Origin of the sequence: Nocardia otitidiscaviarum, from assembly GCF_007362295.1 — a bacterium.
In the GTDB taxonomy this organism is placed as follows: Bacteria; Actinomycetota; Actinomycetes; order Mycobacteriales; family Mycobacteriaceae; genus Nocardia; species Nocardia otitidiscaviarum.
The window spans coordinates 7,150,699-7,208,369 of the sequence record NZ_CP041695.1 but is presented as its reverse complement, the minus strand read 5'-3'; the positions used below and the strand labels follow the sequence as shown (position 1 = coordinate 7,208,369).

Below are 57,671 nucleotides of genomic sequence, written 5' to 3'. Positions count from 1 at the left end.
GGGCGCTTCCGCGACGCGGAAACCGTTGTCACCGAGGCACTGTCGACGTCCGCCGAACTGGGTCAGCACACCCAGGCCCTCATCATGTCCGCCATCCCGGCGTGGCTGGCGGCGGTGGCGGGCGACGCGGACAGCTGCCGCACCCACGCCGCGACCATGCTCCGTGACCGGGCTCGGCATCCCACCAATGCCGCCCTCGCCACCTGGGCGCTCGGTCTGCTCGACCTCGGTCAGGGCCGATTCGACACGGCCACGGAATATTTGGAGTCCGTCTGCACCGGGCCCGGTCGCCGGGACTTCCTGGTTCGAGCCATTCCGGATCACATGGAGGCGGCCATCCGCGGCGGCCGGACGGCACAGGCGGATCGGCACCTGCCCGCGCTCGCCGAGTGGGCCGAGCACGCCCGCCGGCCGCGGGCCGACGCGCTGGTGCAACGCTGCCTCGCCCTGGCGGCGACTGACGACCCGGAAAAGTGTTACGGCACCGCCCTTCGACTGCACGCGGAGGCCGAACACACCTACGACTACGCACGCACCGCACTCCTCTACGGCGAATGGCTGCGCAGGCAGCGCCGCCGCACCGAGGCCCACACCCACCTGTCCGAGGCGTCGCGCATCTTCGAGCGACTCGCGGCCACCGACTGGGCGGACCGAGCCCGCGCCGAACTGACCGCCCTCGGCGACCGCCCGGTCGCCCGGCCGCACGATCACGACCCCGCGGCTCGCCTCACCCCCCAAGAGCTCCAGGTGGTCCGGCTCGCCGCGGCCGGACTCAGCAACCGCGACATCGCCGCCCAACTGTTCCTCAGCCCCCGCACCGTCGGCCACCACCTCTACCGCGCCTACCCGAAGCTCGGCATCACCAAGCGCACCGAACTCGTCCGATTCACGCTGTGACGCAGGGGATGCCGAGCATCGATCGACGCGCCGGGCGGTACTACGCGACACCGACGGCTGTCGGCTCCGCCGCGATGTGGCGACGGCGGGTGGGCAGCAGCACGGTCGGATGCGAGATGCTCCAGGCCGCGGATTTGCAGATGAACTCCTTGACCCGCGCGGCCGACCGGCCGGTGAGGGCGGAGGGCTTGGGGCGGTCGTCGGGGGTCACCCACTGCACGATGGCGTCGCGGCGGCCGAGGCTGATGCACTGACCCGTGTAGCCGATCTCGTTGCGAGGCATCGTGCGGCCGGTCAGGCGGGCCGCGATGGCGTCGGCGGCCAGATGGGCCGTGGGGACTCCGGAGGCGCAGGACATGCGCAACGGATCGCCGTTCCCGCCGGGGGCGCGGGCGGCGTCGCCGACGGCGTAGACATCCGGGTGCGAGAGCGACCGCATGGTGTCGTCGACCACGATCTGCCCGGTCTCCGAGACCTGCACGGTGGTGGCCGCGGCGATCGGATGGACCGCGAAACCGGCTGTCCACACCGTCAGTGCGGACCCGATCTCGCGACCGTCGGCGGTGACCACGCCGTCCGGTTCGACGCGGGCGATATCGGTGTTCTCGTGCACGGTGATACCGAGCCGGTCGAACGCCGCACGCAGATGCCGCCTGGCCTTCGCACCCAGCCAATCACCGAGGCCGCCGCGTGCGACCAGCGCGACATCGAGATCCGTTCGCGCCTCGGCGATTTCGGTGGCCGCCTCGATACCGGTGAGGCCGCCGCCCACGACCAGCACGGTCGCGCCCGCGCTCAGATCCGCCAGGCGTTCCCGCACCCGCAGCGCGGATCCCTTGCCCGCGATGTCGTAGGCGTGTTCGGCCGCACCGGGCACACCGCCGTCCGCGGCGGCGCTGCCGAGCGCGTACACCAGGGTGTCGTAGGCGATGTCGCGGGTGCCCTCGGCATCGACGACGGCGACCTTCTTGCGATCGGCATCCAGCGCCGTCACCCGCGCCACGTCCACCCGCACGCCGGTGCCGGCGAAAACGTCGGTCAGCACGCGGCGGCGCAGCTCCTGGCCCGTCGCCAGCTGGTGCATGCGCACCCGCTCGACGAATTCGGGATCGGCGTTGACGAGGGTGATGTCGACATCGGCGGGGTGCAGCCGCTTGGCCAGGCGACCGGCGGCGTTGGCTCCGGCGTATCCGGCTCCGAGAACGACGATGCGGTGCTTCATGGTCTCACTCCTGTCTGGGTGGTGTTCGCTACCTGAACCGGACAGCGGCGCGGAACCTGACAGGCGCGGACTGTGAGCTAGGTCACCACCCCGTGGTGAGGGGGTCCGGGTGCTCCGACGCGGCCCAGTGCCGGGTGGCGCGTTCGAGCTTGGCCGGGTTGGCCTGGGTGTGCACGGCCGTGATTCCCTCGCTGGTCAGCTCCAGGGTGATGATGCCGACGATCCGCTCGCCGACCGTGATCACCAGTGCCGGAACACCGTTGGCCACCGCGGCGAACATGTCGGCGCGACCGCCGATCATCGCCCATTTGCCCTCGGTGGCCTCGAACAGGCGGCGCAGGAACCGCGCCACCCGCAGTGCCCCGGTGACCGGCTCCGGCAGCGAGAACACCACACCGCCGCCGTCGCCCGCGCTGATCGCGTCGTCGGCCAGCATGCGCACCAGTGCGTCGGTGTCACCGCTGAGCGCGGCCGCCAGGAACTCTTCGACCACCTTGCGCGCGGCGGCGTCGTCGACCTCCCGGCGGGTCCGGTCGCTGGCCAGATGCTGTTTGGCGCGCCGATAGATCTGATAGCAGTTCGACTCGGTGAGCTCGAGGATGTCGGCGATCTCACCGTGCGAGTAGCCGAACGCCTCCCGGAGCACGTAGACGACGCGCTCCCTGGCCGTCAGCCGTTCCATCAGCGTGAGCATGGCGATAGACACCGACTCGCGTTGTTCGACGGTGTCGGCCGGGCCGAACATCCGGTCCCCGGCGAAGACCGGCTCGGGCAGCCACTGCCCCACATAGGATTCGCGCCGCGCCCGCGCCGAGGTGAGCTGATTCAGGCAGATATTGGTGAGCACCTTCGTCAGCCACGCCTCGGGCGTCTCGACGAGTTCGTGGTCGGCGGCGTGCCAGCGCACGAACGTGTCCTGCACCGCGTCCTCGGCATCACTCGCCGACCCCAACAGCCGATACGCGATCGCCTCCAGGCGAGCCCTGGACCTCTCGAACACTTCGACCTCGTGCACACCGACCACCATGGCCTGAAGTTAACCGTACGAGACGCCGACCGGTCACTACCCTGTCTGCGCGCAGAGCACGTGGTACGCGCGGACGGCGTCCTCAGGGAAGACGAGCACCCGCCAGCACGGGCGGTCCGACCGTCTCGCGGTCGCGGTGGTGGCGCGGATATCGTTGGCTCGGAGAAGAGCCCGAACGGAACCCGCCGCGTCTTCGGTGGCGGCGGTGGCTATCGCGAACAGCAGGCCGAAATCCTCCGCGGCTGGCTCGGTGCGCCGGGCGCGGCGGCCGATCACCGGTCGCCCGCTTCGCCGACTCGACGCCGCTGGTTGTCGCGAAGCACGGTCAGTTGCCGACGCTCCTCCTCGTGGTCGATGGCCACGAGCAACTCCGCCTCGGATGCGGGGTCCGGGCGGAGGAACGAGCCCGATCCCGGTCGACCGGCCGCGCCGAGCCGGTTCATCTTCTTCGGCACCGGTGCGCCCTCGTATGCGAGCGGAACCGGTCGGCCGTGGTCGTCGCTCGGTCCCAGCGGTTGGTGCAGCTCGAGATATTCACCGTGCGGCAGGCGTGTGATCATGCCCGTCTCGATGCCGTGCGCGAGTACGGCCCTATCACTGCGCTGCAATCCCAGGCACAGTCGATAGCTCGCGTAGTAGGCGAGCGGCGGTGCCAGCAGTGCGGCGAACCGGAAGAACCAGGTGGTGGCGTTCAACGAGATGTCGAATGTCAAGGCGATGACATCGTTCGCGCACGCCAGCGTCACCACCAGATAGAAGGTCAGGGCCATGGCGCCGATCGCGGTGCGCACCGGCACGTCGCGTGGCCGCTGGAGCAGATTGTGGTGCGCGGTGTCGTTCGACAGGCGCTTCTCGATCCACGGGTAGGCGACCAGGAGCGCGAATACGATGCCCATCGCCGCGGCGACCCAGAAAGCGCCGGGAATCGTGTAGCGGCCCAGATAGATTTCCCACGGCGGCATCAGGCGCAGCATGCCGTCGGCCCACATCATGTAGAAGTCGGGTTGGGAGCCCGCCGCTACCTGCGCCGGATTGTAGGGCCCCAGATTCCAGACCGGATTGATCTGGAGCAGCCCGCCCAGCAACGACACCGTCGCCAGGGTGAACATGAAGAACGCACTCTGGTCGAGGGAGAACACCGGCACGATCCGAGTGCCCACCACATTGTTCTCGGTGCGCGCCGGACCGGGGAACTGAGTGTGTTTCTGGTACCACACGATTCCGATATGGGCGATGACCAGCGCCACCATGATCGCGGGAAACAGCAGCACGTGGGTGATGTACAACCGCGGAATGGTGATGGTGCCGGGGAAATCGCCGTCGAAGAGCATCCAGTGCAGCCAGGTGCCCACGATCGGCACCGACATCGTGATACCCGAGAAGGCCGCGCGCAGACCGGTACCCGACAGCAGATCGTCGGGCAGCGAGTACCCGAAGAACCCCTCGAACATGGCGATGATCAGGAGCAGGCAGCCGATCACCCAGGTGATCTCACGCGGGCGGCGGAACGCACCGGTGAAGAAGATCCGGCACATGTGCACGATCATCGAGGCCACGAAAAGCAGTGCGGACCAATGGTGCAGCTGCCGCACGAACAGTCCGCCCCGCACCTCGAAACTGATGTGCAGCGTCGACTCGTACGCCCGCGACATGGTCACCCCGCGCAACGGTTGATACACACCGTCGTACACGACCTCGCTCATCGACGGGTCGAAGAACAACGTCAGATACACCCCGGAGAGCAACAGAATGATGAAGGTGTAGAGCGCGATCTCCCCGAGCAGGAACGACCAGTGCGTCGGAAACACCTTGTTGATCGAGCGTTTGACGAACGCCGCCGCCTGGTAACGCTCATCCGCCCCGTCCACCCCCCGCACCACGGCACTCATGAGTTCACGACCTCCTGCCCGTCGACAACCGCTGCCCACATGACGCCGCGAGCCGTCGATTCCTGACAGGATGTGACTCAGATCACGAGCTGCCATCCCGCGCTGCCACGGGCACCCCGTGCCGTCGGAAGTACTCGCCCGCGAAGTCCGCGAACCGCTGCGCCGCCACGGAGAAGTAGGCGTCCGCGCGCCAGACGAGGGTCAGCTCGCGGTAGCAGTCGGGGCTGTCCAGGCGTATCCAGGCACCCGGCAGATAGTCGCTGACAACGAGCGAGTACGCGGGCACCAGGCCCACACCGAGACCCGCGCTGATCAGGTAGCCGGTGGCACCGGGTTCGTCGCTCTCGCAGACGTACACGGGCCGCGTTCCGGCCGCCGCGAACATCCGGTCGGTCAGGTCCCGGGGCCAGTAGCCGGGACGGGTGGTGACGAACGGTTCGCCCGCGAGTTCCTCCCAGCGCACGCGTTCCCGTCCGGCGAGCCGATGACCGAGCGGCACTCCGAGCAGCGCTTCCTCGCGCAGTAGCACCCGGGTGCGCAGGTGCGGTCCCGGCAGCGGCTGGGAGGCGATGCAGAGATCGATCTCACCGGCGCGCAACTGTTTCGCCATGGTCTCCGCATCGGACTGGTGCAGCCGGATATCGACGCCCGGGTGCGCGGCGCGGAACTCGGTGACCATCCCGGTCACGGTGAGCAGGGTTTCCGCGGCGAGGGCGATGCTGCCGTGCTCGAGGCCGGCGGCGTCGACGAGTTCCCGCCGCGCGTCGTCGAGTTCGCGCAGCGCCCGATCGACGCGCAGCAGAAACGCCGCGCCGAATCGATTGAGCCGCAGTCCACGTCCCACCCGATCGAACAGCGGCACACCGAGATCCTCCTCCAGCCGGGCGATGGCGCGGCTGAGCGAGGGCTGTGCGACGCGCAGCTCGGCGGCGGCCTGGCTCAGGTGTTCCCGACGCGCCACCGCCTGAAAGTAGCCAAGCTGCAGCAAGTCCATATTCATAACCCGGACGTAATGAGTAGATGCGAATTCTGGTCTTGGACAGCATAGGTCGCCGTCGGTGAGTCTGAAGGCGTCGACGATCGCCCGGACCCGGGCACCCGGTCGATGACCCAGTCGCTCGGACACGAGGAATTCACATGCTGCACAACATCCTTCGCACCAAGGGCGCGCTCACGGCTTTCGCCGCCGTCCCACTCGTCGCCATCGCGGTCAGCGGTTGCGACACGGCCACCGGCGAGGCCGACCCGCCCGCGGACGCACAGGTCGAGGTCCTCGAACTCGGCGTCGAGAACGATCAGTACGCGAGTCTCGACCTCGGCCAACCGGGCGTGAGCGTGGGCGACATGGATGTCTACTTCGGCAACGCGATCCAGGACGGCCGCCGCGTCGGCCGCGGCGGCGGCTCCTGCCAGGTCATTCACGTCGACGGCGAGAACGTCACCATGCAGTGCACGATCACCATGGAAATCGCCGACGGTTCGGTAACCATGCAATCCCTCTGGGTCCGCGGCGCGAGCCCGCTCGACATGGCCATCACCGGCGGCACGGGCACCTACCGCGAGGCGCGCGGCACGGTGCGCTTCTGGGACATCGGCACCCCGAACGAACGCGCCCGCGCCGAGATCATCCGCTGAGCCGAACCGATAGTCGAAGTGCGCTTCCTGAGGCACCATTCCAATCTCAACGGGGGTAGCCAGGCGTCTTCGGCTCTGCTGGCGGAGGCGCGGGCAGAGGCTGAGCATGGCGTTGATCACCTGGTGGTGCCTCTACCCGCCCAGAACCGGAAGCTGTCGGATCTGAAGAAGGCTGAGCTGGCGAGGGAATACCTGCGCGGGATGACGGTGTATGAGCTTGCGGTCAAGTTCTCGATTCAGCGACAAACCGTGAGCAAGCACCTGCACCGGATGGGCGTGCCGATGCGACAGCAGAGACTGAACGACGAGCAGATCGACCAGGCCGCAGAGCTGTACAGGCGAGGGGCTGATGCTCAAGCAGGTTGGCCTGAAGCTGGGTGTGGATGCGGGAATGGTGCTGTTGGCTCTGTTGCGGCGAGGGGTGAGGATGCGGGCGGCGGTGGCACGGCGTAAGTAGGGGTGGCATAGGCGGCCCGCGTATCTGTGAGGCCACCATCCTGTAATCGGGACTTGACTGGAGCCTGTCTCCGGTGCCGTGTATGGAAAGATTAGCTCGGTAGAAGCCCTATCGTTAAATCGATAGTATCGAGATAGTAGTCAAGAGCGGAATGAGAATCAGTCATGTTTGGTCGCGCTAAGAAAAGGAAGCAGTTGGAATCTGCGGAGCACAGGCTCCTGGTAATCATCGGAGCAGTTGCCCAGGCGATAAGCGACGGAAAAATGTGCAGCATACCCGCGCTCCGGGCTACATACGATAATAAGCTCCTGGAGCAAGCGACAAAGATCAGGGCTCTCGGCGGTGATCCGGAAACGGTATTGCAGGCACGCAATTTACATTACTATGTCGAGCCGGAGATGCAACGTCAAGTCATCGACGACGTCCGTGCCATCATCGGTAGGTAACCGAACTCGCGCGGATCCGGTAATTGCCATCTCTGCCCAGGAGATTCCGCAGAGTATCGCTCACCTCAGGAGCTATTTGTTGTCGGACACATCCTCGTGAAAGTTCAGCTACTGACATTGCGGCCATCTAGCTTCTTGGTGTGGATCGCATTCGACGTACAATCGTTGATTCCGTGTACTGCTCACGACACGCTCACACTCCGCTGCGTTTGTCTGCATCGATGAATTCCTAATATGTTTTCGGCTATTGCGAGTTATGTTCCGTCCATCTGACGCCATCCCACCATCGAAGCCTTGCGATGCCTGACGGATCTGGATACCATCCTGGTGGGGGTAGCGCCGAGCTCGGGACACTGGGCTGGACCGGCGGTGAGGGGCGCGGCTGCCTCGTCGCCCTCCACTCAGAAAGCTGCTCTCTTGCAATATTGACAAGCTGGCCAGATTGCATCTTCTGACTGAAGCCGTTCACTGCTTCGAGCATGAGCTTTGGGCCGACTTCTGCAGCCATTGCCGCCGCGCAGTTCTGCCATGATACTGGCTTACCGAGGTTAATTGATTGCTCGATCGCGTCGGCATACTTGGATGACCCCTTGTAGCGCAATGCCTTGATCGTGTTTACCAAGAGCTGCGTCTCGATTCCCTCACCTATGCGGACGACAGGTGTCGCGACTTGTTGATTAATAAAACATTGGTACATATCCGCGATTTCGTCATCGCTCGCACCAACAGACCGAAGGATTATCTGCGCGGTAACATGTGGGTTTGTAACCCGCGCCTCCAGATCGGGAGATAACTCCAAGAGAGGCCTTGGTGATCTTTCGAATATTCCCATTCTCGCACCAATAGCAGTAGCACTATATCTGTGGGTGTGCGGCTATGCTGCCGCAGCATTGAATATCATAGCGCGGAACGCATGGCACTGTACTACTACTTCGAGTTATTACTTGGATTGCACCCTCTTAGTTATCGTAAGAATTCTATTGGCAACCGGTCGGTACTTGATGTCTTGGGTGGAGGCGAATCCGCGTCATGCGCCCGCGTATTCGGTATAGGTCCCGTTACTGTCAACTCCGGTTGAATGGTGAATCCGGCACAGATTGCGTGATTGACCCAGTCGGGATGCGCTCCGGCACTGGATAATTCATCATGTCGCGGGTGTCCTGAACTCGGGCTGCTGGCGGTTTTGTTCCCTCACTTGGATGGGTTGCGGATCCAGAGCGTGCGCGCGGCCGGGGCCGTGGTACGGATCGGCGCCGACACCGCCGACGTCGCAGCGCCGTGTCCAGCGTGTGCACGAGTGTCGAATCGGGTGCACAGCCGCTACGAGCGGCAGCTGTCGGACGCGGCTGTTGCCGGTCGCGAGGTGCTGATCCTGCTACGAGTACGGCGACTGTTCTGTGACAACTCCGAGTGCAGCAGAAGGACTTTCGCCGAGTCGATCCCAGGTCTCGCGCAACGCTATGGACGTCGAACGACGGTCCTGGAACGCGTGCTGTGTGCGGTGGCGCTCGCGCTGGGCGGGCGCGCCGGTGCCCGAATGACCGAGAATCTGGCGGCGACGGTGAGTCGGATGACTTTGCTGCGCCAGATCCGGGCCCTGCCCGATCCGGACCGGCCGACACCGAGGGTGCTCAGCGTCGACGATTTCGCCCTCCGCCGAGGCCATCACTACGGCACGATCCTGATCGACATTGAATCCCGGCGACCGGTCGACGTCCTCGACGACCGCACCGCCGACACCCTCACATCGCCTCACCCAGCAAGCGCCGGACTCCTCGGCGGTGCTGGAGCGGGATTTCGGCGGGACCAGCTGACGTACGCGGTAGCGCGCGAATTTTTTGGATAGTTTTGGGAACAGTCCGTTTCGCCCGATGAAAGACCACAGCCCCTGACCGGCACTGCCAAATCAGGGGCTGTTTGCTGTGCGCCATCAGGGACTCGAACCCCGAACCCGCTGATTAAGAGTCAGCTGCTCTGCCAATTGAGCTAATGGCGCGTGCACTCGTGAGTGGTGCGGCAGGAACCTTAGCAGGAAGAGCCTGGAATGACCGAAACGTGCGGGTCAGTGTGGTCAGGCCGAGATGACGGCGATGAGGAAGCCGAGTATCCAGGAACCGGCGATGAGGGGGAAGGCGACCAAGGCCAGGGTCCAGGCGCGCAGCTTCCAGCGGATGGCGCGGGCTATCCACAGGGCCACCAGCATGAGGGAGGTGGCGATGCCGAACCAGGCGACGGCGTAGGCCAGGGGGAGGTATCGGGTGTCGCCCGATTCACGTGTCGCTATCTCGTACACCGGCACGGTTTTCGCCGCGAAGGCCGCCGTGGCGCACGCGAGAGCGTAGATCACCACGGTGGCAAGGCGATCCGTCCAGCGCACCGGCGGCTGCCACCACTGCGCCATGACCCCAGCATGACCGATCGCGGAATTCCCAAGGACGGGAATGCCCGATACTCGGCGATAGACCGTCCGATGCCCATGGGTGAACGAGGTTAACGATGGTGTGCGCAAACCAGCCGATACCGAGTCGTGCCGGATCGAGTGCGGGCCCGGTGCTGCCATGACCAGTCGCGCGGACCTGGTCGGGTTCATCGATCTGTACGTTCCCAAGATCGCCGGTGGCTTCGTGAAATCGACCATCGAGGCCGCGGAGGAGTACTTCGAGACCGCGATCCTGCTCTTCGCCTCCGGAGAGGGTAAGCGGCAACCCGACCTGGTGAGCTGGATGGACGAGCGGCGGCTGTTCAGCGACAAGGGGTTGTCCGCGCCGCCGGGTGAGGCGGTGATGGCCGAGGACTACACCTCGCGGCAAAGCGAGGTGGACGAAGAGAAGCGGCAGATCGACGAGCAGGGCGACGCGGTCCGCGATTCCGCGTTCGCGACCTTCGACCTGTCGAATTCGACATATGTGTCGATCAAGGAGCGCATCGAACGTCTCGACACCGAACTCCGCGGCATCACCGAACGCACCGATGTACGGGATCTGGACTCCGACGGGAATACCGGGGAGTATCTGCCGCTGACCGCCGCGCAGAACATGCAGGCGCTCCGCCTGGTGCTCAACGCGGTGTCGGATGTCCATGGTGCGGTGGAGAACGCGTCGGCGACGAGCCGGAATCATGCCGGCGATATCGACCGCTCCCATCCCGCGCCGATGAGCTACTCGGCTCCCGTAGCGCCGGTGGCACCCGTGGCGCGCTACAACGGGACCACTCCCTGGACGCCCACCAATGCGAGCTATGTGGCGTCCGACGTCACCGATCCCGCGGCCCGTGCCCTCGCGGCCGCCCGGAGCCAACTCGGCGTCCGCGAATTCGGCAACAACTCCGTGAACGCCCCGTACAACATCAACGACGCGTGGTGCGCGTCGTACGCCGACTGGGTCTGGGATCAAGCGGGCCATCAGGTCGACTGGACCAACAAGAACTACGTACCCGCTATCTGGAACGACGCGCAGAGTATGGGGCTGGCGGCATCCCCCTACGACGCCGAGCCCGGCGATATGGTCATCTTCAACTGGGACGGTGGAGAACCCGACCATGTCGGAATCGTCGTCGCCCGGGTGGGTGACACCATCTACACCATCGAGGGCAATACCACCGGACCGGACGGGGTCGACGGTGTCTACGAGAAGCAACGCACGATCAGCTCCGGCCAGATCGTCGGCATCGTGAAGCAGCCGCCCACCACCGCGGCGCCACAGGAACGCCCCGGAGAACTGCTGGTCTGAGTGCGTCAGCCGACAGCGCCGCCGACCAGGAAATGCCCCACCGCACCGGATATCACGATCACCGGCAGCGCGATGGCGGGCCAGAGCCAGGCGCTGCGGCGGGTCACGGCCGATACGGCGGCGAGCACCAGGGCGCAACCGAGGGCGAGGGTGATGCCGCCACCGGCGATCACGAAACCCACCAGCGCCTGCGCGGGCGGACGAATCACGGTGCACTGCACCGAGAAATCGCGTTGCGCGGTGCAGCGGTTGCGGATCAGGTCGAATGCCTTGCCGAAGAGGTCATAGGCCCAGAAGAGGGCGACCACCACCCCGACCGCGTAGACGGCGGTCGCGAGCAGCAGATCCTTCCTCCGCAACGGTTGGCGCGCCGCGGACTCCGTTGCGTCACTGTCGCTTCGGGTCGCTGACATCCCGTCACCCGAGGGCTGCGCGGGTGACTCCACCGCCGGCTGCGCACCGCTCCGGGGATATCCCCGCTGCACGCCGGGCGCATCCGGATGCGGTGCGGCATCGCGGAATACGCCGGATGGACCCTGCGGTCGCGATTCCCCGGGATGAACTTGACGACCGGGACCACCACCCGGAACAGGACCGATCGGAGCACTGGGAGGCCCGTTCGGAATGGATCTAGGTCCGATCGGAGCGCCAATCGGGCGAGCCGGGCCACCAGCGGGCCCACCCGGTGGTTGCGGTGGCCCGCCCGGGGTTCCGAACGTTCCGCCAGGACCGCCTGCGGGATACGGGGGACGGGTGGATCCACGGGGCGGCAGCGGGCGGCCGTCCGGCTGCTGGGTCGGCGGCGTCGGACCGGAATTCGCCCCGCCGACACCTGGCTCCCACGGTTCCGGGCCCACCGGCTCGCCCGGATAGCGCGGGCCCTGTGGCGGCCGCCCGGGATGTCGGGGCGCATCGGAGGCCGGGTGTGGTCGCGGCGTATCCGGACGGGGGTGGCGCGAGTCGTCTGGCGCGGGCATGGCGGGCTCCCCCCGGTTGTGGAATGAATACCTTCCGCATTGTCGTCGGGGCGCGCCCGCACCGCCACTCCGATTCCCGGACACCGACGGATTCCACGGCCAGGCGGCGAGTTGACATGAAGGAGTTGCGCAGGTCGGCGACGAACGAACGCGAGCGACCCGGACCCGGTGGCGAGCAGAACCCAGGCGAGGCCGCAGGTCGGCGGTGACCGGAACACGAGGCGAGGCCGCAGGTCGGCGGTGACAGGGATATGAGGTGAGTAGGCTGCCGGTGGTGAGCGAGCACCTCAGTGCACCGGACTTCGACGCCGCGGTCGTGTACGCCATTCCCCTGCTAACTCGGTTCCGCGGGATCACGGTTCGCGAGGGGATGGTGATTCCGGGGCCACGCGGGTGGGGTGAGTTCTGTGCGTTTCCCGAGTACGACGATCGGGAGGCGGCGGGGTGGCTGGCCACGGCCGTGGAGCAGATGACGGTGGGCTGGCCGGAGCCGGTGCGGGAGCGGGTGCCGATCAACTGCACGGTGCCCGCGGTGGATGCCGAGCGGGCACGGGAGATCGTGGCCGCGTCGGGCTGCCGCACCGCCAAGGTGAAGGTGGCCGACCACCCCGATTCCCTCGCCGAGGATCTGGACCGGGTGGCGGCGGTGCGCGATGCGCTCGGCACGGGCGGCGCGATCCGGGTCGACGCCAATGCGGTGTGGGATGTGGACACCGCCGTGGCGCGGATCAAGCAGATCGACCGTGCGGCAGGCGGATTGGAGTATGTGGAGCAGCCCTGCCGCACTATCGAGGAGTTGGCCGCGGTGCGCCGCCGCGTCGATGTGCGCATTGCCGCCGACGAATCCATCCGGCGCGCCGAGGATCCGCTGAAGGTGGCGGTGGCCGGGGCCGCCGACGTGGCCGTGCTCAAGTGCACGCCACTCGGCGGTGTGCGTCGCGCGCTGAACGTGGCCGAGGCAGCCGGACTGCCGACGGTGGTCTCCTCCGCCCTGGAGACCAGTGTCGGGCTCGCCGCCCAGCTCGCCCTGGCGGGAGCCCTCCCGAACCTCGAATTCGCCTGCGGCCTGGGCACCCTCGCCCTGCTGACCGGCGATCTGGTGACCGACCCGGTGCGCCCGCACGACGGCTACCTCCCGGTCCCCCGCACCCCACCGACCCCGGACCCCCGACTACTGGAGCGCTACCGCCACCCGGACCCCGACCGCACGGCCTGGTGGCACGCCCGCTTGGACCGGGTGCGCCGACTGCTGGACTGAGCGCGTCACGCGGAACTTCGGCACCGCCCCGGGGAGGTCGAGACCGGACTGGGGCCTTACGCCCGGCGCGGCCTCGACCTCATGCGCGACTCCACCGAGAGCGGTCGGCCGCCGATCCCACGCGACGCGTCGATCAGCGTCTTCCGACCGCTTCGAGGCGGAAGCGGTCGACGTGTTCGGTGACCCACTGCTCGAACGAACGAGCCGGGCGCCCGAGCAGGCGCTCGACCGTGTCGTCCACGGTGGCGCCCTCACTGGGAGGCGATGCGTACCAACCGATCACGTACTCCGCGTCCGCACGCGACACCCCGGTGTCCATCAGCCGCTCGACGGCCTGCTCGTGGGTGATGCGGGCGAGGGTGAGTTCGCCGCCCACCACGTCGGAGAGGATGCGCAGCCGCTCGGCGATGGTCAGCGCCCGGGGGCCGGTGAGGTTGTAGGCACGTCCGGAGTGACCGTCCGCGAGCAGGGCGAGCGCCGCGACCGCCCCGATATCGGCCTCGTGCACCAGGGCGCTCGGATGGTCGTAGGGTTCCCGCACCACGCCTTCCGCACGGATCGAATCGACCCAGGTCAGCGTGTTGGACATGAATTCCTGCGGCTCCAGTCGGGTCCACTCCACACCGGATTCCGCGACGGCCTGCTCCACGGGGCCGACCATGCCGCCCCACACGACGGTGATCCGGCGTACGCCCGTCGCCACCGCCCGCTCGACCAGTTCGGGGCCGACCGCCGCGAGACCGTCGGTCACCGTGAGGTGCAGGCGGCTCACCCCGCCGAGAGCCGCCCGCACCGTGTCGGGGTCGGTGTGTGTGCCTTGCACCAATTCCACCGTGGGCGGCAGCTTTTCGACCGCCGCCCGCGGATCGCGGGTGAGCGCCCGCACCTGCTCACCCCGGCGCACCAGTTCCGCCACCACGTGGCGTCCGGTATTTCCGGTAGCACCCGTCACCAAGGTCGTCATCGTGTCTCCTTTCGCCGGTTCCGACGCTAGGAGCTCAACCTTGGTTAAGGTCAAGCACCACCGGTCAGTCCGCGACCAGGACGGTGCGATGTCGCCCGGAGCCGGCGGCATGGCGCTCCCGTTGGCGGCGAACGACATACCGGCCGGGGGCGATTCCGCTGCCGCCGTGTTCGGGGTGGAGCAGATAGGCCGGGGCACGGGTATCGAGGCATCCCAGGGCCAGGCCCTCCGGATCGGCGACGCGGGAGGTCCAGCGGCAGACACCCGGATCAGCCACCAGCACATGAGGATTGGCCCCGGCCGCGCCGCGGATCACCTCGATGCCGCCGGGTGGCACCTCGCGCAGGTGCGCGTCGACCACGCGCACACCGGTGAGCAGGTGGAAAGGGATCACGATGAGGTCGCCTTGGGCTTGCAGGCCCGCGACGACGGGTACGGCGGCTTCGCGTTCGAGGTGGTCGAGCACCGCGACGCCGGTTCGGACGGTCAGTTCGGAGACAGTCAAAGACATGGAATCACCTTGGGAAGTAGGGGATCTCGGAGAGAAGTGATCAGGTGCGTCGCCGCAGCGACGCGTACTGGGTGCCGGTGAGCCCGTACGACCATCCGGCGGCGGCGAGCGGATCGGCGATCTGCTCGGGCACATTCAGTCCGTAGCGGCGGCGGGTGCCGTCGCGCTCGCGCGAGCCGTTCACCACCAGCAGCACCCGCGATCGCTCCCGCCGGTGCCGCCGCGGCAGGTCGTAGAGCCGCAGTTCGGCGCCGGGATTGCCCGGGTCGGGGGCGGTGGAGACCAGCGCCAGACCGGCCTGCTCGATATAGGAATCCCAGCCGATCCGCTCGATGGCCGCCCGGCGGACCTCGATATTGCGTTCGGCCAGAATGCGGTCCACCGTGGGCGCGGTCAGCACCCAGTCCGGCACGAAGGTGCCGTGCAGGGCGAATACGCCGGAACCGTCGGCGAATTCGACGGCCCGCCGCTCGTCGTGATGCAGCCGCACCGCACCGTGAACGGACCCGGGCTGCGCTTCGGCATGCACCGCCACCGGCCGCTCGGCGATGACGCAGCGCCGCTGTCCCGGCCACCACCACCCGGCGGACCGGGCCACGGTCGCCCACTGGTCCAACTGGTGGTCCAGTTCGTCCGCGTACCGCACCAGCCCCGCCGCCCGATACACATCGAGGAACGGCACGGTCCAGATGTCGTATTGCTCGTACCCGGCCGGTCCGGCGGTGCCGCGGCCGTGGTCGAGCAGGGCGGTGCGCAAAGGCCGATACATATTGTCGCGCAGCGATTCCCGCAAAGGATTGTGTACGGACTCCGCAAGCAACCGGCCGATCGAGGCTCCTTGCGACAGCGCCGTACCGTGCGGCGTGTCCATCCACGAATCCGGCAGATTTCCGAATTCGAGCCGCCAGTAGCGGCGGTCGGCCTCGGTCACATCCGACAATCGCCGCCGCAACTCGTGTTTCACGCCGAGAAATCGTTGCAGAAACGGCCAGGACCGAAATGGCTGATCGAGCGACGGTGGACGCCGCCAGTCCCCCGGCCCGTCCGGGTCGTCGCGCACCACCTCCGCCGCGACGGAAGGCGATGGCACCCAGACGAATTCCGGTGGTGGCTCGCCCAGTAAACGATACAACTCAGTGATCGCGCCTTCGGCGGCCGCGCGGTCCGACGGTGCCGTGGACAGCCCACGACGCAACCATTCGTCCCGTAATCGGAATGCGGCCTCGACACGCTCTACCAGGTGAATCCCGCGGGAATTGGACATCCGCGGGGACTCGAGCGGGGTCACCGCTCGAAGGCGTCGTACGCCTTTCGAGAGTAGGAGATCATCTTTCGATCATGACAGCCGTGTCGACGGCTGGCAACCCCTCAGAGACGTACACCGCAGCCGAGCATGGTGGTGCGCATGAGCAATGCGGCCTCCGGTCCGATCACGCCGTCGATCAATTCCAGATAGCGGTCACAGAATTCGGGTCCGTGCGGCGCGCATTTCTCCGAATCGGCCTCGAGATGGTGGGCGAGTTCGTGCAGGATCACCAATTCGCGGAGCGCCCAGGCACTTCCGTTGGCGTGCAGGGGGACGGCCAGCACGGCCCCGGCCACCTCGTAGTGCGCCGCCTTGGAGCCGGCGCGTGCCCGCACGGTGACCGGTGTGGCGGCGCGCGGCCAACGTGCGCGCACCCAGTTCAGGGCCAGCACCCGGTCCGCGTAATCCTGCACCGATTCGACCGAGGCGAATTTCCGCTCCACGGGCAGAGTCAGCTGCGACCCGTGCACCTCCACCGTGCGCGCGCCGAATTCGTCGGCCCGTTCGAAGATTCCGCGCACCAGTGCCTCCGCGTCGTAGACCCGGCCGCGTTGGGAATCGCGGGTCACGATCCGCCGCCGGGCAGTTCGCCCCGGGCCGCGCCCAGTTCGGGTGCGGTGCCCAGACGCGCGGCCCGTCCGGCGCGGTCCCCCGCCCGCCGCGCGGCCGACGAATATCCCGCCGACGCTTCCGGTCCGCGCCAGGTGCCGCGCGCCTCGGAGGTCTGCCGGTAGAAGTCCGTCAGGGCGATCTCCTTGTCGCGCAGGGCGAGTGCGGTGCCATTGGCGGTCCCGGCGGCGGCACTTCCCGCGCCGTCACCGGCCGCACTGCCGCCCGCCGCGCCGCCATTTCCGGCGTTGCCCCCCGCCCCGTCGGTGCGCACCGCCTCGGTCTCCACCTCGGACTTCACCTCGGCGAGGCGGCGGCCGATACGGGCGGCGAAGGCCATCTGGAAGTTGAGCCGCGCGGTCACCGCCGCCACCGGGGCCCGCACCCGGGTGCGCACCGTGCGCCCGAAACGCTTCTCGGTGACCACCTTCTCGACCGTCCCGGACTTGTACGCCCCCGACTTGATGTACTGGTCCGACGCTCGCACCATCTGGATGAGCAGACTCGCGTACAGCGCCTCGCAGGTGTCGATATCGCCGTCGAAACCGTAGGCGTACACCTGGGTGGAGGTGCGGGCCACATCGCAGCGCACGTCGTTGGCGGCGGCGATGGCCACGAAAAGCTGTACGTAGGTGCGCAGTCCCCGCTTGCCGGGCTCACCGATCGGGATCACCCGCTGCACCGGCGTCGGTCGGCGCTCCCGACTCGCCACATGCGAGCGCGCCACCGCCAGGTCGATCGACGAGCGGGTCGCCAGTCGCTGCGCGGCCGCCATGAAGGCTTCCGCCTCGTGCTCGTTCTCGGTGGACTCCGCCTGGCGGAGCAAACCCCCGATCCGCGTCAACATCCGGTCCTGAGATGACATCGACCCAAGCCTAGCTGGCGGTACCGACGACGATCGGCGGCCCGATGCCTGAGGTAGTTCCGGCGCGAGACCACCCGACCATGTATCTTCCCTTGTGCAAACGGCTGAGTGTGCCGCCGCTCACGTCTCGAACCCCTGGAGTTACAGCGATGGCTTTGAAGAAGGTGTCGTCCCTACGTAAGTCGCTCGTGCCACGAGCCGCGCTGGCGGCCGCGGGTGCGGCGTTGCTGACGGCGACATTCGCCACCGGCTGCTCGAGCGACAGCGGAAACGATGCCGCCTCGGAGAACCTCACCGGGCGCGGACCGATCACCTACGTCGAGGGCAAGGACACCACCGAGACCGGTGCGGTCAAGCAGCTCATCGACCGCTGGAACGCCGCGCACCCGGACGAGCAGGTGACGTTCAAGGAGCAGTCGAACGACGCCTCCCAGCAGTACGACGACCTCAAGCAGCATCTGCAGGCCAAGTCCGCCGACTACGACGTGGTCGCCCTGGACGTGCCGTGGACCGCCGAGTTCGCCGCCAAGGGCTGGATCCAGCCGCTGCAGGACTCCTTCGCCATCGACACCTCGACGCTGCTGTCCCCGCCGGTCGCGAGCGCCACCTACAACGGCACCCTGTACGCCGCGCCGCGCAATACCAATGGCGGCCTGCTGTTCTACCGCACCGACCTGGTGCCGAACCCGCCCAAGACCTGGTCGGAGATGCTGTCCATGTGCCCGGTCGCGCGGGAGAACAATATCGGCTGCTACGCCGGTCAGCTCGCGCCCTACGAGGGTCTGACCGTGAACACCGCCGAGGTGATCAACGCCTACGGCGGCACCTTCGTCGGCCCGGACGGCAAGACCCCGACCGTCGACAGCCCGGAGTCGCGCGCCGGTCTGTCGGTGCTGGTGGACGCCTACAAGAACGGTGACATCCCGAAGGAGGCCATCTCCTTCACCGAGACCGAGTCGCAGAACGCGTTCGCCCAGGGCAACCTGATGTTCCTGCGCACCTGGCCGTCGTTCTACGGCATCGCCGGCGGCGAGGGCTCCGCGGTGGTCGGCAAGTACGGCGTGGCCCCGCTGCCCGGCAAGGACGGCGTCGGCGCCTCCACCCTGGGTGGCTACAACGCCGCCATCAGCGCCTACTCCAAGAACAAGGCCACCGCGCTGGACTTCCTGCGCTTCCTGATCAGCGAGGACGCCCAGCACATCGTCGCCTCCGGCGCACTGCCGTCGGTGCGGGCCTCCATGTACGACGATCCGGCGCTCATCGCCAAGATGCCGTACCTGCCCGCGCTCAAGGAGTCCATCGCCTCGGCGGTGCCGCGGCCGGTGACGCCGTTCTACCCGGCCGTCTCGAAGGCCGTGCAGGACAACGCTTATGCTGCCCTCGAGGGACGCAAGACCGTCGACGAGGCGATCACGGGGATGCAGCAGGGCATCGAGACCGCCGGGTCGTAACCGATTCGGCGGTGCTCGAGCCGTCCCCGTGAAAAACCGTGTCAGTCCCGTAGGAGAGAAATACGGTGTCACATCCTTCGGGAGCGACCGACCTCGCGGCGCCCGCCCGTGGCGATTCCGGCACCGGCCCGGCGAAGAAGCGGCCCAGCCGTAACCTCTTCGCCGGATCGGGCAAGCCCTGGCTGTTCGTCGCACCGGTGCTCATCGCCCTCGCCGTGGTGATCGGCTACCCGGTGGTCCAGGCCGTGATCATGTCCTTCCAGAAGGACTCCGGCCTGGACCCGTCCACCGGCATGTTCGTCGAGGGCGGCAGCGCCGGGCTGGAGAACTACACGCACTGGCTGCTCCAGCAGTGCCGTGATTCGCTCGGCAATACCGTCTCCTGCCCCACCGGCAACCTGGGTTCGGCGTTCTGGCTGGCCATCGGCGTCACGCTGTTCTTCACCGTGGTCACCGTGAGCTTGGAGGTGCTGGTCGGCCTCGGCATGGCCATGATCATGGGCAAGACCTTCGCCGGGCGCGGCCTGCTGCGCGCGGCGGTGCTCATTCCATGGGCCATCCCCACCGCCGTCACCGCGCGGCTGTGGGAGTTCATGTTCCAGTACGACGGCGTGGTCAACCGGGTGCTGGGCACCAGCATCCTGTGGACCGCCGAGGAATGGCCCTCCCGGTTCGCTGTCATCGCGGCCGACGTGTGGAAGACCGCGCCGTTCATGGCGCTGCTCATCCTGGCCGGACTCCAGGTGATTCCGGACGGGGTGTACGAGGCGGCCCGCGTGGACGGCGCCTCGGCGTGGCAGCGGTTCGTGCACATCACGCTGCCGCTGCTCAAGCCCGCACTCATGGTGGCGATCCTGTTCCGCACCATGGACGCGCTGCGCATGTACGACCTGCCCGCCATCATGACCATGAACAACCCCAATACCCGCACCATCTCCATGCTGGTGGTGGATCAGGTGCGGCAGGGACCCAATAGCGCGGCGGCGCTGTCGATGATCACCTTCCTGTTGATATTCGCGGTGGCGTTCGTGCTGGTGAAGTTCCTGGGGGCCAATGCGGTTCGCACTCAGGAAGAGCAGCGGGAGGCGCACTGATGACGACGACCACCGCTGCGCCGCGGGTGCGGCAGACGACGCCGTGGGTCAAGCGACTCACCAACGGTCGGGTGTATCTCGGCGCGCTGATCATCCTGATCTGGGGGCTGGGGCCGTTCTACTGGATGGTCGTCACGGCATTGCGCGATCCGGCCTACACCTTCGACAACACCCCGTGGCCCACCCATGTGACGTTCGAGAACTTCCGCAACGCCTTCGACACCAGCCGCGGCAACGACTTCGGGCGAGCGCTGGTCAACAGCGTCATCATCGGGTCGATCACCACGGTCATCGCGCTGATCGTCGGCGTCATGGCGGCGTACGCGCTGGCGCGGCTGGCGTTCAAGGGCAAGTACCTGGTGGCGGGACTGATCCTGTCGGCGTCCATGTTCCCGGTGGTGGTGCTGGTGACGCCGCTGTTCCAGCTGTTCACCGATATCGGGTGGATCGGGCAGTACCAGGCCATGATCATCCCGAACATCTCGTTCGTGCTGCCCATGACCGTGTACATCCTGGCGTCGTTCTTCAGTGATCTGCCCTGGGAGCTGGAGGAGGCCGCCCGCATCGACGGCGCGTCGCGCTTCCAGGCGTTCCGCCTGATCATGCTGCCGCTGGCCGCACCGGCCGTATTCACCACGGCCATCCTGGCTTTCATCGCCGCGGTCAACGAGTACCTGCTGGCGCGGCTGCTCTCCTCGGACAAGACCGAGCCGGTGACCGTCGCGGTGGCCCGGTTCTCCGGTAACGATCCGCAGGTCCAGCCGTACGCCGCCATCATGGCGGCGGGCACCATCGTCACCATTCCGCTGGTGATCATGGTGCTGCTGTTCCAGCGCCGCATCATCTCCGGTCTCACCGCGGGCGGTGTCAAGAGCTGAGCCCGGATCCGGGTCGCGTCCACTAGCATGGGTCGCGCCGCACGCTGGGCCGCGGCGCTTCTCCCGTACGCAGGCTTTGTCGACGCTCCGGAAGGAGATGCTCGTGAGCTCGTTCCGTCCGCGCGGCCGCAATCCGGAGCCGCCGCCGTATTCCAGCATGGCTGGGTGGAACGAACTGGCGAGCGTCACCTCGCGACGGCAGGCGCAGCATCGGAGTTCGCGGCCGCGGCGGCGCGCCCGGCCCGCACCGGGCGAGGGCGGGACGCGGCGACCGCGCCGCACGCGCGGGCAGCGGATCCGGCGGGTGCTGCTGGCGCTGTTCATGATCTTCGTAGCGGTGCCGGCGCTGCTGTTCGGGCTGGCGTACTGGAGCGCCGAGATCCCCGATCCGAACGCGGTGCAGACCAATCAGATCGCCACCATCCTCGCCGCCGACGGCACGTCGGTCATCGCGAAGGTGGTTCCGCCGGAGGGCAATCGACTGCCGATCCCGCTCGCCGACGTGCCCGAGCACATGCGCCTGGCCATGCTCTCGGCCGAGGATCGCGATTTCTACACCAATCCGGGCTATTCGCTGTCGGCCTTCGTGCGCGCCGCACGTGACAATTTCACCGGACGCGAGGACGCGGGCGGTGGCTCGACGATTACCCAGCAGTACGTGAAGAACGCCTTCCTGACGTCCGAGCGGACGATGAACCGCAAGATGCGCGAACTCATCATCTCCGCCAAGATGGCCCGGCAATGGACCAAGGACGATATTCTCGCCGCCTATCTGAACACCATCTATTACGGGCGCGGCGCGTACGGAATCGCCTCCGCCGCCAAGGCGTACTTCGAGAAGCCGGTCCCCGAACTCACCCTCGCCGAGAGCGCGGTGCTGGCCGCGCTGGTACGCACCCCGTCGATCCTGGATCCGGAAACCCACCTCGACGATCTGAGGTACCGCTGGGCCTATGTGCTGGACGGCATGGTGGAGATGGGGGCGCTGTCGCAGGCCGAGCGGGCCACCGTGCAATTCCCGGAGATCGTGCCCGTCACCCAGCTGGCGGACGCCAATGCCGCGCGCGGGCCGGAGGGCCTCATTCGCGCCCAGGTGCTGCGCGAACTGCGCGCCTCCGGGATCAGCGAGCACGAACTCAATACCGGTGCGCTGCAGATCGTCACGACCATCGACGCCCGAGCCCAGCAGGCGGCGCTGGCGGCGGTCGGGGATGTGCTCGGCGGACAGCCCGCGGAACTGCGCACCGCGGTGGTCTCCATCGATCCGCGCAGCGGTGCGGTGCGCGCCTACTACGGCGGCGCGGACGGGATCGGCTTCGACTTCGCGCAGGCCCCGCTGCAAACCGGTTCGGCCTTCAAGACTTTCGCGGTGCTGGCGGCGCTGGAGCAGGGCATCACACTGGGCTACAAGATCGACAGCTCGCCGCTCACCGTGAACGGGGAGAAGATCCACAACGTCGGCAATGAGAGCTGCGGTACCTGTTCGATGGCCGAGGCGTTCAAACGCTCCCTCAACACCAGTTTCTACCGGCTGTCGCAGGCGCTGTTCGCGGGGCCGAAGGCCATTGCCGACGCCGCGCACCAGGCCGGTATTCCGGAGGAGATTCCCGGGGTGCCCGGTAAGACCCTGTCGGAGAACGGCGGTCCGCCGCTGCCCGCCATCGTGCTCGGCGCGTATTCGGTACGGCCCATCGACATGGCGTCGGCGTACGCGACGATCGCGGCGCACGGCGCCTATCGCAAACCCTATTTCGTGCAGCGGGTGCTCACCGGTGACGGCCGGGTGCTACTGGACCGCGAGGACGGCGCGGCGCCGCCGCAGCAGCGTTTCCAGGCCACCGTGGCCGACACCACCGCCCAGGCCATGCTGCCCATCGCCGCCTATTCCAATGGCCACGCCCTCGCCGGGGGACGGCCGTCGGCGGCCAAGACCGGCACCACGCAGTTGGGGGAGACCGGACAGAACAAGGATGCCTGGATGGTCGGCTTCACCCCGTCGCTGTCCACCGCGGTGTGGGTGGGAACCGAACAATCCCAACCCATTCGAACGGCGGGGGGTGCGGCCGTCTACGGGTCCGGACTGCCCGCGGATATCTGGAAGCAGACCATGGACGGGGCGCTGGTCGGTACACCGGTGGAACAATTTCCGAATCCGGTGCCCCCAGAGGACTCGTCAGGGTCGAGCGGATTCGACATACTCGATCCGCAGCAGGGCGCACAACAGGCACCTGTCGTGATCATCCCGCCCGCGCCGCCACCGCGGCAGGTCGAGATATTTCCCGGCCTCAGCATCCCGGTACCCGGCTGACACGGACTTGGTGTTGATCATGGAAAACGGTTAGCGGACCCATTCGGACCAACCCCCCGATATGGTGGAAACCGCCACCGGTGCCAGCCGCCGGAACGGGCGGTGGCAGGATGCGGGTGGAGTAGACGCGGGTGGGATACAGCACGAGACATAGGGGCGACGCCGGTGGAATTCAATGTCGTTGAACGCCACGAAACGCTGGTAGCCGGAACGGTGCTACGCAGTCCGGCGCTCGCGGTCGAGGGACCGCGCCGCGCGAAGGTCGAGGAGGCGTGGAAGCGCAACCTCTCCCGCAACCTGCCCGGACCTCCGGCCACCGCGTATGTCGACCACGCGCCCGAGATCGGTTCGTATCTGACCCATATCGTCGGCTACCGCTGCGAGAGCCTCGCCGATCTGGAGTCGGGCGACGTGCTGGCGCGCATCCCGGCCGGAGTCTTCGCGCGGTTCACCCGCAGCGGGGACAACCTGGGCGACACCATCGTGTCGATCTGGCGGGCGGTGTGGGACCTGGAGGCCAGCGGCGTCATCAACCGCGCGTACACCGGGGATTTCGAGCATTACCCGGATATGCACACCGTGGAGGTGTTCGTGGCGCTCGATCCGAACTCGGCCGACGGCCGGGACAAGGCGTAGGGGGATGACCGTGGACTTCGAAATCGTCACCCTGGACGAGGCACTCATCGGCGGGCTGACGGTGCCGCTGGCCGGACGCGAGGTCACCGCGCGCGACCTCGATCTGGTGAACTTCACCTGGGACCGCTATCTGTCCCGGGAGAAGCGCGCCGACCGCGTGGCCGCCTATATCGGACAGAACGATCACGCCGTGGCGGTGCTGGGTTACGAACTCACCGATCTCGACCAGCTCGACATCGGCGATGTGCTGACCCGCATCCCACCCGGCCGCTACGCCAAGTTCGTGGTGACCGACAAGCCGTACGATCTGCTCCGCACCGCCTGGGCCAAGGTCGCCAAGGCGGAGAGCGCGGGCAAGATCACGCGCTCGCACACCGCGGAGATCGAGCGCTACACCGGCCCCGCCTCGGTGGAGGTCTACGTCTCCCTCGACTGAGGGAGACGTCGCATCGAGCACTGAGTTCGGCCCCGCGATCGGATTGCCGGGCCGGACGAGCCGAAGCCCCGGTCGGATGGATCCAACCGGGGCTTCGTTCAGCCACGGAATGCGCGCCGTCGCTAGTCCGCGTCGATGATGAACGCCTCCAGCTGCGCGCGGGCGACATCGTCGGCCAGCTGCTGCGGCGGGGACTTCATCAGGTAGGCGGAGGCCGGGATGACCGGTCCGCCGATGCCGCGGTCCTTGGCGATCTTGGCGGCCCGCACGGCGTCGATGATGATGCCCGCCGAGTTCGGCGAATCCCACACCTCGAGCTTGTACTCCAGGTTCAGCGGCACGTCACCGAAGGCGCGGCCCTCCAGGCGCACGTACGCCCACTTGCGGTCGTCCAGCCAGCCCACGTGGTCCGACGGGCCGATGTGCACGTCGTTGGCGCCCATCTCCTTCTTCAGGTTGCTGGTGACAGCCTGGGTCTTGGAGATCTTCTTGGACTCCAGGCGCTCGCGCTCGAGCATGTTCTTGAAGTCCATGTTGCCGCCGACGTTCAGCTGCATGGTGCGGTCGAGCTGCACGCCGCGGTCCTCGAACAGCTTGGCCATCACGCGGTGGGTGATGGTCGCGCCGACCTGCGACTTGATGTCGTCGCCGACGATCGGGACGCCCGCGTCGGTGAACTTCTGCGCCCACACCGGATCGGAGGCGATGAAGACCGGCAGCGCGTTGACGAAGGCCACGTTCGCGTCGATGGCGCACTGCGCGTAGAACTTGTCGGCTTCCTCGGAGCCCACCGGCAGGTAGGACACCAGCACGTCGACCTCGGCGTCCTTCAGGGCCTTGACGACGTCGACCGGATCGGCCTCGGAGAGCTCGATGGTCTGGGCGTAGTACTTGCCGATGCCGTCCAGGGTCGGGCCGCGCTGCACGGAGACACCGGTCGGCGGCACATCGGAGATCTTGATGGTGTTGTTCTCGCTCGCGAAGATCGCGTCGGACAGGTCGAAGCCGACCTTCTTGGCGTCGACGTCGAACGCGGCGACGAACTTCACGTCGCGGATGTGATAGGGGCCGAACTTGACGTGCATGAGACCCGGAACGGTCGACGACTCGTCCGCGTCCTTGTAGTACTGCACACCCTGTACCAGGGAGGACGCGCAGTTACCCACACCTACGATGGCCACGCGAACTTCGGTGGCGCCCCCAGCCGTATTGATGTCAGTCATGGCCGATATTTCCCTCTTTCTGTGGTGCCGCCTTGGTCGATTGCTCCGCGGCGATCAACTCGTTGAGCCAGCGCACTTCGCGCTCGCTTGATTCGAGACCGAGTTGATGGAGCTGGCGGGTATAGCGGTCGAGCTGCCCACTGGCACGCTTGATCGCCTCCCGCAGTCCCTCTCGGCGCTCCTCGACTTGCCTGCGCCGCCCCTCCAGAATTCGCATTCTCGCTTCCGCGGGAGTGCGGCTGAAGAAGGCGAGATGAACGCCGAAGCCGTCGTCGGTGTAGTTCTGCGGACCGGTATCGGCCAGCAGTTCGCTGAACCGCTCCCGGCCGGTCTCGGTCAGGTTGTAAACCCTGCGGGCCCGTCGCGTGGCGAGCCCCTGGGGACTCTGCTCCGCGATGAGACCGTCGGCCTGCATACGCCGCAGGGTCGGATACAGCGACCCGTAGGAGAAGGCCCGGAACGGACCCAGCAGACCGGTCAATCGCTTGCGCAGCTCGTAGCCGTGCATGGGCGATTCGAGGAGCAGCCCGAGGATTGCCAACTCGAGCACCGGGCCTCACCCCCTCCTGACTGTTCTCTTCAGACCTAACCGATGGATGCGATTTCAAACTATATCGGAGCGATACATCGCATGCGAGGAGAACGCTTCCGTGCCCCATTCGGGGAGTGGGGAGAGTCTCAGATCGGCCCGGCGGGGTGTGGGTTGGAGCAAGTACTCTGGTGCCGTGCGAATACAGCGGCAGGTAGTGGACTATGCGCTCCGGCGCCGGTCGCTGCTGGCCGACGTCTACGCGGGGCGCGTCGGTGTCGCCGAAGTGTGTGATGCGAATCCGTACCTGTTGCGTGCGGCGAAGTTTCACGGGCGCGGGAGCGAGGTCACATGCCCGATCTGCCGGAAAGAGCAGCTCACTCTCGTATCGTGGGTGTTCGGCGACGGGCTGGGGCCGGTCGCGGGTTCGGCCCGCACCCCGGAGGAACTGGTCCGGATGGCCGAGAGCCGCGAGGAATTCTCGGTGCACGTCGTCGAGGTGTGCCGGACGTGCAGCTGGAATCACCTGGTGCAGTCCTATGTGCTGGGCAACGCCCCTACACCGGCCCGCCGCCGCCGTGCGGGAACCCGCCGGACCGCCGCCGAATGAAAGGCCACACCGACCGCTGAAACGCGGAGCCCGTGTGTACCGAGGTCTTTGAGGGACATTCGAGTGCCCCGCGGGCATACCGCCCGAGCTACCCCAATTAGTCGAGTTATTGGAGATTCAGGCTGTGAATTCGCCCTATGACGACGGACCGCCCCGCGGCCGCCCCCAGCGTGGCGGTTCCGCTCCCGGCCCGGGCGGCTACCCGCCGCCCCGGCCCGCGGGACCCCCGCCGGGTGCGCGTCCGCCGGGCGCCGGTCGTCCGGGGCCGGGCGCCGATCCGACTCGACGGGCGCCGCAGCCGGGTCCCGGCGGCTACCCGCCGCCCCGCCCACCCCAGCCGGGCCGCGGGCCGATGCCGCCGCAGGGCGGTCAGCCCCCGCGCCGACCTGGCCCCCCGCCGCAGCGACCGGGTGCTCCCGACGCCCGCCGGGCCAACCCGGACGCGACGCGCAAGCTACCCAATCCAGCGTCCGGACCGACACAGAAGGTGGACTCCGGCGCGATGGCGGCGGTCTCGAATCAGTCGACGCGACGCTCCGACACCGCGCCCCGCCCGCGCCCAGCGGGTGAGCGCGGCCGCAACTCCGGCGCCATGCCCGCCGCCCCGCCGCGGCGCGGTCAGAACTCGCCGCCGTCCGGCCCGCCGCCGCGCCGCCCCGGTGGCGGCAGTGGCGGCAGCGGCGGTTCCCGACCCGGCTCGGGCCGCAAGCGTTCGCCCTGGAAGATCGTGCGCCGCACCCTCTACGTGCTGCTGGCGCTGGGCATCATCCTGCCCAGCACGGTCTTCCTCATCGCGTACTCGACCGCGTCGGTGCCGCGTCCTGGCGATCTGAAGAACAATCAGGTCGCCCTGATCTACGCCAATGACGGCAGTACGGTGCTGTCCAAGGTCGTTCCGCCGGAGGGCAACCGCACCGACGTCACCATCGACCAGATCCCGCCGCACGTGCGCAATGCCGTGATGGCGGCCGAGGACCGCGACTTCTACACCAACCCGGGCTTCTCCTTCAGCGGTTTCGCCCGCGCGCTGCGCGACAACCTGATGGGCAAGGACACCGCGGGCGGTGGCTCCACCATTACGCAGCAGTACGTGAAGAACGCGCTGGTCGGCAACGAGCGCTCGCTCACCCGCAAGATGCGCGAGCTGGTCATCTCGGTGAAGATGGCGCAGGAGTGGTCCAAGGACGACATTCTCACCGCGTACCTCAACACCATCTATTTCGGCCGCGGCGCGTACGGCATCGACGCGGCGGCCAAGGCGTACTTCGGAAAACCGGTGCAGGAGTTGACCGTTGCCGAGGGCGCGGTGCTGGCGGCGACCATTCAGCAGCCGTCCAACCTGGACCCGGAGAAGAATCCGAAGGCCGCCGAGCAGCGCTGGACGTACGTGCTCGACGGCATGGTCTCCAGCGGTAACCTGCCGGCCACCGAACGCGCGAATATGCAGTACCCGCAGGTGGTTCCGGTCGCCTCGCTGGGTGACAAGAGCCTGGACCAGGGCCCGGAGGGCCTGATCAAGTCCAAGGTGCTGGAGGAGCTGAGCGCCGCCGGCATCAGCGAACAGCAGCTCAACACCGAGGGCCTGCAGATCACCACCACCATCGACCCCCAGGCGCAGCAGGCCGCCGTGGACGCGGTGACCTCGAATATGAACGGCGAGCCGGAGAACCTGCGCACCGCCGTGGTGTCGGTGGATCCGCAGACCGGCGCCGTGCGCGCGTACTACGGCGGTGAGAACGGCGCGGGCTTCGACTTCGCCAGCGCGGGCCTGCCCGCCGGATCCGCGTTCAAGGTGTTCGGTCTGGCCCAGAACCTCGAGATGGGCAAGCCGCTGTCCACGCTGTACGACAGCTCCCCGGTCACCGTGAACGGCATCGAGATCACCAATGTCGAGGGCGAGCAGTGCGGTATGTGCACCATCGCCGAGGCGTTGAAGCGCTCGCTCAACACCAGCTTCTACCGCATGATGCTGGACATGCCGGGCAACGGCCCGCAGAAGATCGCCGATATGGCGCACAAGCTCGGCATTCCGGAAAGCATTCCGGGCGTGGGCGAAACGCTCACCGAGCCGGGCGGGGTCGGCCCGAACAACGGTGTCGTGCTGGGTCAGTACCAGGTGCGGGTGCTGGATATGGCCTCGGCGTACGCCACGCTGGCCGCCTCCGGCGTCTACCACGCGCCGCACTTCGTGCAGAAGGTCGTCGCCTCCGACGGCACCGTCCTGCTCGACCGCGGTGAGGTGGCCGGTGAGCAGCGCGTCTCCGCCGCGGTGGCCGACAATGTCACCGCCGCGATGGAGCCCATCGCCGCCTACTCGCGCAACCACGGCCTGGCGGGCGGCCGGGTGTCGGCCTCCAAGACCGGCACCCATCAGCTCGGCGACACCGGCGAGAACCGCGACGCGTGGATGGTCGGCTACACCCCGCAGCTGTCCACCGCGGTGTGGGTCGGCACCGAGCAGGGCGATCGGCTGCGCGGCGCGGGCGGCGGCATGATCTACGGTTCCGGACTGCCGTCCGATATCTGGAAGGACACCATGGACGGCGCGCTCGAGGGCCAGCCCAAGGTGAAGTTCCCGAAGCCCGGTTCCATCGGCGGCCAGGCCGGTGTGCCGTCGTGGTCGGCCCCGTACACCGCGCCGTCGTCCGAGGCTCCGGTGGAGCCGCCGGTGGTCATCACCCAGACCCCGGTGCAGGTGGGACCGTTCACCCTGAATATTCCTGGGCTGGCGCCGAATCCGCAGTCGCAGCAGCAGACTCCGCAGAACATGCCGCAGAATCAGAGCCCCTCCGATGACGGCGGCGGACCGCTGCCCGGCCAGCCGGTCGCGCCGTCGGACGGCTCACCGCTGACGACCGCGCCAGCGCCCACGCCGCGGTCGGACAATGGCAACGGCTACGGGTCACCGAACAACCGGTAGCCTCTTGCCGTGATCGAGCAGGAGTTGGTGCGCGCGCCGATGGCCGACGAGCACTCGTCGCCCATCGGCGCGGACACGGGCGGGGGACGGCCGATGCACGAAACACCGGCGCGGTATGCCGCACCCGCGCCGCTGGCGGGGGATCTGCGTTCCGCCGATGAGCGGGACCGGCCCAGCCGCAACGATTCCCTGGTCGCCCAGCTGAGCACCCTCACCGGTGGTCCGGTCGGCGATCACGCCCTGATCGGGCGGGTGCGGTTCTGGACGCCCATGCGGGTGCTGTTCGCCTTCGCGGTGATCTTCCTGGCGCTCGGCTGGGGCAGCAAGGCCCCGTGCATTCAGCAGACCGTCGACGACAACGGCGTGGTCGGCCTGGACTGGAACGACGGCCGCCAGTACATCGCCATGTGCTACTCGGACACGGTGCCGCTCTACGGGGCCGAGCGCCTGAACGAGGGTGCGTTCCCGTACAAGAAGCAGTGGACCGAGACCGGGCCGGACGGCGAACCGCAGGTGCGGTACATGGAGTATCCGGTGCTGTCGGGCCTGTACCAGTACGGGTCCATGCAGGTGGCCAAGACCTGGGATGCCGCCTCCCAGCTGTGGGGTCTGCCGGGCGCGCTGCAGGTGGTCATCTACTTCAATGTGGTGGCGCTGGGCCTGGCCATGGCGTGGCTGGTGACGGTGTGGGCGACCGCGCTGCTGGCCGGTCGCCGGGTCTGGGATGCCGCCCTGGTGGCGTGCTCACCGCTGGTGCTGGTGCACGCGTTCACCAATTTCGACGCTCTCGCAACGGCTTTCGCCGCCGGCGGCCTGCTGGCCTGGGCGCGGCGACGGCCGGTGCTGGCGGGAGTGCTGTTGGGCCTCGGTGGCGCGGCCAAGCTGTATCCGCTGCTGCTGCTCGGGCCGATCCTGGTGCTGTGCCTGCGTGCCGAGCGGCTCGGGGACGAGGGCTACGGCACCTCGCTGTCCTGGCACCGCCTGGGCCCCATACGTTCCGGGCTGACCGCCCTCGCCGCCGCGGCCGGTACCTGGGTGGCGGTGAACCTGCCCATCGCGGTGCTGTATCCGAAGGGCTGGTGGGAGTTCTTCCGGCTCAATACCGAACGGCACGCCGACCCGGATTCGGTGTACAACGTCATCACCTCCTTCACCGGCTGGGCCGGATTCGACGGCTATCTGAAATCCGGTGAGTCGCCGTCGATCCTGAATCTGGTGTCGCTGCTGCTGTTCCTGGCCGCCTGTGCGGGCATCGCCTGGATCGCGCTGACGGCGGCACGGCGGCCGCGCCTGGCGCAGCTGGCCTTCCTGGTGGTGGCGGCCTTCCTGCTCACCAACAAGGTGTGGAGTCCGCAGTACTCGCTGTGGCTGGTGCCGCTGGCGGTGTTGGCGCTGCCGCATCGGCGAATCCTGTTGGCGTGGATGACCGTCGACGCGCTGGTGTGGGTACCGCGGATGTACTACTACCTCGGCGAGGACCGCAAGGGCGTGCCGGAGCAGTGGTTCACGGGCACGGTGATCCTGCGCGATATCGCGGTGATCGCGCTGTGCGTGCTGATCATTCGGCAGATCTACCGGCCCGCAGCGGATCTGGTGCGCCGCGACGGGGTGGACGATCCGGTGGGCGGTGTACTCGACCACACCGCGGACCCGGTGTTCCCCTGGCTGCCGCGCCCGCTGCGGCCCCGACCGGACCGGGTCGGCACGACCACCTGAGTCGCGCGATCGGGTAGCGGCCCGCCGCGAACGCCACGGTGCCCCGCGAACCGCTTCCGGTTCGCGGGGCACCTACGCGTCGTGCCGGGTCGGCCTCAGCCGCCGATGAAGCGGGCCAGCTGCGGTACCGCCTCGCCCGGATGCTTGGCCTGGAAGCCCTCGCCGATGGCCTCCATCTTCCAGTCGGACCCGGACTTGGACAGCTTCGCCATCGCCATGGCGGTGAAGGGCATACCGCCCGCCAGCGTGAAGCGCGCCATCTCCTTGTCGCCGTTGGCGTCCACCAGACGGCAGAAGGCGTTGGTGACCTGCTCGAAGGTGTGTCCCTTGTAGGAGGTCACGATGAACAGCATGGTGGTGACCGGGGCGGGAACCCGGGTGAGGTCCACCATGATCTGCTCGTCGTCGCCCGCGCCCTCACCGGTCAGGTTGTCGCCGGAGTGGCGGATGGAGCCGTCCTTGGAGACCAGGCTGCCGTAGTAGACGACATCCATCACGTTCATGCCGGCGAACAGGACCACCGAGGCGTCCAGGTCGATGTCCACGGCCCGGCTGCCGAACATGCCGCCGCGCTTGACCGGATCCCAGCCCAGGCCCATTCGCACATAGGTCAGCGCCTGGCCGCCCTCCTTGCGGAGGTTGACCCGCTGACCCTTGACCAGGCTGACCGCGCCGCCGGACTGCGGCAGGTCGCGATCGGGCGCCGGTCCGGGCGGCGGGAAGCCGGGCGCGGCACCGCCGGGGGCACCCTGCCCCGGCGGCGGGTAGCCGCCCGGTCCACCCGGCGGGAAGCCGCCCTGCGGCGCGTAATCCGGTACGGGCGGCGGATATCCGGTGCCACCCGGCGGCGGGTAGCCCTGTCCCGGTGGCGGATAGCCCTGGCCGGGCGGCGGGTAGCCACCCTGTCCCGGCGGCGGGTAGCCACCGGCGGGCGGGTAGTCCGGCGCGGGCGGCGGGTACTGCCCCGGTGGCGGTGATGCCGGTGGCGGTGATGCCGGGGTCGGCGGTACGGGCGCCTGCGGCTGGCGGGGCGGCGGTGGAGCCTGCTGCTGGCCGGCCGGTTCGTTCACCTGCACACCGTGATCGGTGACCAGCGCGGCGAAACCACCGGCGTAGCCCTGCCCGACGGCGCGCACCTTCCAACTGCCCTGTCGCCGATACAGTTCCAGCGCGATCACGATGGATTCGCTGCTGAGCCCCTCGATCCGGTACTCGAACAACGGATTTCCGGACTGGTCGGACACGTGGGCGACGGGCGCGGGAATCTGCCCGAAGCTGCCGCCGGGCGTGTCGAGCGTGATGACGGCCCGGATCTGCGCGATGTCGACGGGTACCGCCGACAGCGACACCGCCAGCGCGGCGGGCTGCCCCGACGGCGCGGGTTGCAGGTTCACGCCGGGACCGCTGGGCTGGTTGAAGAAGACGAAGTCGGCGTCCGACCGGACCTTTCCGTTCTCGGTGACCAGCAGCGCGGAGACATCCGCGGGTGCGCCGATCTGAACCGAGATCACGACGTCGTTGACGGTCAGAGGACCGTTCTGGCCCTTAACCAGTGTTGCGGACAAGATCGACCCTTCGCTTGTCGGTGCGTTCGTCAGCCACTCTACGAGAAACACGCCGTACCTGCGCCGAGGGTTTTCGGTTAGGGTGGCGGCGACGGTCCGAGTTACCCGGGGGCAAGAACCACCCATGGCGCAGTTGTTCGAAAAGTCGAAGAAGGTCATCGAGGCGCAGCTCGCCGGGAGCAGTATCCGGGCGATCTCCGGGTCGATGGTGGCCTACGAGGGAAACATCCAGTTCAAGAGCGCCGGTTTCGGTGGCGGCGACGGTGTGCTGGCGGGTCTGAAGCGCCGCGCCACCGGCGAATCGCTCTCGCTCATGGAGTGTTCGGGCAATGGGCGGGTGTTCTTCGCCGTGAACGGCCAGAACGTCACCGTGGTGAACCTGAACAACGACACGCTCCAGGTGGAGTCGCAGCAACTGCTGGCGTTCGCCGGGAATCTGCGCACCGACGTGACGTTCGCGGGCCTGCGCGGCGGGGCCACCGGCGCGGGCCTGTTCACCACCACGGTGAGTGGCCAGGGCCAGGTGGCGTTGCTGTCGGCGGGCGGCCCGCTCATCCATCTGGAGGTGTCGCCGCAGTATCCGCTGGTGGTGGATCCGGATGCGTTCGTGGCGGCGCGCGGCAATCTGAATCAGTCCTTCGTGACCGATGTTTCGTGGCGGTCGGTCATGGGCCAGGGCGGCGGGGAGGCGTTCTCGCTGCGCTGGGAGGGGCAGGGCGTGGTCTTGATCCAGCCCGCCGAGCGGTGAGAGGGCGCACGCGATGTTCGAGAAAGTGAACGGCAAGGTCGTCAAGGTCCATGCGGGCCAGGCGGGCGGCGTGGTCGCGCGCACCGGCTCGATGCTCTTCTACCAGGGCGACATCTCGTTCTCCCCGCATCAGGTACCGGGTGCGAGCCAGATGGGCGGCATGGGCGGCCTGATGGGCATGGCCGGGCGGATGATGGCGGGCGAGCACGAACGCACCATGCTGGCTCAGGGCAATGGCGAGGTGCACTACGGTTTCGCCGGTCTGGAGGTGCACGTGGTGCACATGCAGCCCGGGGCCACCCTGCGCGTGGAGGCGTCGCGGCTGCTGGCCAATACCGCCGGGTTGCAGAGTTCGATTGTGTCGGTGGCGAGTTCGGGCGGCCAGGGCGGTCGCGGCGGCGGCCTGATGGGCGCGCTGCGCGGTGCGGCGTCGGGGGTGCTGACCGGCCAGGGCATGTTCACCACCCAGCTGTCCGGTCAGGGTGCGGCGGTGCTGCTCGGCCACGGCGGCTTCATCGAATTGCAGGTCGGCGGACCGAATCCGGTGGTGGTGGACCCGCAGGCGTTCGTCGCGTCCTACGGCAACGTGCAGACGGAACTGAAGACGGCGATGAGCTGGCGCGACGCGGTCGGGCGCGGTTCGGGCGAGGCGATGCAGCTGCACTGCGTCGGCCAAGGCGTCGTATTCGTGCAGGCATCCGAAGAGAAGCTGTGAAGCGATGAGTTACCAGAATCCGGGCGGATACCAGAATCCCCAGGGCGGCTACCCGAATCAGCCGGGCGGCTACCCGCCGCAGCCGGGCTACCAGCAGCCGCCCGGCGGTTATCAACAGCCGCCGGGTGGTTACCAACAGCCCGGCTACCAGCAGCCGGGTGGTTACCAGCAGCCCGGCGGATACCCCGATCAGCCCGGTGGATACCAGGGGACGGGTCAGCAGCCGTTCGCGGGCGGCTATCAGGGCGAGCAGCCGCAGGTCCTGAACCCGACGAATCTCGGTGCGAGCGACAATATTCCGGGCAACAACTACGCCTACTGCATCGATCTCGACCGGCCCTGGTTCATGCGCAAGGGCGCGATGATCGCCTACTACGGCGATATGCGGTTCCAGTCGCTGTCGCACGGCGTGCAGGGCAATCTCATGCACATGGTGTCGCAGCAGTTCTCGGCGCCGCTGTTCACCGGCGACTACGTGGTGGCGGAGGGCCACGGGAAGCTGATCATCGGCGACCGCGGCTACGACATCAATTCCTACGACCTCGACGACGGCAACCTGACCGTGCGCGCCGCGAATCTGCTGGCGTTCGAGCCCGGCCTGTCGCTGAACCAGTCGATCGTGCCCGGCTTCCTCACCCTCATCGGCACCGGCAAATTCCTGGCCTCCTCCAACGGCCCGGTCATGTTCGCCGAACCGCCGCTGCGGGTGGATCCGGAGGCGCTGGTGGGCTGGGCGGACTGCCCGTCGCCGAGCCACCACTACGACGAACGCTGGATCTCGAGCTTCCTGGCGGCAGGTGCCGCGCGCTTCGGCGTGAACTCCGGCGAGGAGCGCCAGTTCGACTTCACCGGCGCGGGCACGGTGCTCATTCAGTCGTCGGAGAAGGTGCTCGACGATTCCCACCTGGTTCGCACCCTGGAGGGCCAGCTCCAGAGCGGAATCACGCCGAGCGGTCTGCAACGCCTGCAGGGCGTGATCATGCAGCAGTTGAACGCCCAGCAGCAGCACTGATCACCCACACCGCCGAGAACCACCACTCGCCGGGGCACGCCGGTCGTCGGCTGTCGGTGCCCCACCGGGCGGTCCGGCCGTGGCAGTATCGGCGGAGTGAGCGACGGTGGAGTCGATCCGGCGGCCGGACAGCGGCCGACCGGGCGCGGCGATCCGGCGGTAACGCACGAACAGTATCTGCGGGCGTTCCGGCACCCCGGCGTGTCCCGCGAACAGCTGCACGATCTGCTCGACGCCGTGAACGCCTTTCTCGACTCGATCACCCCGCGCGAGGGCGAATACGTGCCGCGGGGCGGGTGGGCCCCCGAATCCACGGCCCTGGCCTTCCGGATCGGCCGCGCGGTGGAGCAGGTGCTCGCCGAACGCGACGCGGCCGAACGCGAGCGGCGGCGAAGACGCGAGATCCGTGATCGGCTGGTCACGGCGCTGGACGCCGTGCTCGACTGTCTACGCGTCCTCCCGGATCTCGCCGAGACCGAGGTGAACCTCGGCACCACCGCCATCAACGAGGGCTTCCAGGTGTTCGAGGACGGGTCGGTGCGCACCACGCGGGCGCAGGAGCGGGGCGCGGATATGGGCGCGCTGGAGCTGCGCCGCGCCGAACTAGACGAACAGATGACCGATGCGGTGGCCCGGCGCACCGGACTCATGAACGAGACCGCCGATGTGCTGCGCGAACGACTCGGTGTCGCACCCGACGGCGTGGGCATTCCGTGGGTGATCACGGCGGCCGCCCGGGGCGGGCTCGATATCGTCGAACCCTTCGAATTCGCCGCCCACCACCTGCCGACCTCACCGCTGCGGGAACTGGTGGTACAGCTGGTGGCCGATATCGAATTGGCCCGGACCCTCGAGGACGAGACGCCCCTGCTCGGTGGCGACGCGGTCACCGGCGACGACGCGAACGCGGAATAGCCGCGAATCCGGCGCACGCGGGCGGTCGTGATGGGAGCCTGAATTCGGACCGGCTTTCGCCAGAAGGAGCGTTCGGGTGAAGAAGCTCATCAATCGTCCGGGGGATGTGGTCGAAACGGCGCTCGCCGGGATGGCCGCCGCCCATCCGGATTTGCGTATCGATACCAAGCGGCGACTGATCGTGCGCGCGGACGCGCCGGTACCGGGCAAGGTGGCCCTGGTGTCCGGCGGCGGGTCCGGGCACGAGCCGCTGCACGGCGGTTTCGTCGGGCCCGGCATGCTCGACGCCGCCTGTCCGGGGGAGATCTTCACCTCCCCGGTGCCGGACCAGATCCTCGCCGCCACCGCGGCCGTCGAGGCCGGGGCGGGCGTGCTGCACATCGTGAAGAACTACACCGGCGACGTCATGAATTTCGAGATGGCCGCCGAACTGGCCGAGGCCGAATCCGGCGGCGAGGTGCGGGCGGTGGTGGTGAACGACGATGTGGCCGTGCAGGACAGCACGTACACGGCCGGGCGGCGCGGCGTCGGGGCCACCGTGGTGCTGGAGAAGATGGCCGGGGCGGCGGCCGCACAGGGCAGGCCGCTGGCGGAGGTGGTGCGGGTGGCCGAGGTGGTGAACGTCCGTTCGCGCAGTATGGGGATGGCCCTGACCTCGTGCACGGTGCCCGCGGCCGGGCATCCGACCTTCGAACTCGGTGACGACGAGATGGAGATCGGCATCGGTATCCACGGTGAGCCGGGCCGGGAGCGGATGCCGCTCGCGTCCGCACGCGAGGTGGCTGCCCTGCTGGTCGAGCCGCTGCTCGCGGATCTTCCGTGCACCAGCGGGGATTCGGTGCTTTGCTTTGTGAACGGGATGGGCGCGACGCCGCTCATTGAGCTGTACGTCATGTTCGACGAGGTGGCGCGGATCCTGCGCGGGCAGGGGATCGAGATCGCGCGATCGCTGGTGGGCCCGTACATCACCGCGCTGGATATGGCCGGCTGCTCGGTAACCCTGACTCGACTCGACGACGATCTGGTTTCGCTGTGGGACGCGCCCGTGCGTACCCCAGCCCTGCGATGGGGGATGTGATGGCAAAGCTGAACGCGGCCGCCTGGGTGCGGTCCTACGCGGCGCTGATCGATCAGCGCGCCGCCGAACTCACCGCGCTGGACGCGGCCATCGGCGACGCCGACCACGGGATCAATATGCAGCGCGGCCTGGCCGCGGCGGTGGCGGCGCTGGCGGACGCGCCCGGGGCGAGCGCCACCGAGGTGTGCAAGCAGACCGGCATGATCCTGGTGCGGACCGTGGGCGGGGCCAGCGGACCGCTGTACGGCACCTTCTTCCTACGGGTGGCCGACGGTCTCGAATCCGGCACGGACGTAACGACTTTCGCCAAGGCGTTTCGCGCCGGGCTGGAGGCCGTGATGGCGCGCGGCAAGGCCGAACGCGGCGACAAGACCATGGTCGACGCGCTCGCCCCGGCCGCGGACTGTCTGGACCGGCAGTTGGCCGTGGGCTCCGGCCCGGCCACCGCGCTGGAGGCGGCGGTCGCCGCCGCCGAGGCGGGGCGCAAGGCCACCGCGCCCATGCAGGCCCGCAAGGGGCGCGCGTCGTACCTGGGTGAGCGCAGTGTCGGACATATCGATCCCGGCGCGATGAGCGCCATGCTGCTGGTGCGCGCGGCCCGGCAGGCGCTGCGATGAGTGTGTCGGCGCGCGCCGCGGTGCGCGGGTCGGCGCGCGCTGCGGTGCGCGGGTCGGCAGGCGCTGCGGTGCGCGGGTCGGCAGGCGCTGCGGTGCGCGGGTCGGCAGGCGCTGCGGTGCGCGGGTCGGCGTAGCCCACCGAGGTAGCGCCGTGGCGATACAAGGGACAGATCACCCATGGCGTCCGGCGGTTCGATGGCGCAGGATCGAGGCATGATCGAGCTGAAGGACAAGGCGGCGGCCTTTCTCGCCCTGCATCGCCCCGGCGATCCGGTGATCCTGCCGACCGTATGGGACGCCTGGTCGGCAAACCTGGTGCGGGAGGCGGGATTTCCGGCGCTCACCGTCGGCAGTCATCCGCTCGCCGACGCCATGGGCAAGAGCGACCAGGAGGGGATGGCCTTCACCGATGTGGTCGCCCGGGTCCGCGAAATCACCGGGGCCGTGGACATTCCGGTCTCGGTGGATATCGAATCCGGCTACGGGCTCGACGCCGCCCGCCTGGTGGAGGGCCTGCTCGAGGCGGGTGCGGTGGGCCTGAACATCGAGGACACCGTGCACAGCGAGGGCGGCCGACTGCGCGATCCGGCCGAACACGCCGACCGCGTCGGCGCGCTGCGCCAGAGCGCCGATGCCACCGGCGTCCACCTGGTGGTCAACGCCCGCACCGATGTCTTCCTGCGCCCCGCCGCCGACGCTCCGGCCGACCGTTTCGAAAGTGCGGTCACCCGGCTGAAACTCGCCGCCGAAGCCGGTGCCGACGTGCTCTATCCGGTCGGCCGCCACGAGCCCGACGTGCTGCGCCGCCTGTGCCGCGAACTCCCGCTGCCGGTCAATGCCATCGCCATGCCGGAGTCCGGGGAACCCGCGGCATTCGCCAAGGCGGGAGCGGCGCGGGTGAGCTTCGGCCCGTTCCTGCAACGGGCCCTCGCCGCGGAAGCCGGTCGGCTGCTGGAACGGTGGCGCTGAATACTCAGCGAGTTTCGGAGCGGTCGAGCATCCAGTCGACCATTTCCTCACCGGCCAGAATGCCGGTGCTGCGGGTGACGGTGAGGTTGGGGTGGGTCCACGCGAGCTGCTCCAGCTCGCCGTGGCGGGGGCGGATGGCCGAGTCGGCGGCACGCAGCATCTCGGCGTCGAGCGCGCCGTCCCCGGCGGCGAGCAGGCGGGCTCCGGCATGCAGTTCCCCGGCGGCGGTGAGGCGGCGGCGCACCTCGGCGACGGCCCGGCTCTTGCAGACCGCCGTGGGCATGCTGTAGATCTTGCGGCCCTGCTGGGAGGCGGACCAGCCGCGCTCCCGGCACCAGGCGTCCCAGTCGGCGAGGAAGCCGGTGGGCACGAGTTTGGGTTTGACCACCAGGTAGCAGAACAGGTGGTCGGCCACCCGGAATTTGGTGGCCCAGGAGTCGTCGATGCGGGCCCGTAGTTCGGCGCTGACCTCGGAGAGCGTGGCGCTGGTGGCGCGCACCTCGGCGTCGAGGTCGATGCGCCAGCGCATATCGGGGACGCCGTTGACCAGGATATTGCCCCCGTTGCTGGTGATGGCGTATCGCCAGGGGGCGCCGGGTAGTCGAATCCGGTTGAACTGCTTGATGGTTCGGGTGGTGGTCGGGATCACCGCGGCCGGGGCGGTGAGCGTCGCCATGCGCTGTGCGGCGATGACGGTCATGAACGACAGCGGAGCGCCCTCCAGGTGCTCCACACAGACCGTGCGCGGCTCCGGAGACTCGCCGAAGGCGTTGCGCGAATAGATCATCGTGCGATCGAGATCGGTGGCGATGAGGGTCTTGCGGTACAGCGCGGGTCTTCGGTCCACCATTACTGTTTCACGTCCTTGATCAATCCCATGCAGGCATAGGCCAGCTCGGGTACTACTTCCACGGGTACCCCGCGCGCCTGCGCGAGCATGCGGATATGGGCGTGTTCGGGGGCGTCGGCCTCGCGCACCAGCACCTTCCACGGCACACGCCGCAGCAGGACGCGGGTGGTCTCGCCGACGCCCGGTTTCACGAAATTCACGCTGGATATGCCGTATTCGGCCCGCACCTGCTCCACCGAATCCCAGCCCGCCCAGGTGGGGCTGCGGTCGGCGGCGCGGAGGGCGGCGAGATTGTCGGCGACCCGGGGGCGCACCGCGTCGAACCGTGCGCTGACGGTGTCGAGCAGACGGGCGGACACATCGTCGGCGGCCAGCTCACGGTAGAACTTCGCGCCGTGGAAATCGCCGGGTCCGATCAGGGTGTCATTGAGCACGGTGCGCGAAACCAGGCCGGAGACCGTGGAATTGAGGCAGGCCGAGGCGATGAGGAAGTCGTCGCGGGTGCCGTAGGTGCGCACGCAGCTGCCCGGATCGGCCAGCACCGCCAGCTCGTCGTCGAAGCGCGCCCCGCCCGCGGCGTGGTAGGCGTCCAGGGCGGCGGTGAGTTCGCGGGTGATGGCCCCCTTGCCGGTCCACCCGTCCACGAACACGACCTGCGCCGGATCGTGGTGCCGGGCAAGGTAGTCCAGTGCCACCGCGTCGATGCCGCGATCCCGCACGATGGACACCGCGTAGTGCGGCACCTCGAGCGCGGGCGAACGGTAACGCAGCCAACGCCGCATGAGAACACCCACCGGCGTCCCGGCCCGCGCCAGCGAGGCCAGCACCACCACGTCGCCACGTTCGGCGACAACGAGTTCGGCCACCGTCGCCACCGCCAACGCCAGCCGTTCGGCGCTCTCGTCCAGCACCCGGTCGAACAGCTCCCGATACGCCGCGTCCGGCTGATACTCCACCGGCAGCGACTCCGCGTAATGCGCCACCCCGTCCTGAATCCGCCGCTCCCGCTCCGCCACATCGGCTTCCAGGTCCACCCCGGACAGATCCTTGAGCAACCACGCCACCTCATCCGGCGCGTAGGACCCGAACTCCGGCCCGCGCAGGGGTTTCGGCAGGATCGCAGGCTCGGCGATACCCGCCCGCGCTCCGATCGAGGTGCCGACGTCCGATGCCGCACCACTCACGGCCGCGCCGCCCGCCGCCGAATCTCCCACCGTCGCGCCGCTCTCCGTGACGCCACCCGCCCGCACTCCGGCCGCGCTACTCGCGGCCGCAACGCTGGCAGGCATCTCCCCCGCGGTCGCTCTGGTCCGGGCGGCGACCCGCGCCGTCATCCGGTAGTCGATGCGGGCGGCGGCGAGGGCGCGGGGGTCGGCGGCGGGGACGACGGCGAGCACCACATCGGCTCCGGAGGCGGTCAGGACGTCGACGAGGCCGCCCGGCTCGGTGAGCCGCTCGGTGTCGGCCGGGGTGTCGATGACGACCAGCAAGATCGGGTCGGGCGCGCCGGGCTCCGGCCAGCAGGCGTTGTAGAGGTAGCGCGGGACGTCGTCGGGTTCAGGTGCGGTGAAACGGAATCCGCGCCGCAGCGGGTACCCCGGCTCATCCAGCACATAGGCCGGTGACCGCGTGGTGGTCTGGTACCGGGTAGGCACGCCATCGTCCGCCAGCGCCGCGGCGAGCCGCAGCGGCAGGTACATGAACTCCTCATGCCCCAGCACGATCACCGGTCGTCCCGCCCCGGCGCGCTCCAGCGTGGCGACGCCACCGGCGGCCCCAGCGCCACGACCGCCCACCGCCTGCCCATCGGCGTTATCGGGGGCGACCTCGCCGCTCGGTGGCGACGTCACCGTATTCGGCGGCGCCGACGGCGCCGCGTTCGGCGTCGGTACGCCATCGTGGTCGAGTGCGGACCCTGCCGCGCGGCTGTCCGGCCCGTGCGCTGCGCCGACAGCGGCGAGCCTCCGGTCGGTCGGCCAGGGCAGCGCGGCCAACTCCCAGCGCAGGCGTTCGGCGGCGACCGACAGCGCTGCCTCGAAGCGGTCCGCGTCGGCGGCGAGCAGGCCGTGCCGCCCGCCCTCGGGCACATCGTGTGGCCACGGCAGTTCGATGCGGGCGAACTCGCCGCGCTGCGTGGCTACCGGGTTGAGTTCCGGATCGGGCAGGGCGGCAACCGATTCGGTCAGCCGCTCGGGCAGCAGCGTCCGCCCGGACGCCAGGCAGACGGTGTCGATGCGCACGCCGAGTTCGGCGGCGGCCGCGTCGAAGGCCGCCTTGTCCGCGTCGGTGCGCATATCCACCAGCGAGGCCAGCACGTAGTGCGGGCGCGGGGTGAACGCGTGCAGGGCGCGAATGGCGTCGATGGCCGTCGCCCCCGTGGAGATCTCGTCGTCCACGAGCACCATGGGCAGCTCGTTGCGGAAGATCTCGGCGGGCATGGGCTGGAGCAGATGCGAGGTGGCGTGCGAATGGCCCTCCTCGAATCCGGTCAGCGTCTCGGCCGCCGCCACGTCGCGCCGGGTCGAGTGCAGATAGCATGCGGCCCGCATGCGCGCCGCCACGCAGTGGCCCAGACCCGTTGCGGTCTCGGCGAATCCGAGCACCACCGCGGCGGTTCCCGTCGCCGCGCCGCGGCCGTGGTCATCGTCCTCGGCAGCGCCGAGCACATCGAGCACCAGATCGCCCAGCCGGTCGGCCGCGTCGATCACCCGGTGCGGGTCGGTGGGCAGGTGTTTACCCAGCACGGTCGAGACCAGCAGGTGCGCCCGCCGCGGATTGCGCCGCAATCCGGGCTCGATCAGCTCGGTGATCCGCCACCGCGACGGCACGAACGAATCCCCGTGCCGCAGTTCCAATCCCAGCTCCCGTGTCGCCCACGGCGCGAAGCTCACGATGCCACCAGTTCTTTCAGCAGATCCACGAACGAGACTCCCTTGTTGGTGACGCCGAACACCCGGGCCCGCAGCAGTGTTTGCAGCGCCCAACTGCGGTGCGGGCGCATCTCGTTCATCTTGTTGCGGTACTCCGAGGCCGCCACTCCCCCGACATCGGCCTCGAGGATGTGCAGCGCGTCGGCGTACTCCTCGTGGGTGACCACCGAGAGGGCGTGCACCGCCGCCACGTGCGAGGGATGGATGACCGTCTTTCCCTGGATCCCGTTGGCGCGGTCCAGGGTGATCTCGCGCAGCAATCCGTCCAGGTCGCGGCTGACCAGATACTGCCGGAAGGGCACCGCGTCGGATTCCGCGAACGGCGAGGTGCGCAGCTGCGGCCGGAACATGCGCTCGTGATCGGCGAAGTACTCCCACACCGGCCCGGTGATGGTGAATCCGGTGCCGTCGACGCGCCCGAGGTAGTTGACGATATCGGCGATGACGTCCGCCACCACCCGCACGTCGTAGATGGTGAGGTCGCGGTCGCGGCGGATACCGAAGTTGGAGCACATGTCCGTGGCCCCGATGCGCACCGCGAGCACCTGTTCCCGCCGCGGGGTGAGCAGTTCGCGAATGGTCTGGAGTTCCTCGTCGCGGGTCTGCCGATGCACCAGCGCCGGTGATTCCAGCACCGGCATGCCGAAGACGGTGCGGCCCAGCCGTTCCGAGGCGGCGGTGATGGCGTCCAGGTATTTGGGTCCGCAGGCGCTGTCGAACTTGGGGAAGACGAAGCCGAGCAGCGCACTGGCTCCGCCGCCGAGCATGTCCACGATCTCGCCGATGGTGTCGGCGTCGCGCACCCGTACGAACAGCAGCGGATGCGCGTCGGTGCCCGCGGCCAGGGCGTCGAGGGTGTCCACCACCTGGCGCTTGCCCAGTTCCAGGTCGTGGTCGGCGACGGCGTCCTCGAGGTCGATGACCATGGAGCAGACGCCGCGTTCGGCGCGCCGGGTGATGGTGGCGGTGAGGTCGGCGCGGGTGGCGGGCACGTAGAGGGTCGCGCCGAGGGCCATGGCGAGCAGTTCGCGGTCGGTGGAATCGCCGAAGGGTTCCGGCGCGCGATGGAACAGTCGTCGGATCTCGGGACCGGGTAGTTGCCGGAAGTGCCGCAGCGGTGTGCGCTTGAAGAGCGAGACCGGGACGGCCGCGGCTTCCGGACAGGTGGTACTCGCGGTCATCTGCGCCCGTTCTTTCCCTTCGTGTGTGGCTATTTCTCGGCTTTTCGCATCCGGTCGACCACCCCGGCGATGAATGCGGCGGCGGCGTCCAGCTCGGACACGTACGCCCAGTAGTCAGGATGCCGACCGGTCAGTCCATCCGTGGCCCGATCGATCCGATCGGATTGGGCATCGAGTACCGAACCCCATTCGTCGACCAGATCTCGGTGCACGGCCAGCATCTGCGCGTCACGCAGTTTGAACCGGACGGCTTTCACCTTCTGCTGCGGGTCGGCGCGCACCTCGCGCAGCAGGGTCAGCCGGTCGGTGACGGCGTCGGCCCGCTCCTCGGCGGTAGCGAGATGTGCGCGCGCGGATGTGGTCAGTTCAAGGGCGTGCTCCGGGTTGTCGTCCGCCAGCGCCTCCCGGGCCCGGGTGAGTTCGGCGTCGGCGGCGTCGATGGCTTGCTGGCTGTCCCGCTCATTGTTCGCCAAATCCGCCGAACTCGCAGCGTTGAACTCGCGCAGCAGCGCCGAATAGGCGGAACCGACCCGCTCCAGCCGGTGCCGGGCGGCGGCCAGCCGGGTACTCGCCGAGGACAGCGCCCGGGTAGCCGAATGTTGTTTGCCGGGAGCATCTTCCAGTGCCCTTGACAGCGCCTTGGTGCACGCCTCCAACGCGGTGGCGGCCTCCCGCACCACCCCCACCGGGGCACCCGCCACCGCCGCGTCGAGTGTGACGAGACCCTCATCCACAGCGGTCGCGCTCCGGCGCACGGAGGGGTATCCCGCGTACGCGGACTCGTTCGCCGCCTGCCGCGCCTGCTCGGCCGCCGTGCGCACCTGCAACACCAGCTGCGGCACCGCCCCCATCACCGCGACCGCGTGCTCGATCTGCGCCTGATTGCCCCGGTAGAAGTCGTCCACCCCGCGCGCCGCGTCGGTCAGCCGGCGCACCACCGCGTCGATCTCCGGCTGCGGCACCCGGAAGCCCTCGCGTTCGGCCCGGTCCAACCGCTCGGTGAGGGCGAGATACGCGGTCGCGGCGTCGTAGCATCGCGCCCGCACCGGCTCCCACCGCGCCTCCAACCCCCGCTCCGGCTGTAGCTGCGTGGACGCGGTGGCCCCCGCCTCGGCGATGCTCTGCCGATGGTCCATGTCCAGGAACGCGGACGTCAGCACCTGCCGGGCCCGCCCCACCCACTCGTCGTCCCGGGACGACCGGAACCAACCGCGTCTACGCCCTGCCACGATCCCGATGGTAGGTGGTGACCGATGTGTCCGGCCCGCGCGTTTACGAGCTCGGCGAGCCCCGCGATTCACATGTTGGCCTCAGCTTGTTCGTTACCAAGCGCTCGGAAAGCTACTAGTGTCGTAATCGCGGACCCGGCGATTCGGACATTGCCGGGTTGACCACTAACTACACAAGACTTTCCAACGGAAGGATTCCCGCATGGGTGTCAGTTTGTCCAAGGGCGGCAATGTTTCGCTGACGAAGCAGGCGCCGAACCTGACCGCCGTCGCGGTCGGCCTCGGCTGGGATGTGCGGACCACCACCGGGACCGACTTCGACCTGGACGCCAGCGCCATCGGGCTGAGCACGGAGAAGAAGGCCGTGTCGGACGGTCACTTCGTGTTCTTCAACAACCTGAAGTCGCCCGAGGGCACCATCGAGCACGCGGGCGACAACCGCACCGGTGAGGGCGAGGGCGACGACGAGGTCATCAACGTCGACCTGGCCAATACGCCGCCCACCGTCGACAGCATCGTCTTCCCGGTCTCGATCTACGAAGCCGATTCGCGCGGGCAGAGTTTCGGTCAGGTCCGCAACGCCTACATCCGCGTGGTGGACCGGTCCAACGGCACCGAGCTGGCCCGCTACGACCTCTCCGAGGACGCTTCCACCGAGACCGCCATGGTGTTCGGTGAGCTGTACCGCAACGGCGCGGAGTGGAAGTTCCGCGCCATCGGTCAGGGCTACGCCTCCGGTCTGTCGGGCATCGCCCGCGACTTCGGCGTGAACGTCTAGCACCGACTCGCCACCGAGGGGGCTCGGATCGACCGAGCCCCCTTCGGCATACTCGACCCGATATACACACGCCGACTCACTTCACGAAAGGCCACAGCCGGTGCGAATATTCGGCCTCTCCATCGTCGTCACGATCCTCTCCCTGATCGTGGCGTTCGCGTACGGCACCCAGGGTGCCATGGGCGGACTGAAGGCGCTGGCACTGTGCGCCATTCTGGGCATCCTCGAGGTGTCGCTGTCCTTCGACAACGCCGTCATCAATGCCACCGTCCTGCAACGGATGAGCGAGTTCTGGCAGAAGATCTTCCTCACCATCGGCATCCTCATCGCCGTCTTCGGTATGCGTCTGGTCTTCCCGCTGGCGATCGTCTGGATCACCGCCGGTCTCAGCCCGGTGCAGGCGTTCGATCTGGCGCTGAATCCGCCCGCCGACGGCGCGCTCACCTTCGCGGACGGCAGCCCCAGCTACGAGAAGCTGCTGACCGACGCGCATCCGCAGATCGCCTCCTTCGGCGGCGCGTTCCTGCTGATGCTGTTCCTGAACTTCATCCTCGAAGAGCGGGAGATCACCTGGCTGAGCTGGCTGGAGCGTCCGCTCGCCCGCCTCGGCAAGCTCGATATGCTCGCCGTGGTGCTGGCCCTGGTCGGCGTGGTGGTCGCCGCCGAGTTCATCGCCGACGAGGCGCACCGTTCGACCGTGCTGCTGGGCGGCATCCTCGGCATTGTGACCTATGTCGTGGTGGACGGCCTCGGGTCGCTGTTCCACACCGAGGAGATGGTCGAGGAGGCCGAGCACTCCTCCGGACCCTCCGGACTGGCCAAGGCCACCGGCAAGGCGGGCTTCTTCCTGTTCCTCTACCTGGAGGTCCTGGACGCCTCGTTCTCCTTCGACGGTGTCATCGGCGCGTTCGCCATCACCTCGGATCCGATCATCATCGCGCTGGGCCTGGGCCTGATCGGCGCCATGTTCGTCCGCTCCATCACCGTGTACCTGGTGCGCAAGGGCACCCTGTCGGAGTACGTGTACCTGGAGCACGGCGCGCACTGGGCCATCGGTGCGCTGGCACTGATCCTGCTGATCTCGATCGGTGTGCACGTCAACGAGATCATCACCGGCCTCGTCGGTGTCGCCTTCATCGGCGCGGCCTTCATCACCAGCGTTATTCGCAACCGGCGTGAGGGTGAGCCCGAAACAGTGGGTGACAAGGAAGTCACGCCGGTAGGCTGAGTCTCGCCTAACCATCGACTTCCCGCACCCGCCAAGCACATTCGGCGCGGCGGGTGCGGGAAGGTCATGAAATCCCTGAGGGGGGATGCGGTGTGAACCAGTCCAAGGTCACGCTATCCAAGGCCACGCCGTCGGTGAATCTCACCAAGCCCGGCGACAGCCAGGGCGCCATGCGCGTCAATCTCAACTGGTCGCAGGGCCGCAAGCGGGGGCTGTTCAAGCGTTCCAGCGCAATCGATCTCGACCTCGGCTGCCTCTACGAACTGGCCGACGGCACCAAGGGGGTGGTGCAGGCCATCGGCAACAATTTCGGATCGCTGGACGCCGCTCCGTACATCCGGCTCGACAGCGACGACCGCACCGGCGCGGCCACCGGCGGCGAGAACATGCACATCAATCTGGCTCGGCCCGAGGCGTTCCGGCGCATTCTGATCTTCGCCTTCATCTACGAGGGCGTGCCGAACTGGGCCGCCGCCGACGGGGTGGTCACCCTCTTCCCGACCGACGGCCGCGAGATCGAGGTGCGGCTGGACTCCCCGGTGGACGGGGCCCGATCCTGTGCGGTGGCCCTGCTGACAAATAGCGGAGGCGGGCTGACCGTGCACCGGGAAGTCAACTACGTCAACGGGAATCAGAGCGCCGTGGACCGCGCCTACGGGTGGGGAATGGACTGGCAGCCCGCGCGCAAGTAACCGTGCCGCACGCCGTGGGAGCGGTTCAGTGCGGGACCGGCACCAGGTCGCGGCGCGAGTCGAGGAACGGTTCGGATACCGCGCGGCGTCCGCGCGGGGCGGCGCGCAGGAAGGCGAAGAAGAACACCACCAGCAGCGCGGCGCGGCCCCAGACGCCGAACTGCACGATGTTCTCCTCCACCTCGGCGGTGTATCCGGCGCCCAGGGCGTAGAAGTAGCGGAAGACGCCGATGCCGATGGCGGCGTCGGCCAGCAGGTAGCCCGCGACCGCCGTCCACGGCACCTCGAGCAGGACCAGGAACGGGATCAGCCACAGGGTGTACTGCGGTGAATGCACCTTGTGGAGCAGCAGGAATCCGCACAGCATGGCCCCGCTCACGCCGATCCACGGATACCGGCCGGTGGTGGCGTGCCGTCGCCAGCCCAGCCACAGGGCCAGCGCGAAGGAGGCCAGCACCAGTGCGGGCGAGACCAGCGAGACGACGTCCTGGAAGGCGCGCTCGGCCTCCATACCCGGATCGAACAGCGGCCGCAGCCCCCAGTACCAGATGGAATTGGTGGTGATGTCGGCCTGACGCAGCTGCTGGAAGGTGATCGAAGCACGCCAGCCCTCGTAGCCGGCCAGGGCGAAGGGCAGATTCACCGCCACCACCGTGCCGACGGCCGCCGCCACCACCGCGAACGCACCGCGCACGTCGTACCCGCGCAGGCTCCGCCCGGTGACCATGACGTAGACGGCCAAGGGCAGTACGAAGATTCCCGGATAAAGCTTCAGGCAGAACCCGAGTGCCAGCAGCACCGCCGCCGCGATGCCCCGCGCCCGCACCGAATACCGCGTCGGCACCGTCATGACGTAGACCGCGGCCACGGCCGCGCAGACCACGGGCAGTTCCCAGTTGTGGAAGGCGTAGAGCACCAGCGGTGGTCCGGCGGACCACAGCAGCGCGGCCGGACCGGACAGTCGGCCCAGCATCCAGGCGGTCAGCAGGGCGAAGGGGGCCAGCAGCAGCGCGGAGTGCAGCAGGAAGGCCGCGTCGTCCTGCGCGCCGAGCGCCCCGAGCCACATCAGCAGCCCGCTCAGCACCGGATATTCGACCGCGCCGCCGGTCAGCATGCCGTCGGCGGTGATTCCGCCCGACAGGTACGGGAACACGTGCTCGTTGATATCGCGTCCCAACCAGAGGAACTGGATATCGGAGTAGCAGACGTCGGAGTCCTTGAGCGTGTCGAAGACGGTGCTGCGACCGTCTGCGGTGAACGGACCGCCCGCACAGCGCGCCTTGTTCAGATACGCCAGCACCAGGGTGACCCCGCACACCAGTACCGAGGTCAGCGCGATTCCTAGCCTGCCCGCGCCCCCGAGACGGCCGACGGCTTCCTGGTCGGCGACCGGCTCGATGGCGGCGGGTCGGTTCGGCATGGCCCCCACCCTAGGCCGCGTATCCTCGACCGGCCGCCTCATCCCACCGGAACTTTCTCCGAAGCCGCCCCCCGCACGGCGCCCGCGCCGGACCCATGTACCCTTGTCGGGTTGCTGACGCAACGAACCCTCCTGCCCACGGACCGTCCGTGGGCCGTTCCTAGTCCACAGGAGGTGATGAGGTCCGTGCGTCATTATGAAGTGATGGTTATTCTCGATCCGAGCCTGGACGAGCGCACCGTCGGCCCGAACCTGAACAACATGCTCAATGTTGTGACGGCCGAGGGCGGCAAGGTCGACAACGTCGACATCTGGGGTCGCCGCCGCCTGGCTTACGAGATCGCGAAGCAGAGCGAAGGTATCTACGCGGTGGTCAACCTGACCGCCAACTCGGACACCGTGAGCGAGCTCGACCGCCAGCTGGGTCTGAACGAATCGGTGCTGCGCACCAAGGTGCTGCGCCTCGACAAGAAGTAAGTCCAGTCCTCCAGCACGTGTGCTCGTAACTGTCTGTGCCCGCCTCTAGGCTGAGCGCAACAGCGAGTGCACTGCGGACTGCACCGGAGAGCAGGAGGAATAATGGCCCAAGGCGACACGGTCATCACCGTCATCGGAAACCTGACGGCTGACCCCGAACTTCGATTCACGCCCGCGGGCGCGGCCGTCGCGAACTTCACCGTCGCGTCGACGCCCCGCATCTTCGACCGTAATACCAATGAATGGAAAGACGGCGAAGCGCTTTTCCTGCGCTGCAACATCTGGCGTGAAGCTGCGGAGAATGTCGCCGAGAGTCTGACCCGGGGCTCGCGAGTGATCGTGAGCGGACGACTCAAGCAGCGCTCCTACGAAACCCGTGAGGGTGAGAAGCGCACGGTCGTCGAACTCGAGGTCGACGAGGTCGGTCCCTCGCTGCGGTATGCCACCGCGAAGATCAACAAGACCACCCGTGGCGGTGGCGGTGGGGGCGGCTTCGGCGGCTCCGGCGGTGGCGGCAACTTCAACAACTCCGGTGGTGGCGGTGGTCGGGGTGGCCAGCAGCAGAACGCTGGCGGCTCCGGCGGCGACGACCCTTGGGGTAGCGCGCCCGCGGCCGGCTCCTTCGGGGGCGGGCATATGGACGATGAACCGCCGTTCTAGACAACGGCATCGGAGCCTCCGAGAGGTGAGGCTCCCGAAATTACGGAGTAGATGACCATGGCCAAAGCACCGGCGCGTGAAAAGGTGCTGAAGAAGAAGGCTTGCTCCTTCTGCAAGGAGAGCAAGTCCGGCATCGTCAAGATCGATTACAAGGACACGACGATGCTCCGCAAGTACGTCTCCGACCGCGGCAAGATCCGCGCGCGTCGGGTGACCGGCAACTGCGTGCAGCATCAGCGCGATATCGCTGTCGCCGTCAAGAACTCGCGTGAGGTGGCCCTGCTGCCTTACGTGTCCACGGCTCGCTGAGAAGGGAAGGCACAGCAATGAAGTTGATTCTTACTGCTGATGTGGACAACCTCGGTGCGCCCGGCGACACCGTGGAGGTCAAGGACGGCTACGGCCGCAACTACCTGCTGCCGCGCGGTCTGGCGATCGTCGCCACCCGTGGTGCCGAGAAGCAGGTCGCGGGCATCCGCCGGGCGCAGGACGCCCGCAAGGTGCGCGACCTCGACCACGCCAACGAGCTGAAGCAGGCCATCGAGGGCCTGGAGTCGGTCTCCCTGTCGGTCAAGACCGCGGGCACCGGCAAGCTGTTCGGCTCGGTCACCACCGCCGATGTCGCCGCCGCCATCAAGGCCGCCGGTGGCCCGGTCGTGGACAAGCGCAGCATCGAGCTGCCGAAGGCGCACATCAAGAACACCGGCAAGCACGGCGTCGTGGTGCACCTGCACCCGTCCGTGGTCGCCAAGTTCGACCTCCAGGTCAACGCCGCGGAGTGACATCCGGGGACTGAGCCCGGGATCGGAGGCCATCTTCACCGCGAGGGTGGCCTCCGATTCGTTTGCCCGCGGATGGCTTTCGGGTGTTAACGGTGTTCATCGGGTCGGTGTCCCGTTTGCCGATCCACAACGGTTGTCGCCCTGGGGATTACCGATCGAAACCAACCCCTCTCGTTGTGTCGCAGGACACATTTCGGGGGGATGCCGTTCACCCAACACGCCCGAATGTTCATGTCCAGCGACACGCCGTACCGAATTGATCCACAGTTGCGCACAGTGCGAATTGCACCACTGCCTGCGGATTGATCTATTCGGCCCCGGTTTCTCCCCAGGTGATCCACAGGGGGTGCACAACAGCTGGTGAACAATGCCCACGTTATCCCCAGATCTGTGCACAGCTCGGTTTGTCGGGTGCCCCGGCACTCGCCTACGTTCGCTTCGGTGTCGTGACCGCAGGCCGGTGACGACGTGTTCTCACGTATCCAGCGCTCGGCACCACGAGTTTGCCGACGCGCACTCGCAACGCCGCGAAGCGTCCCGAAACATGTCGGTGCGCAGGCGTACAACGAGTCATCGAAGGTGGTTGGAGATGAGAGAGGACGGTCGAGTCTGATGGCAGTCGTCGACGACCGCGGCCACGAGGAGCAGGGCCCGTCCTACGAGCCGCCCGGTGAGGATTTCGGCCGCCAGCCGCCGCACGACATGGCCGCGGAGCAGTCCGTCCTCGGCGGCATGCTGCTGTCCAAGGACGCCATCGCCGACGTGGTCGAGGTGATCCGTCCCGGCGACTTCTACCGCCCCGCCCACCAGGCCGTCTACGACGCCATCCTGGACCTCTACGGCCGCGGCGAACCCGCCGACCCCGTCACCGTCTCCGCCGCCCTGGACCGCCGCGGCGAACTCAAACGCATCGGCGGCCCCCCGTACCTGGTCACCCTGACCCAAACCGTCCCCACCGCCGCCAACGCCGGCTACTACGCCGAGATCGTCGCCGAGAAGGCCATCCTCCGCCGTCTGGTCGAAGCCGGCACCCGCATCGTCCAATACGGCTACGCGGGCGCCGACGGCCAAGACGTGGCCGAGGTCGTGGACCGCGCCCAGGCCGAAATCTACGAGGTCACCGAACGCCGCTCCACCGAGGACTTCGCCCCCCTGGAGGAAATCCTCCAGCCCACCATGGACGAACTCGACTCCATCGCCTCCCGCGGCGGCATCTCCCTCGGCGTCCCCACCGGCTTCACCGAACTCGACGAAGTGACCAACGGATTGCATCCAGGGCAGATGATCATCGTGGCGGCACGCCCCGGCGTGGGCAAGGCGCTCGCCCTCGATACGCCGCTGCCGACGCCGACCGGGTGGACCACGATGGGTGAGGTCCGGGTCGGGGACGACCTGCTCGATGCCGACAGCACCCCGACGCGGGTGCTGGCCGCCACCGAGGTCATGACCGGTCGGCCTTGCTACGAGGTGGAGTTCTCCGACGGCTCGGTCATCGTCGCCGACGAAGAGCACCTGTGGCTCACCGAGTCGGCCATGCACGGCCCGCACCCGGCCATCCGCACCACCGGCGAGATCGCGCACAGCGTTCGCACGGCGAACGGGGACCTCAACCATCGGGTGCCCGAGACCGCGCGCTCCGATCAGCGCCGGATCGTCGACGTTCGGAAGATCGACAGCGTCCCCGTCCGCTGTGTAGAGGTAGCCAATCGGCACCACCTGTACCTCGCCGGACCCACCATGGTCCCGACACACAATTCGACACTCGGCATGGATTTCATGCGGAGCTGCTCGATTCGGCACGGTTTGGCGAGTGTCATCTTCTCGCTCGAAATGAGCCGGACCGAAATCGTCATGCGTCTGCTGTCCGCCGAGGCGAAGATCAAGCTGGGCGATATGCGGTCGGGGCGGATGAGTGATGACGACTGGGCGAAGCTGGCGCGGCGGATGAGTGAGATTTCCGAATCGCCGCTGTTCGTGGATGATTCGCCCAACCTCACCATGATGGAGATCCGCGCGAAGGCGCGTCGTTTGAAGCAGCGCCACGACCTACGCCTGGTGGTGGTGGACTACCTCCAGCTGATGACCTCCGGCAAGAAGGTCGAATCCCGGCAGCAGGAAGTCTCGGAATTCTCCCGAAGCCTCAAGCTGCTGGCGAAGGAACTCGAGGTTCCGGTGGTCGCGATCTCACAGCTGAACCGTGGTCCGGAACAGCGAACGGATAAGCGGCCGATGGTGTCCGACCTTCGTGAGTCCGGCTGTCTCCCGGCGTCGACGCGAATCCTGCGAGCAGACACCGGAAATGAAGTCACGCTGGGTGAACTGCTGATCAGCGGCGAACAGCCACTGGTGTGGTCGCTCGACGAGCGCATGCGCATGGTCGCGCGGCCGATGGTGAAGGTGTTCCCCAGCGGCCGGAAAGAAGTCTTTCGCCTGCGCCTGGCCTCCGGCCGCGAGGTCGAGGCGACCAGCAATCACCCGTTCCTGACCGTGGACGGGTGGATCCCCCTGCAAAAGCTCGCTGTCGGTGACCGCCTTGCGACCCCACGTGTCGTTCCCGAACCGGTGCACATCGAGCGCATGGCGGACGCGGAAGTGGTCATGCTCGCGCACATGATCGGTGACGGCTCCTGTGTGAAGGGGCAGCCGATCCGATACGCCAGCATCGATGAGGAGAACCTCGCCGCGGTGAGCACCGCCGCGAGCCACTTCGGCATCACACCCGTCCGGGATGAGTACGCCGCCGCGCGGGTGACCACGCTGCGCCTGCCCGCGCCGTTCCACCTCACCCACGGTAAGCGCAACCCGATCGCCGCATGGCTGGACGAATTGGGTCTCTTTGGCCTTCGCAGCCATGAAAAGTTCATCCCCCAGCGCGTTTTCGCACTGCCGAACGATCAGGTCGCACTGTTCATCCGACATCTGTGGGCAACCGATGGCTCGGTGCGATGGGACGTGAAAGGCCGCCAAGCCCGCATCTACTACGCCAGCACCAGCCGTCGGCTCATCGACGACCTCGCACAGCTGCTGCTCCGCGTCGGCGTCCACGGACGCATCAGGCAGGTCCCCAAACCGGGCTACCGTGATGGCTGGCACCTCACCATCGACGGTGCGGACAACCAGACGATCTTCCTGGAGAACGTTGGCGTCCATGGTGCCCGGGGAACAGCCGCTCAGGCGGCGCTGCGCGAGCTCGAGCCGATGACTCGAAACACCAACGTGGACACCGTGCCCAAGGAGGTGTGGACCAAGGTTCGGACTCTCCTTGCCACCAAGGAGATTTCCCACCGCGAATTCCAGGCCGCCCTGGGCTCCCGCTACTGCGGTTCCGCCCTCTGGAAGCACGCCCCAAGTCGCTCTCGCCTCGCCCGCGTCGCCGCCGTCCTCGACGACGCCGATATCGAGATGTTCGCGACGAACGACGTCTTCTGGGATCGCATCGTCGAGATCACCAACCTCGGCGAGCAGGACGTCTACGACGGCACCGTTCCCGGCACACACAACTTCGTGGCACAGGGGATCGCCGTCCACAACAGCCTCGAACAGGACGCCGACATGGTCATCCTGCTGCACCGCCCCGACGCCTTCGAACGCGATGATCCGCGCGGCGGTGAGGCCGACCTCATCCTCGGCAAGCACCGAAACGGACCCACCGCGACGATCACCGTCGCGCACCAGCTGCATTTGAGCCGGTTCGTGGATATGGCACGTGGCTAACGCGTTGTTGTAGGAGCTTACGCAGCGCTTTAGGCGCACGGTCAACTTCATGTCGACGGGACAGGACGCCTGCTAGGCCATCCGCAAGGCGGCCACAAGTCAATTGACGGGCGACAACCTGGATCAGGCCGTCGGCCCTACGCGCATGCGACCGCCGCCCTTGTCGAAGGGTTACAAACCTACTGGAAACGGAACTCGTGCCTTCCGTAAGACACTCAATGTCACAGCTGTCGACTACGGTCAGTAGCCATGGCAATGATGAAGGGCGACCGGCCACAAGTCGCACTCCTGGTTACAGATCTCGACAACACCTTGTGGGACTGGTTCGGAGCCTGGCATGCCTCATTCTCGGCCATGTTAAGCAATCTTTCAGCCATGAGCGGGGTACCCCAGAATCGTCTTGAGGACGAAATCAGGACTGTGCACCGCCGACGGGGCACGACCGAGTACTCTGCACTACTCACCGAGCTCCCGTCTCTTCAGGAGCTGCACCCGAACGAGAATCTGTTAGAGGTCTACGACTCAGCTATCCATGTGCTCAACTCTGAGCGACTGCGAACCACACGCCTGTACCCCGGCGTCAAGGAAACCATCGAGGAAATTCGGCGACGCAACGTGCCAGTTGTTGCCTATACGGAAGCTGTCGCCTACTGGTCGGAGTGGCGGATCAAGAAGACCGGACTAGATGGACTCATATCGACGTTATACACCGCTCCCGACCACGACTTGCCATTGGGCCTTACGGTCGGTGATCTGAGAAAACTCCCCGCAGAAGACTACGGGCTTAAAGTGACCGATCACCGCCATACCCCAAAGGGGCTACTCAAACCGGATACCAGAATCTTGAAAAAGATAATCGCAGACCAACAACTGCAGCCCGATCAGGTCGCGTATGTCGGAGACAGCCTCATGAAGGATGTCGCGATGGCACAGCAAATAGGGGCACTCGACGTTTTTGCACAGTACGGCGTCGCGCAGCATCGGACAGATTACGAACTCCTGCGTCGAGTATCCCATTGGACTGACGACGACATAGAGCGGGAACAATCAATATCTGCAGGTCATGAAGTTCACCCAAGTTACACACTTGCAGAAGGGTTCTCAGAGCTTCTGCTATATTTCGATTTTAAGGAGGCCTAGTTGGAGAAGGAAGATATTCCCCACTATCTTGAGATGTGGAAGAAGACAATTGAAGTGCAGCAGCATTTCAACGATATTGAATGGCGCATACGCGGACTCGCCATGACTGTTCTAACGTTTGCCTTCGGCGCCGCCGCAGTTGCCGCGAAGGACAGCACCGTGGTGAAGGTCTTTGGCCACTCGATTCAACTGTCTTCCATTGTACTGTTCCTGGGATTCGTTTTATGGATGTCCTTCTATTTCGTCGACAAAGTCTGGTATCACCGCCTGTTGACTGGCGCCGTACAACATGGCCTCGATCTTGAGCAGCAGCTCAGAATCCATCTTCCACAAGCGGGTCTGACCGGACAGATCGGGAAGAGTAGCCCTCAGGAGGTTCGGTTTTTCTTCGCATGGAAGAAGGAAGTGCATTCGACCGGGAAGCTCCGCCTCTTCTACACCATCGGGGGCGCAGCGCTGCTTATCGCGGCCATCGCACTCCAGCTCGGATCGGACTCGCACCCTTCTCATACACGGGCCGAGACAACAACGTCGATGGTCCGTCAATCGTAGGATCGGCCACTACACCACACGATGCCCCTTCGAATCCTAGAAGAAGCCCAGAACCCGGTTCGCCGGTCTCAACGATGAGTCAGGAGTGTCGTAGGAATTGAAGGGTCTCGACACAACGAGGGATGAAAGTCGGTTCATTGTGCCGAGCACTCGCCGAAGTCGCTCGGACACAACAGAATCGGGTAAGTTGGGCGGCGCGTCCGGGCGTTTTCCGGCCGCCGTTTCCTGATACGCAAGGAGTTTCAGATGCGCGTACTGCGCGGAGTCCTCGTTGGTGCTGTTGTCGGCGCCGCGACCCTGGCCGGTGCGGGTGCCGCTGCCGCTGCCCCGCTCTCGCTCGAACCACATGCCCCGGCGGTGACCGAGCAGATCGCCGACAACTGCCAGACCGTCATCCACCCGCTGGCGCAGTTCTCCTGCATGCTCAGCAGCCTGTCCGGCTAGGTGCGATGCGCGGCCGGTCGCGGGGGACCGGTCGCGCCCGTTCGCGCGGCGGAGGGTGATCGGATGCGCGAGAAGCCTTGGTAATCGGGGGTGCAATCGACCAGCATGGTCGGTATGGATGCCAGGGTGGCGCGGTTGTTGGATGCGCATGCGGCGGCTGGGCGGTATGTCGAGGTCGGCGGGGTGCGGACTTTTGTGCGGGACGTGGGGGCGGGGCCGAGTGTGCTGCTGCTGCACGGGGTTCCGGTGTCGAGCTATCTGTGGCGGAATGTGCTGGGGGAGTTGGCGGGGCGGGGGTTGCGGGGGATCGCGCCGGATCTGCCGGGGTTGGGGTTGTCGGAGCGGCCGGAGGGATTCGACTACAGCTGGAGTGGGCTGGGGCG

General features: G+C 67.5%; 54 protein-coding genes and 1 tRNA gene (2 of these 55 only partly in view). 34 read left to right on the top strand and 21 right to left on the bottom strand.

From position 1 onward, the window contains the following. Window positions 1-897, top strand: partial view of an ATP-binding protein gene (locus FOH10_RS32470; protein WP_143983495.1) — the end only. Its footprint begins 1,824 nt before the window's first position; only the last 897 of its 2,721 coding nucleotides appear in the window; the start codon falls outside the window, past its left edge; it ends in the stop codon at window positions 895-897. Between the two features lie 40 nt (window positions 898-937). Here FOH10_RS32470 and FOH10_RS32465 read toward each other — a convergent pair whose 3' ends face one another. The 4 genes from FOH10_RS32465 to FOH10_RS32450 form a co-directional block, all read right to left on the bottom strand. Next, window positions 938-2,119 (bottom strand): NAD(P)/FAD-dependent oxidoreductase, encoded by a 1,182-nt coding sequence (locus tag FOH10_RS32465; protein ID WP_143983494.1) that lies wholly within the window; start codon window positions 2,117-2,119, stop codon window positions 938-940. Window positions 2,120-2,201: 82 nt separating this feature from the next. Further along, window positions 2,202-3,146: an RNA polymerase sigma factor SigJ gene (gene sigJ / locus FOH10_RS32460; RefSeq protein ID WP_143983493.1), complete on the bottom strand. Its 945-nt coding sequence runs from the start codon at window positions 3,144-3,146 to the stop codon at window positions 2,202-2,204. A 272-nt stretch (window positions 3,147-3,418) separates the two neighbouring features. Continuing rightward, a complete protein-coding gene (qcrB, locus tag FOH10_RS32455; protein WP_143983492.1) occupies window positions 3,419-5,035 on the bottom strand; it encodes a cytochrome bc1 complex cytochrome b subunit in 1,617 nt (538 codons plus the stop codon). An 82-nt stretch (window positions 5,036-5,117) separates the two neighbouring features. Then, window positions 5,118-6,029 (bottom strand): LysR family transcriptional regulator, encoded by a 912-nt coding sequence (locus tag FOH10_RS32450; RefSeq protein ID WP_143983491.1) that lies wholly within the window; start codon window positions 6,027-6,029, stop codon window positions 5,118-5,120. A gap of 143 nt (window positions 6,030-6,172) precedes the next feature. Between FOH10_RS32450 and FOH10_RS32445 the strand changes: the two genes are divergently transcribed. Both FOH10_RS32445 and FOH10_RS32440 read left to right on the top strand, forming a co-directional pair. Further along, the gene (locus FOH10_RS32445; protein ID WP_143983490.1) at window positions 6,173-6,670 is read left to right on the top strand and encodes an allene oxide cyclase barrel-like domain-containing protein; all 498 of its coding nucleotides are present in this window, start codon (window positions 6,173-6,175) and stop codon (window positions 6,668-6,670) included. 18 nt (window positions 6,671-6,688) lie between these two features. Next, window positions 6,689-7,123 carry a helix-turn-helix domain-containing protein gene (locus FOH10_RS32440; RefSeq protein ID WP_143983489.1) on the top strand — a complete coding sequence of 145 codons (435 nt, stop codon included), beginning with the start codon at window positions 6,689-6,691 and terminating at the stop codon, window positions 7,121-7,123. Between the two features lie 694 nt (window positions 7,124-7,817). Here FOH10_RS32440 and FOH10_RS32435 read toward each other — a convergent pair. Next, complete coding sequence (locus tag FOH10_RS32435) at window positions 7,818-8,021, bottom strand: DUF2510 domain-containing protein (protein WP_143984455.1); 204 nt, start codon at window positions 8,019-8,021, stop codon at window positions 7,818-7,820. Window positions 8,022-8,870: 849 nt separating this feature from the next. On the opposite strand from FOH10_RS32435, the gene FOH10_RS32430 reads away from it, so the two are divergent. Further along, window positions 8,871-9,419, top strand: a complete 549-nt coding sequence (locus FOH10_RS32430) for a transposase (protein ID WP_186000647.1) — start codon at window positions 8,871-8,873, stop codon at window positions 9,417-9,419. A 77-nt stretch (window positions 9,420-9,496) separates the two neighbouring features. Here the strand turns inward: FOH10_RS32430 and FOH10_RS32425 are convergent. Together FOH10_RS32425 and FOH10_RS32420 are read right to left on the bottom strand one after the other, a co-directional pair. Further along, window positions 9,497-9,569 (bottom strand) — tRNA-Lys (locus tag FOH10_RS32425). 75 nt (window positions 9,570-9,644) lie between these two features. Continuing rightward, a complete protein-coding gene (locus tag FOH10_RS32420) occupies window positions 9,645-9,974 on the bottom strand; it encodes a hypothetical protein (protein WP_143983487.1) in 330 nt (109 codons plus the stop codon). 157 nt (window positions 9,975-10,131) lie between these two features. Here FOH10_RS32420 and FOH10_RS32415 point away from each other — a divergent pair, with 157 nt between their 5' ends. Continuing rightward, window positions 10,132-11,301: a CHAP domain-containing protein gene (locus tag FOH10_RS32415; protein ID WP_039818161.1), complete on the top strand. Its 1,170-nt coding sequence runs from the start codon at window positions 10,132-10,134 to the stop codon at window positions 11,299-11,301. Window positions 11,302-11,306: 5 nt separating this feature from the next. On the opposite strand, the gene FOH10_RS32410 is transcribed toward FOH10_RS32415, so the two are convergent. Then, on the bottom strand, window positions 11,307-11,714 hold the full coding sequence (locus FOH10_RS32410) for a hypothetical protein (protein WP_143983486.1): 408 nt from the start codon (window positions 11,712-11,714) through the stop codon (window positions 11,307-11,309). A gap of 820 nt (window positions 11,715-12,534) precedes the next feature. On the opposite strand from FOH10_RS32410, the gene FOH10_RS32405 reads away from it, so the two are divergent. Beyond that, window positions 12,535-13,536, top strand: coding sequence for an o-succinylbenzoate synthase (locus tag FOH10_RS32405; RefSeq protein ID WP_308212898.1), 1,002 nt, complete (start codon window positions 12,535-12,537; stop codon window positions 13,534-13,536). A 133-nt stretch (window positions 13,537-13,669) separates the two neighbouring features. Here FOH10_RS32405 and FOH10_RS32400 read toward each other — a convergent pair whose 3' ends face one another. The 5 genes from FOH10_RS32400 to FOH10_RS32380 form a co-directional block, all read right to left on the bottom strand. Further along, window positions 13,670-14,500: an NmrA family NAD(P)-binding protein gene (locus tag FOH10_RS32400; RefSeq protein ID WP_143983485.1), complete on the bottom strand. Its 831-nt coding sequence runs from the start codon at window positions 14,498-14,500 to the stop codon at window positions 13,670-13,672. A 64-nt stretch (window positions 14,501-14,564) separates the two neighbouring features. Continuing rightward, window positions 14,565-15,011, bottom strand: a complete 447-nt coding sequence (locus FOH10_RS32395; RefSeq protein ID WP_029930346.1) for a hypothetical protein — start codon at window positions 15,009-15,011, stop codon at window positions 14,565-14,567. A 40-nt stretch (window positions 15,012-15,051) separates the two neighbouring features. After that, a complete protein-coding gene (locus tag FOH10_RS32390; RefSeq protein WP_221937902.1) occupies window positions 15,052-16,101 on the bottom strand; it encodes a DUF6745 domain-containing protein in 1,050 nt (349 codons plus the stop codon). Window positions 16,102-16,379: 278 nt separating this feature from the next. Beyond that, a complete protein-coding gene (locus FOH10_RS32385; protein ID WP_143983483.1) occupies window positions 16,380-16,889 on the bottom strand; it encodes a TIGR04338 family metallohydrolase in 510 nt (169 codons plus the stop codon). Beyond that, a complete protein-coding gene (locus tag FOH10_RS32380) occupies window positions 16,883-17,791 on the bottom strand; it encodes a DUF2786 domain-containing protein (protein ID WP_244961468.1) in 909 nt (302 codons plus the stop codon). The genes FOH10_RS32385 and FOH10_RS32380 overlap by 7 nt, the downstream gene beginning before the upstream one ends. 149 nt (window positions 17,792-17,940) lie before the next feature. On the opposite strand from FOH10_RS32380, the gene FOH10_RS32375 reads away from it, so the two are divergent. The 6 genes from FOH10_RS32375 to FOH10_RS32350 all read left to right on the top strand — a co-directional run bounded on the left by FOH10_RS32375 (window position 17,941) and on the right by FOH10_RS32350 (window position 24,594). Beyond that, complete coding sequence (locus FOH10_RS32375; protein WP_039818170.1) at window positions 17,941-19,242, top strand: ABC transporter substrate-binding protein; 1,302 nt, start codon at window positions 17,941-17,943, stop codon at window positions 19,240-19,242. 65 nt (window positions 19,243-19,307) lie between these two features. Next, complete coding sequence (locus tag FOH10_RS32370; protein ID WP_143983482.1) at window positions 19,308-20,336, top strand: carbohydrate ABC transporter permease; 1,029 nt, start codon at window positions 19,308-19,310, stop codon at window positions 20,334-20,336. Further along, on the top strand, window positions 20,336-21,214 hold the full coding sequence (locus FOH10_RS32365) for a carbohydrate ABC transporter permease (protein ID WP_081592815.1): 879 nt from the start codon (window positions 20,336-20,338) through the stop codon (window positions 21,212-21,214). The genes FOH10_RS32370 and FOH10_RS32365 overlap by 1 nt, the downstream gene beginning before the upstream one ends. A 97-nt stretch (window positions 21,215-21,311) precedes the next feature. Beyond that, window positions 21,312-23,522: a transglycosylase domain-containing protein gene (locus tag FOH10_RS32360; protein ID WP_143983481.1), complete on the top strand. Its 2,211-nt coding sequence runs from the start codon at window positions 21,312-21,314 to the stop codon at window positions 23,520-23,522. Between the two features lie 165 nt (window positions 23,523-23,687). Then, on the top strand, window positions 23,688-24,158 hold the full coding sequence (locus FOH10_RS32355) for a GyrI-like domain-containing protein (RefSeq protein ID WP_029930354.1): 471 nt from the start codon (window positions 23,688-23,690) through the stop codon (window positions 24,156-24,158). A 4-nt stretch (window positions 24,159-24,162) separates the two neighbouring features. Next, window positions 24,163-24,594 (top strand): GyrI-like domain-containing protein, encoded by a 432-nt coding sequence (locus FOH10_RS32350; protein ID WP_228808764.1) that lies wholly within the window; start codon window positions 24,163-24,165, stop codon window positions 24,592-24,594. 122 nt (window positions 24,595-24,716) lie between these two features. On the opposite strand, the gene FOH10_RS32345 is transcribed toward FOH10_RS32350, so the two are convergent. Together FOH10_RS32345 and FOH10_RS32340 are read right to left on the bottom strand one after the other, a co-directional pair. Then, window positions 24,717-25,817, bottom strand: a complete 1,101-nt coding sequence (locus FOH10_RS32345) for an inositol-3-phosphate synthase (protein ID WP_029930356.1) — start codon at window positions 25,815-25,817, stop codon at window positions 24,717-24,719. Further along, window positions 25,810-26,367, bottom strand: a complete 558-nt coding sequence (locus FOH10_RS32340) for a PadR family transcriptional regulator (RefSeq protein ID WP_029930357.1) — start codon at window positions 26,365-26,367, stop codon at window positions 25,810-25,812. Before FOH10_RS32340 ends, FOH10_RS32345 begins: the two co-directional genes overlap by 8 nt. Window positions 26,368-26,563: 196 nt before the next feature. Here FOH10_RS32340 and FOH10_RS32335 point away from each other — a divergent pair, with 196 nt between their 5' ends. The 3 genes from FOH10_RS32335 (at window position 26,564) to FOH10_RS32325 (ending at window position 31,592) form a co-directional block, all read left to right on the top strand. Beyond that, window positions 26,564-26,956, top strand: coding sequence for a DUF5318 family protein (locus tag FOH10_RS32335; protein ID WP_029930222.1), 393 nt, complete (start codon window positions 26,564-26,566; stop codon window positions 26,954-26,956). 592 nt (window positions 26,957-27,548) lie between these two features. Then, entirely contained in the window at window positions 27,549-29,876 is a 2,328-nt protein-coding gene (locus tag FOH10_RS32330; RefSeq protein WP_244962148.1) for a transglycosylase domain-containing protein, read from the top strand. A 93-nt stretch (window positions 29,877-29,969) separates the two neighbouring features. Beyond that, window positions 29,970-31,592: a glycosyltransferase family 87 protein gene (locus FOH10_RS32325; protein ID WP_244962147.1), complete on the top strand. Its 1,623-nt coding sequence runs from the start codon at window positions 29,970-29,972 to the stop codon at window positions 31,590-31,592. Window positions 31,593-31,687: 95 nt separating this feature from the next. Here FOH10_RS32325 and FOH10_RS32320 read toward each other — a convergent pair whose 3' ends face one another. Beyond that, on the bottom strand, window positions 31,688-33,157 hold the full coding sequence (locus FOH10_RS32320; RefSeq protein ID WP_143983480.1) for a TerD family protein: 1,470 nt from the start codon (window positions 33,155-33,157) through the stop codon (window positions 31,688-31,690). 124 nt (window positions 33,158-33,281) lie between these two features. On the opposite strand from FOH10_RS32320, the gene FOH10_RS32315 reads away from it, so the two are divergent. From FOH10_RS32315 to FOH10_RS32285, 7 genes are all read left to right on the top strand, one after another. Next, window positions 33,282-33,905, top strand: coding sequence for an AIM24 family protein (locus tag FOH10_RS32315; protein WP_143983479.1), 624 nt, complete (start codon window positions 33,282-33,284; stop codon window positions 33,903-33,905). Between the two features lie 13 nt (window positions 33,906-33,918). Then, on the top strand, window positions 33,919-34,620 hold the full coding sequence (locus FOH10_RS32310; RefSeq protein WP_143983478.1) for an AIM24 family protein: 702 nt from the start codon (window positions 33,919-33,921) through the stop codon (window positions 34,618-34,620). Window positions 34,621-34,882: 262 nt separating this feature from the next. After that, complete coding sequence (locus FOH10_RS32305; RefSeq protein ID WP_143984450.1) at window positions 34,883-35,632, top strand: AIM24 family protein; 750 nt, start codon at window positions 34,883-34,885, stop codon at window positions 35,630-35,632. A gap of 96 nt (window positions 35,633-35,728) precedes the next feature. Beyond that, complete coding sequence (locus tag FOH10_RS32300) at window positions 35,729-36,547, top strand: hypothetical protein (protein ID WP_143983477.1); 819 nt, start codon at window positions 35,729-35,731, stop codon at window positions 36,545-36,547. 76 nt (window positions 36,548-36,623) lie between these two features. Further along, complete coding sequence (gene dhaK, locus FOH10_RS32295; RefSeq protein WP_143983476.1) at window positions 36,624-37,625, top strand: dihydroxyacetone kinase subunit DhaK; 1,002 nt, start codon at window positions 36,624-36,626, stop codon at window positions 37,623-37,625. Then, window positions 37,625-38,242 carry a dihydroxyacetone kinase subunit DhaL gene (gene dhaL, locus FOH10_RS32290; RefSeq protein ID WP_039818222.1) on the top strand — a complete coding sequence of 206 codons (618 nt, stop codon included), beginning with the start codon at window positions 37,625-37,627 and terminating at the stop codon, window positions 38,240-38,242. The genes dhaK and dhaL overlap by 1 nt, the downstream gene beginning before the upstream one ends. Before the next feature lie 213 nt (window positions 38,243-38,455). Beyond that, window positions 38,456-39,211, top strand: coding sequence for an isocitrate lyase/PEP mutase family protein (locus FOH10_RS32285; protein WP_425326117.1), 756 nt, complete (start codon window positions 38,456-38,458; stop codon window positions 39,209-39,211). A 4-nt stretch (window positions 39,212-39,215) separates the two neighbouring features. Here FOH10_RS32285 and FOH10_RS32280 read toward each other — a convergent pair whose 3' ends face one another. The 4 genes from FOH10_RS32280 to FOH10_RS32260 form a co-directional block, all read right to left on the bottom strand. Continuing rightward, window positions 39,216-40,061 (bottom strand): HAD family hydrolase, encoded by an 846-nt coding sequence (locus FOH10_RS32280; protein ID WP_039818198.1) that lies wholly within the window; start codon window positions 40,059-40,061, stop codon window positions 39,216-39,218. Continuing rightward, window positions 40,061-42,952, bottom strand: coding sequence for a phosphoribosyltransferase (locus FOH10_RS35975; protein WP_244961467.1), 2,892 nt, complete (start codon window positions 42,950-42,952; stop codon window positions 40,061-40,063). The genes FOH10_RS32280 and FOH10_RS35975 overlap by 1 nt, the downstream gene beginning before the upstream one ends. Beyond that, on the bottom strand, window positions 42,949-44,106 hold the full coding sequence (locus FOH10_RS32265; RefSeq protein ID WP_244962146.1) for an HpcH/HpaI aldolase/citrate lyase family protein: 1,158 nt from the start codon (window positions 44,104-44,106) through the stop codon (window positions 42,949-42,951). The genes FOH10_RS35975 and FOH10_RS32265 overlap by 4 nt, the downstream gene beginning before the upstream one ends. Window positions 44,107-44,201: 95 nt before the next feature. Next, complete coding sequence (locus FOH10_RS32260; protein ID WP_143983473.1) at window positions 44,202-45,401, bottom strand: hypothetical protein; 1,200 nt, start codon at window positions 45,399-45,401, stop codon at window positions 44,202-44,204. 202 nt (window positions 45,402-45,603) lie between these two features. Between FOH10_RS32260 and FOH10_RS32255 the strand changes: the two genes are divergently transcribed. The 3 genes from FOH10_RS32255 (at window position 45,604) to FOH10_RS32245 (ending at window position 48,099) form a co-directional block, all read left to right on the top strand. After that, window positions 45,604-46,179 carry a TerD family protein gene (locus FOH10_RS32255; protein ID WP_029930196.1) on the top strand — a complete coding sequence of 192 codons (576 nt, stop codon included), beginning with the start codon at window positions 45,604-45,606 and terminating at the stop codon, window positions 46,177-46,179. A gap of 100 nt (window positions 46,180-46,279) precedes the next feature. Then, complete coding sequence (locus tag FOH10_RS32250) at window positions 46,280-47,407, top strand: DUF475 domain-containing protein (RefSeq protein ID WP_143983472.1); 1,128 nt, start codon at window positions 46,280-46,282, stop codon at window positions 47,405-47,407. Between the two features lie 92 nt (window positions 47,408-47,499). Further along, a complete protein-coding gene (locus FOH10_RS32245) occupies window positions 47,500-48,099 on the top strand; it encodes a TerD family protein (protein ID WP_244961466.1) in 600 nt (199 codons plus the stop codon). Between the two features lie 25 nt (window positions 48,100-48,124). Here the strand turns inward: FOH10_RS32245 and FOH10_RS32240 are convergent, their stop codons facing one another. After that, window positions 48,125-49,519: a glycosyltransferase 87 family protein gene (locus FOH10_RS32240; RefSeq protein ID WP_143983471.1), complete on the bottom strand. Its 1,395-nt coding sequence runs from the start codon at window positions 49,517-49,519 to the stop codon at window positions 48,125-48,127. A 186-nt stretch (window positions 49,520-49,705) separates the two neighbouring features. On the opposite strand from FOH10_RS32240, the gene rpsF reads away from it, so the two are divergent. The 9 genes from rpsF to FOH10_RS32195 form a co-directional block, all read left to right on the top strand. Beyond that, entirely contained in the window at window positions 49,706-49,996 is a 291-nt protein-coding gene (gene rpsF, locus FOH10_RS32235; RefSeq protein ID WP_081592823.1) for a 30S ribosomal protein S6, read from the top strand. 102 nt (window positions 49,997-50,098) lie between these two features. After that, a complete protein-coding gene (locus tag FOH10_RS32230; RefSeq protein ID WP_039818205.1) occupies window positions 50,099-50,656 on the top strand; it encodes a single-stranded DNA-binding protein in 558 nt (185 codons plus the stop codon). A gap of 57 nt (window positions 50,657-50,713) precedes the next feature. Beyond that, complete coding sequence (gene rpsR, locus FOH10_RS32225) at window positions 50,714-50,965, top strand: 30S ribosomal protein S18 (RefSeq protein ID WP_029930203.1); 252 nt, start codon at window positions 50,714-50,716, stop codon at window positions 50,963-50,965. Between the two features lie 17 nt (window positions 50,966-50,982). Then, window positions 50,983-51,438 (top strand): 50S ribosomal protein L9, encoded by a 456-nt coding sequence (gene rplI, locus FOH10_RS32220; RefSeq protein WP_029930204.1) that lies wholly within the window; start codon window positions 50,983-50,985, stop codon window positions 51,436-51,438. 612 nt (window positions 51,439-52,050) lie between these two features. Next, window positions 52,051-55,152 (top strand): replicative DNA helicase, encoded by a 3,102-nt coding sequence (locus tag FOH10_RS32215; RefSeq protein ID WP_143983470.1) that lies wholly within the window; start codon window positions 52,051-52,053, stop codon window positions 55,150-55,152. Between the two features lie 249 nt (window positions 55,153-55,401). Beyond that, window positions 55,402-56,292 carry an HAD family hydrolase gene (locus FOH10_RS32210; protein ID WP_221937901.1) on the top strand — a complete coding sequence of 297 codons (891 nt, stop codon included), beginning with the start codon at window positions 55,402-55,404 and terminating at the stop codon, window positions 56,290-56,292. Then, window positions 56,293-56,844, top strand: a complete 552-nt coding sequence (locus tag FOH10_RS32205; RefSeq protein ID WP_221937900.1) for a hypothetical protein — start codon at window positions 56,293-56,295, stop codon at window positions 56,842-56,844. A gap of 246 nt (window positions 56,845-57,090) precedes the next feature. Beyond that, window positions 57,091-57,288 carry a hypothetical protein gene (locus tag FOH10_RS32200; RefSeq protein ID WP_143983469.1) on the top strand — a complete coding sequence of 66 codons (198 nt, stop codon included), beginning with the start codon at window positions 57,091-57,093 and terminating at the stop codon, window positions 57,286-57,288. A 114-nt stretch (window positions 57,289-57,402) separates the two neighbouring features. Then, window positions 57,403-57,671: the 5' end (the start) of an alpha/beta fold hydrolase gene (locus FOH10_RS32195; RefSeq protein ID WP_143983468.1), read on the top strand. 610 nt of this gene lie beyond the right edge of the window; the window shows 269 of its 879 coding nt (coding positions 1-269); the start codon lies at window positions 57,403-57,405; its stop codon lies off the right edge, out of view.

Excerpts from the sequence above, each read along its gene's own strand:
- FOH10_RS32465 (WP_143983494.1), bottom strand. The coding sequence starts at position 2,119 with ATGAAGCACCGCATCGTCGTTCTCGGAGCCGGATACGCCGGAGCCAAC.
- sigJ (WP_143983493.1), bottom strand. The coding sequence starts at position 3,146 with ATGGTGGTCGGTGTGCACGAGGTCGAAGTGTTCGAGAGGTCCAGGGCT.
- qcrB (WP_143983492.1), bottom strand. The coding sequence starts at position 5,035 with ATGAGTGCCGTGGTGCGGGGGGTGGACGGGGCGGATGAGCGTTACCAG.
- FOH10_RS32450 (WP_143983491.1), bottom strand. The coding sequence starts at position 6,029 with ATGGACTTGCTGCAGCTTGGCTACTTTCAGGCGGTGGCGCGTCGGGAA.
- FOH10_RS32445 (WP_143983490.1), top strand. The coding sequence starts at position 6,173 with ATGCTGCACAACATCCTTCGCACCAAGGGCGCGCTCACGGCTTTCGCC.
- FOH10_RS32435 (WP_143984455.1), bottom strand. The coding sequence starts at position 8,021 with ATGCAATCTGGCCAGCTTGTCAATATTGCAAGAGAGCAGCTTTCTGAG.
- FOH10_RS32420 (WP_143983487.1), bottom strand. The coding sequence starts at position 9,974 with ATGGCGCAGTGGTGGCAGCCGCCGGTGCGCTGGACGGATCGCCTTGCC.
- FOH10_RS32415 (WP_039818161.1), top strand. The coding sequence starts at position 10,132 with ATGACCAGTCGCGCGGACCTGGTCGGGTTCATCGATCTGTACGTTCCC.
- FOH10_RS32410 (WP_143983486.1), bottom strand. The coding sequence starts at position 11,714 with ATGTCAGCGACCCGAAGCGACAGTGACGCAACGGAGTCCGCGGCGCGC.
- FOH10_RS32400 (WP_143983485.1), bottom strand. The coding sequence starts at position 14,500 with ATGACGACCTTGGTGACGGGTGCTACCGGAAATACCGGACGCCACGTG.
- FOH10_RS32395 (WP_029930346.1), bottom strand. The coding sequence starts at position 15,011 with ATGTCTTTGACTGTCTCCGAACTGACCGTCCGAACCGGCGTCGCGGTG.
- FOH10_RS32380 (WP_244961468.1), bottom strand. The coding sequence starts at position 17,791 with ATGTCATCTCAGGACCGGATGTTGACGCGGATCGGGGGTTTGCTCCGC.
- FOH10_RS32375 (WP_039818170.1), top strand. The coding sequence starts at position 17,941 with ATGGCTTTGAAGAAGGTGTCGTCCCTACGTAAGTCGCTCGTGCCACGA.
- FOH10_RS32365 (WP_081592815.1), top strand. The coding sequence starts at position 20,336 with ATGACGACGACCACCGCTGCGCCGCGGGTGCGGCAGACGACGCCGTGG.
- FOH10_RS32360 (WP_143983481.1), top strand. The coding sequence starts at position 21,312 with ATGCTCGTGAGCTCGTTCCGTCCGCGCGGCCGCAATCCGGAGCCGCCG.
- FOH10_RS32350 (WP_228808764.1), top strand. The coding sequence starts at position 24,163 with ATGACCGTGGACTTCGAAATCGTCACCCTGGACGAGGCACTCATCGGC.
- FOH10_RS32345 (WP_029930356.1), bottom strand. The coding sequence starts at position 25,817 with ATGACTGACATCAATACGGCTGGGGGCGCCACCGAAGTTCGCGTGGCC.
- FOH10_RS32330 (WP_244962148.1), top strand. The coding sequence starts at position 27,549 with ATGCCCGCCGCCCCGCCGCGGCGCGGTCAGAACTCGCCGCCGTCCGGC.
- FOH10_RS32325 (WP_244962147.1), top strand. The coding sequence starts at position 29,970 with ATGCACGAAACACCGGCGCGGTATGCCGCACCCGCGCCGCTGGCGGGG.
- FOH10_RS32315 (WP_143983479.1), top strand. The coding sequence starts at position 33,282 with ATGGCGCAGTTGTTCGAAAAGTCGAAGAAGGTCATCGAGGCGCAGCTC.
- FOH10_RS32310 (WP_143983478.1), top strand. The coding sequence starts at position 33,919 with ATGTTCGAGAAAGTGAACGGCAAGGTCGTCAAGGTCCATGCGGGCCAG.
- dhaL (WP_039818222.1), top strand. The coding sequence starts at position 37,625 with ATGGCAAAGCTGAACGCGGCCGCCTGGGTGCGGTCCTACGCGGCGCTG.
- FOH10_RS32285 (WP_425326117.1), top strand. The coding sequence starts at position 38,456 with ATGATCGAGCTGAAGGACAAGGCGGCGGCCTTTCTCGCCCTGCATCGC.
- FOH10_RS32280 (WP_039818198.1), bottom strand. The coding sequence starts at position 40,061 with ATGGTGGACCGAAGACCCGCGCTGTACCGCAAGACCCTCATCGCCACC.
- FOH10_RS32255 (WP_029930196.1), top strand. The coding sequence starts at position 45,604 with ATGGGTGTCAGTTTGTCCAAGGGCGGCAATGTTTCGCTGACGAAGCAG.
- FOH10_RS32240 (WP_143983471.1), bottom strand. The coding sequence starts at position 49,519 with ATGCCGAACCGACCCGCCGCCATCGAGCCGGTCGCCGACCAGGAAGCC.
- FOH10_RS32230 (WP_039818205.1), top strand. The coding sequence starts at position 50,099 with ATGGCCCAAGGCGACACGGTCATCACCGTCATCGGAAACCTGACGGCT.
- rpsR (WP_029930203.1), top strand. The coding sequence starts at position 50,714 with ATGGCCAAAGCACCGGCGCGTGAAAAGGTGCTGAAGAAGAAGGCTTGC.
- rplI (WP_029930204.1), top strand. The coding sequence starts at position 50,983 with ATGAAGTTGATTCTTACTGCTGATGTGGACAACCTCGGTGCGCCCGGC.
- FOH10_RS32215 (WP_143983470.1), top strand. The coding sequence starts at position 52,051 with ATGGCAGTCGTCGACGACCGCGGCCACGAGGAGCAGGGCCCGTCCTAC.
- FOH10_RS32210 (WP_221937901.1), top strand. The coding sequence starts at position 55,402 with ATGGCAATGATGAAGGGCGACCGGCCACAAGTCGCACTCCTGGTTACA.
- FOH10_RS32200 (WP_143983469.1), top strand. The coding sequence starts at position 57,091 with ATGCGCGTACTGCGCGGAGTCCTCGTTGGTGCTGTTGTCGGCGCCGCG.